Genomic DNA, 57,671 nt, shown 5'->3' with positions numbered 1-57,671 from the left:
CGATTGGCGTAATGAAAAAGGACTTTCATTAATGGAAGAATTATGGATAGTTTCATATATTTGCACTGTTTCGGGGGAGATTGTCCAACCTTGCAAATATTGTCCAGTTTACGAGAGAGATTGCCCAACTATTGGATGGATTGGCTAACTTCGAGGGGAGATTGTCTAACCCCGCAAGAATTGTTCAGTTTACGAGAAAATTTGCCCAACTATTTGAAGGGCTCATCGCTCATCCGGCGGAAAGCGTACGACTGCAGCGAAAATCAAAGCGGATACTTCATTCAATTCACTATGATGCATTATCGCAATTATGTGCGACAACTCATTGATATGAATCATTTCCATTTGCCATATTGGGATAGAAACAGGCGAGCCCTTTTGTTCTTTAATTCAATTGTTGAGATAGACGTATCATATCCCTGCACCATATCCCGTTTTCAAAAATATCTTCTTTATAATGTCTTGTGAAAAAGTCACTATCAATACTAGTGATTCTAAATCCACATTTTTGGTATAGAGCGAGCTGACCGATACTGGAATTACCCGTTCCAACTTCGATTGTTTTATAGCCTTTTACTTTGGATCTCCTTATCGCATCAATAATTAGCTGTTTTCCAATACCTTTTCCTTGTGCACTTTCAGAAACCGCGATATTCACGAGTTCAATTGTGTCAAGGCTTTTAGAAAGCAACACATAAACGCCTATTATTTCTTTGTAGTCTTCAACAATATAGCATTCTCCAGTATTCAAATATTCCTTTACTAATGGTAAAGAAGGATCTGCCAATAACAATAAATCAATTGGGGGCGCTTCATGAATGTTCAATTTTCGGATTTGCATGTTTATTTCCCACCTATAAATAAAGGCACACCCCTAGTAATGGAATGTGCCTTTGAGGATGATCTGAGAGGGATTCGAACCCCCGACCCCGTCCCTGTCAAGGACGTATTCTCCCGCTGAACTATCAGATCGTTATATGTTACTTCCGCTATTATATAAGTTTGACTCAAAGAGTACAATACTTTGAATGACTATTTTTCTATTACGGCTTTAGATGTATTTGTAAACACTGCTAAAGTACATTTAATTAAATAGCAGATGGTCTATACTAGAAATAAAAGTTAGCACGGAGAAAAGAGGGGACATATGGTTGATTATACAAAAGAAGTAGAGCAACAACTTCAATTTTGGAAGCATAAAATAACAAGGAAATCTGGCATCCTAGGCCGGACATCTAAAAATGTACAGAATAAAATTAACGGTCTTATACCAGAAAAGTTTCATCAAGTGATGACAGAAAGTATTAAGAACATGGTGAAGGCAACGCTTGTAGGGTCCAATATCACCACGAAAAAACGATTGCCATTAGAGCTTAGTCTTTATGAGCGAGACGAATTACTAAAAGAAAAACTTTCTACCTTCAGAAAAACGGCTGTTGTTGAAGGAGCAGGAACAGGTGCAGGGGGGATATTGCTTGGACTTGCAGATTTCCCCTTACTTTTATCGATAAAAATGAAATTTCTTTTTGAAGCTGCCGCTATTTACGGATTCGATACAGAAGATTATGAAGAACGACTTTTTATTCTACATATTTTTCTGTTAGCATTTTCAAGTGAAGAAAAACGAAAAGACACATTATATATTATTGAAAACTGGGAACAACAAAAACATGTAATTACCGATATGGATTGGCGAGCGTTTCAGCAGGAATATAGGGATCATATTGATTTAGTAAAAATGTTTCAGTTATTACCTGGTATCGGAGCGGTTGTGGGGGCATTTGCCAACTACAAACTGCTTGACCAACTTGGAGAAACAGCTATGAATTCATATCGATTGCGTTTATTACGCGATATATAATTGACTCTCGCACAAAATGATGGTATATTAAAAATATTCTAATTAAAGGTGTGGTGAAGTATGTCGGTTGTAGGTATAAACTAATTTAGTTTAATAAGGCTTTTAATCACTGGTTTTGTACCAGTTTATTAAGTATGCCTTGTTCCACAATATGTAAGCAACATTGTGGATACCTATCTAAAGACTGCTTCCTTTTCCATATAATCGTTTAACATAATTTGTGTGTTAAAGACGAAGAGTGTGGTGGGATTTGTCCTGCTATGCTCTTTTTTCTTTCCTACCTTATTATTTGTTGACGATAAAAATGCCTTGTGACAATCACAAGGCTAATGCCCGCAGGAGCTTTCTATCCAAATTTCGGATTAACCCGTTTATTTGGAGAGGTAGGAAGAATCCTTGCGGGCATTATTACATTTTTAAGGAGGACTACACATGAATAATATGACATTTGAAAAATTACAATATAACGAACTAAAGGAAATGGTGAAATTCCACTGTGTAAGTAGTTTAGGAAAGGAATTACTAGATAAGCTGCAACCAAGCACAAATAGTAAAGTTGTAAAAAATAGACTGAACGAGACGACAGAAGCACGAAAGTTATTGGATGCAGAAAGCCATCTTCCATTAAAGGGTATTTCCAATATTAATTATCAGATGGAAAAGCTTGAAAAAGGGATGATTCTAGCTCCATCTGAGTTAGTAGCTATTTCAGACTTTTTAAGAGGCTGTCGAGTAATAAAGAAATTTATGCTGGATAAAGAGTTTTTTGCTCCTGTATTACATGCTTATGCTTATTCGATGATGGAATTTCAAAGCATTGAAGAGGATATTAACTATTCTATTAGAGGAAACAGAGTGGATTCGGAAGCTAGCCGAGAATTAAAGAGAATTAGAAATCAAATTGCGAAGACAGAAGAAAAAATAGAAGAACGTTTAAATAAGTTTCTAAAAAGTGGTGCGAACAAAGAATATATCCAAGAATTTTTCATTAGTAAAAAAGACGATCGGTTTACGATTCCTATTAAAGCTTCTTATAAAAATCAAGTAGAAGGTACGATTATTGAAGTTTCTTCAAAAGGGTCTACCGTATTTATTGAACCAGCTGCCATTTCTAGATTGAATGCAGAATTAGCGACTTTAAAGGCGGAGGAGTCGATGGAAGAATATCAAATTTTAGCTACACTTTCAGGCAGTATTCTCGAGGAAACGAGGCAAATTAACATCAATATCGAGCTGATAGCTCAGTATGACATGATTTTTGCCAAAGCGAAGTTTAGTAAAAGTATGGATGGAATAGAACCAAAATTAAATAATCATGGGTACATTAAGCTGAAGAATTGTAAGCATCCGCTTTTGTCAGGAAATATTGTACCTTTAGATTTTGAGATTGGAAAAGACTATCGTAGTTTAATCATTACAGGGCCAAATGCTGGTGGTAAAACAGTAGTGCTAAAAACGATTGGTATATTAACTTTAGCTGTCATGTCAGGTTTTCATATCGTGGCAGATGAAGGTACGGAAATAGCTGTTTTTGATCAGCTATTTGTGGATATCGGGGACAATCAAAGCATTGAAAATTCACTTAGTACGTTTTCATCTCATATGAAGAACATCTCAGAAATTATGAGCACTTCAACGAATAACACATTACTTCTTTTTGACGAAATAGGAAGCGGGACAGAACCGAACGAAGGAGCAGCGCTAGCCATCGCAATATTAGAAGAATTTTATCAAATGGGCTGTATAACAGTAGCGACAACTCACTATGGTGAGATTAAACGTTACTCGGAAATCCATAGTGATTTCATGAATGCTGCTATGCAGTTTAACAGCGAAGCATTAGAGCCAATGTATAAGCTTTTAATCGGCAAATCAGGTGATAGCAATGCACTGTGGATTTCTAAGAAAATGAATTTACGTGAGAAAGTGCTACAAAAAGCACGGCATTATATAGAAAACAAAAACTATGACTTAGAGCGAGTAAGAGACAATAAAGTAAAAAAACCAATCTTAGAAAGCATTCAAGAAGACGCAACTTATGCATTTGAAGTAGGGGATCGAGTAAAACTAATAGAACACGATGATTTTGGTATTGTGTATGAGAAAAAAGACAATCTCAATAATGTATTAGTGTTTTATAACAATGGAATAGTAAAAATAAATGCAAAAAGAATCGAACTGGAAGGAAAAGCAAACGATTTATATCCAGAGGGATATGACTTAAATTCTTAATTTGTTAGTTATGCAGAACGAAAATTTCAACATGATATGGAAAGGGGTTCAAAAAAAGCATTGAAAAAAGTTTCAAAAGAAATGAAGAAAAGGCTTAGTGAATAATACTGAGGAAAGCTTTAGATAAAAATAGTGTTCATTTTGGGTTAATCGAAAGTTTAGAGGGTAGAATAAATTAAATAAAGTGCAAGGAGGGAATTGGAATGGATGATAAAATGGGTGGTATTGAAGTTGGAGAAATCCTTACCGTAATGGATGAAGATAATCGAGAGCAAGAAATAGAAGTGATTGGTTTGTTAACGATTGAAGATAAGGAATATGCAGCGGTTGCTTTTGCGGATGATGCACAAGAAGAAACGGTAGAAGATGTAGATGTGTTCTTTTTCCAGGTTTTAGATGGAGAGGAATTAGCGGAAATAGAGACTGACACGGAATTCGAGAAAGTATCTGCAGCATTTTTAGAAGCTCAAGAAGCAGAAGATGATCATAAATAAGAATGAAAAGAGAGGGTACTTCCTCTCTTTTTTAGAGTGTTATAATCCATCACGACAGTCTGATTTTCCTTGAAATTCATTATAATTTTTTACCTCCACTATTGTTTCTTCTATTTCTTTTATGTAATGCTCGAATAGAAGATGATTCCCAGATGCGCTGAAATTCTGCTGATCAATAGAATTCAACAAAGCAATTATCCCTTTAAACTTTAAATCATCATAAGATGGAACTTCTGATTTTCCCTCAATCTCCCCTTTTACTATTAGTTCTCCATTGCTATCTTCCATGTAAAATTTATGATTATGATGCATTTTTTATTACTCCTCCCTTAACATAATATATCCTAGTTGAGGAGTTTTACTCGCACATCGTATTTACCCAATTACAACTAGTATATATAAGTTATTTTGAACAATATTATAACTAGTGCAATTAAAAGCGGGATGGCAGCTACAATCCATTTTTTTCTACCTTTGGAGAGATACATGGTTGGTCACTGCTAATTTTTGTATTGCTAAAAAACCTATAATAATGGATAATCCAAATGTAAGTTGTATAAAGAGTTCAATGATTTTACGTGAGGAGGAGTAAAGAATGGAACAAAATCAAGGTGAAATTGAAGTTGGTAACATCTTTACAGTGCTAGATGAGGACGACCAAGAGCAAGAAATGGAAGTGCTTGGTCTGTTAACGGTTGATGAAGTTGAATACGCCGCTGTAGGTTTTGTAGAAGATATTCAATCTGAATCCGAGGAAGATATTGACGTATTCTTTTTCCGTGTAGAAGATGAGGAGTTATCTTTTATCGATACGGATGAGGAATTTGAAAAAGTATCTTTAGCATTTTCAGAGGCAGAAGAAGAATAGACGATAAAAAAGGAAGGGCTTAAATAAAGCTCTTCCTTTTTTTTAGGAGGAATGTTATCCCTACCACAAACATAGAATCTAAAGATTGAGTATGAGCACCAAGAAAGGGAGAGAATAACAATAAAAAAATAATCTCATGTTCACAATTTACAGAATATACTGTACAATTTAAAAGAATATTAAATTAGGAGGGTTCTTTTATTGAAATTAAAAACAATCGGTATCACATTAGTTTCTTCTGCTTTATCATTTGGACTATTTTCTTCTGCCGCCGGTGCTACTACTTTTGCGAATGGACAACCTGAAAAAATACAGATTCAAGTTGCTGCATCAGAAACAACCTTTACAAAGAACGATTTAATCAAGAGATTTCATGAGTTATTTCCTAAACAGTTTGACTTTTTAACGAATAATGATTTTCAAATGTATGGTAGTCATTTTTATCCGGAAGATGATACACTTCGCTATAGTTTATCCTTTACAAAGATGATTGATGGTAAGCGACTATATGGTAATGTAGGATTTGTTGGAGACAAATTAGAAATTGAGCAATATTCCTACCAGCCACCTAATGAAAAAGAAGCTTTATTTCCCGCAAAGGTCTCAAAAGACGAGGCTAGAAAAATTGCAGATAATTTCATGAAGAAATTTCTTAACGAAGAGGAATACCAATTAGAAACAAATCAATACAACTATTATCCACAGCAAATATTAACAGAACCAATTCGTTATTCTTTTTCTTTTGCTCGTACGAAAAACCAAGTAGCAATAAATGATCAAAGAATAGAAGTGACTGTTCTTGGAAATGGTGAAGTCGTTGGTTTTTATAAAAGTTCTGCGAAATTGGATTCCTCAACCTACGATGATGTAAAACTGGTAAAAGACAAAAACGATATTTTGAAGAACGTAAAAGAAAATCTTTCTGTAGATTTGCAGTATCAAATAAATATGGATTACAGAACGGGTGAAAGTAGTGTGCAGCTCGTTTACCAACCAATATCAAAAATGCGTGGAGTAAACGCAATTTCAGGTGAATATTTAACTGCAGATGGGTACTCCGCAGACTTTCCGGAGAAAACAAAATTAGAAAAAGTCTCAGCTAATCCACTTCCGGCAAGAAAGAATGGTATTACTACAGAAGAAGCAAAGAAAGTTGCAGAACAATTACTTAGTGTCAAATCCGATAAGGTAAAGTTATCCATTGAATCGATTAGCGAAATGGAAAATTATTACGGACAGGAAGTTATTAGCATTAACTATATGTACCAATATGCGAATGGTGGATACGGATCGAATTTAGAAATTAATAAACAGACAGGAGAAATTATTCAATATCACAATATGACAAGTGATCTTCTACAACAAACTGGAGAGAAACCTAATAAAGAGAATGCTATCTCCAAACAAGAAGCTCTTGCGCAAGCAATCAAGTATGCAAAGGAATGGATTCCTTCCTACTTACACAACTATGCTATGCCTGTAGAAGATCCTTATTCTGATGATAGACTGGGTACGTATTACTTCTCTTTCCCAAGAGTTGTAAATGGTATTATGGTGATGGGAGATCAAATTAGTGTGGGGATAGCTGCTGATGGCTCTTTAAACAGTTTGAATGTAAATAATTATCAAAAGGTAGAAAACTGGCCATCAAGTGATAAAGTTATTTCGGAAGAAAACGCAAAAACTATTTTGAAAGATGCATTAAGCCTAAAATTGAATTATATGAAAAAAGATTATAAACAAGAGAATAAACACTATGATCTAGTATACGTACCTGTATTTAACGAAGATCCGTTTACTTTCTTGGATGCTAATACGGGGAAATGGAATAACATGAATGGTGTAGAAAATACAACTGTTATTTCTCACCCATGGGCACAAGAGGAACTTAATTACCTGATTAACGCCAAAATTTTAGACGTAAAAGATAGTAAAAAATTTAATGGAGATGCTGCAATTTCAAAAGGGGAAGCAATAAAAGTAGTTATGAATTCCCTCACTTATTTTTATGCAGGCGGTTATTATGGTGAAAGAGATAACTTAAAGCAAACTTTTGATAATATAGATCCAAAGCATCCGTTATATCAACCAATTGAGCGTGCAGTTGAAATGGGCATTATTAAACCAACTAGTAAGAGCTTTGATGTGGACTCTCCTATTAAGCGAGAGGAACTAGCAGCTTGGTATATACGCGTTCTAGGACTTGAGCAAGCGGCTAAAAATAGTGATATTTATAAACTAGGCTTTGCCGATGCAAATAAAGTGCAAAAAGAATATACTGGCTATGTTGCGTTAGCAAACTCAATGGGAATACTAGAGTCTGATAAAAATAACTTTAACCCTGCTCGAGAAGTGACATATGCAGAGCTAGCAGTATCAACGATTCGTTTAGCTCATGAAATGGCGGAAAAAAGAAATGGCTTTTATTATTAATTTTATAAGTTAATTTTTGAAAACTTCCACCGTTTTATTAATACGGTGGAAGTTTTTACTTTGACTAATTAAGGTGGATATTGCATGAGAATAACTGTTGGTATACTATCTGTTTTATTTGGAATTATCTTAGCAAGTGCAACTTTTGGTTTTTATAACATGGTAGAAAATATTATTTCACGTACCCATGGGGTAGTTTTTATTGCATTAGGTGCTGTACTTCTAAGTCATAGGAAAAACAAAAAAGGAAAAATATACGCTAGGCCGATGGGGATAGCTATTGCCATGACTATACTAGGGGTTGTATGGATACTAAAGCCGATACTAACTTCTAGCGCTGGATTAGTAGGATTTGGTGTATTTTTTTTGATAGTCGGTTTGATTTTGGCATTGGTTGATTATTTGGAGGAATAATACATAATTGATTTACTAAAAACATTTCAGAAGACTGAAAGATAACAAAAGCATCGATGCAAAAAATGGGCATCGATGCTTTTCACTTTAACGAAGTACGACCTCGTGCTCACCTTCACTATCAACGATGACAAACACTAATGAATTGTCACGTTCTGAAACTGGCATTGGTACTTGTGCATATAAATGAATCGTTTGTTCTTGTAGTGAATCAATACTAGCTCCATCAAACTTTGTTCCGTCCAGTGATTCGGTAGTTGCGAGGAAATCGAATTCATGTTTGTTATCATAAATCGCTTTAAACCTCACCGGAGCTAGTTTGTGCCCATAGTGGAATAAGTTCAACGTGTCATTACTAATTTTTCCTGTTAAATGAAGATAAATTTCGCTGTCTGCAATTATGCTGCGTGGGTCTGCCCCTGTTGATGTTGTAAATTCTTTTGTAAATTCAGCATGATTAAGCGTTATTACAACATCCCCGTTCTCATATTCCAAGACGATATCCTCTTTTAATAGGTTCTCGCCTGGTTCTTGTGTGTTCGTACTCTTTTCTTCTTTAGATTCTGTTTTATCCACTACTTTTTCAGTATTCACAGTTTCATTTTGTTCTACGTTAGACTCAGTATTATTCTCTTCTGGAAGCTTCTCATTTTCATTTTCTGCTACAGCAACTTCACCATCGTTACTACATGCTGCTAAAACAATAGTTAGTGATGCTAATAGAGCAACAAAACTTTTCTTCATATACCCATCTCCCCTATCGTTAATGATGTTCTACTTTCTTAATTATAGTCAGCTATTTTTTGAGCTTGCAAGTGCATATGGGGATAGTTGGTAAAAATGGTACTTTAGAAATCTTAATTAAAAATGAGACTAAATAACGTAATTTACCAAAAATAATGATTTGAATAGGAAATTGGAACTGATTAACTTTAAAATACCTAATTAATGGATATAACGAAAGGCAGATTAGTATACATTTAAGATAGGGGACGGTACTCTATATGTATAATGTACATAACTTTTAGAAGAAGGAGAGAAAGAGATGCAAACAATTACTGGTAAAACAGCCCTTATAACTGGAGCGGGTCGCGGAATTGGCCGAGCAACTGCTATCGCATTTGTAAAGGAAGGTATTCATGTTGGCTTATTAGGGCGAACGATGGAAAATTTACAAAAGGTATCGGAAGAGTTAAAAGAATACGGTGTAAAGGTTTCATTGGCGACTGCAGATGTGGCAAATATGGAATCCGTCAATCAGGCTGTTGAAAAAATCCGAGGTGAGCTAGGCTCTATCGATATTTTAGTGAATAACGCTGGCATCTCCAAATTCGGCAATTTTCTAGATGTAGATCCAGAAGACTGGGCGAAAATAATTCAAGTAAACGTGATGGGTGTATATTATGTAACTAGAGCGGTGTTACCTGACATGATCGAAAGACAAACAGGGGACATCATTAATATTTCATCTACAGCTGGCCAGAAAGGGGCACCTGTAACAAGTGCTTATAGTGCATCAAAAGCAGCAGTTATCGCATTAAGCGAATCATTAATGTTAGAAGTACGAAAGCATAATGTCCGTGTCGTTACTCTAACACCAAGTACAGTTGCAACGGATATGGCAGTCGAACTAAACTTAACAGATGGTAATCCAGAAAAAGTGATGCAGCCAGAAGACATTGCTGACTTTATGGTGGCTCAGCTTAAAATGAATCCAAGAATCCTACTCAAATCAGCTGGATTGTGGTCAACAAATCCATAAATATCAAAAGGGAAAAGCGTTAACTACGCTTTTCCCTTTTTTGTATAATCCATTTTTTTTAGGATAAGCTAACGCAAAAGATCAAAAGATAGGATGAGTTTTGAATGAAAGATAATAAATTTGCAGAACTTGATGGTGAACAATTGCAAGAGATTAATGAGCTGGAAGATAAACTTGGGGTCACGCTTGTCGCTTATGATACCTCAACTTATAATAGTCCTTCTAATGAAACGCCTAATTCATAAGACAAAAAGCATGTCTCATAGTTTTGAGACATGCTTTTTTTATGTTGGAGGGTACTTTCCTACTAACCTTTATTTAGGTTCGTGATAATTACCAAGAAGCAAGAATATATATATTAAATGTGATTTTTAAGCTTCCAGTGTACATTTGGGCTCGTTGACACTATATCACTTAAAACATATCATTAATGTATATATTAGAAAGAATATTCAGAATTACAAAAAAGAATGGGTGATACTGGACGATGGAGAGAAATGTAACGGTGGAATATGCCAAGAAATTAGATGAGTTGGATACTTTAAAGAAATTTCGCAATGAGTTTTATTTGCAGCCAGATATTATTTATATGGATGGCAATTCTCTAGGATTATTGTCAAAGAGAGCGGAGCAGTCAATACTATCTATACTAGATTCATGGAAGAAATATGGGATTGATGGCTGGACGCAAGGGGAGCATCCATGGTTTTATTTCTCCGATACATTAAGCGAGATGTGTGCACCACTTGTTGGAGCGAAGAAAGAAGAAGTGATTATTACTGGTTCTACGACATCGAATTTACATCAGTTAATCGCTAGTTTTTATCATCCAGATGGGGTGCGAACTAAAATCTTGGCGGATGAGTTGAACTTCCCTTCTGATTTGTATGCGATTAGTAGTCAGCTCTCTTTGCATGGATACAATCCCGAGGAGCATATGGTATTAGTGAAAAGTCGTGACGGGGATTCGTTAAACGAGGCGGATATTATAGAAGCAATGGCAGAGGATGTGGCGCTTATCGTATTGCCGAGTGTGTTTTATAGAAGTGGACAAATTTTAAAAATAAAAGAGTTGACGAAAGCTGCACGTGAACGAAATATTTTAATCGGCTTTGACTTATGTCATTCGATCGGATCCGTGCCACATGAGTTAAGTGACTGGGATGTGGATTTTGCGTTTTGGTGTAATTACAAACATTTAAACGGAGGACCCGGAGCAATTGGTGGCTTATATGTGAATCGTAAGCATTTCGGACAAAAACCAGGACTTGCTGGCTGGTTTGGTTCGGATAAAGAAAAGCAGTTTGACTTGGCGATTCAAATGACACCTGCGCCCGATGCAAGTGCTTACCAAATCGGGACGCCAAGCATTTTGAGTGCAGCTCCATTATATGGTTCACTGGAAATGTTTGCAGAAGCAGGGATAAATGCGATTCGTGAAAAATCATTAAAATTAACGGATTATATGACATTACTTGTAGAAGAAGAGTTGGGTGACTATCCATTTACGATTGCCAGTCCAAAGGAACACGACCGCCGTGGTGGTCATATTTATTTAGTGCATGAAGAAGCAGCGCGTATTTGTAAAGCATTAAAGGAATATCAAGTTATTCCAGATTTTCGTTCTCCAAATGGCATACGCCTAGCGCCTGTTGCACTATACAATTCTTTTGAAGATGTATGGAAAACCGTGCATGTCTTAAAGACAATCATGAAAGAAGAGGCATATAAAAAATATGAAAATAAAAGAGATGTTGTAGCGTAAAAGGAGGGGTTCCATGTCGGAGGATATTTCGAAGCTGCATGATAATTTGAAAAGTGAAAAAGGAATTCATACAGATTTTGGCGCTGATATGACGTACAGTGATTATTTGCAGCTAGGTGACATTTTATCAAGTCAAAAAAGGTTATCTGGTCACCATGACGAAATGCTATTTATTATCATTCATCAAGTAAGCGAGCTTTGGATGAAGCTAATATTGCATGAATTAACCAGTGCTATTCAAGCAATTCAAGAAGATAAAATGCAAGCTGCTTTTAAGATGCTCGCACGTGTTACGAAGATCCAAACACAAATCATTCAAGCTTGGGATGTACTTTCGACATTAACTCCTGCTGAGTATTTAGAGTTTCGCGATAAGTTAGGGAAAGCATCTGGATTTCAATCCTTCCAGTATAGGCAGATTGAGTTTGCTCTAGGCTACAAAACAAAGCATATTCTTAAAATCTATGAACAAGATTCTGAATTGTACGAGCAGCTAGAAAAAGCGTATAATGCACCAAGCATTTACGATGTATCGATCCAGGCATTAGCAAAAGCAGGATTTCTACTAAACCCAGCTATGGTGAAGCGGGATTATTCCGTAACATATCGTGGAGATGAGTCAGTTGCTAATGCATGGAAAGAAGTATATCGAAATGTGGAAAAGTACTGGAATTTGTATCAATTAGCAGAAAAGCTCGTGGATGTGGAAGATTGGCTACAACAGTGGCGCTTCCGCCATATGAAAACAGTGGAACGAATTATTGGATTTAAAGCTGGAACAGGTGGTTCATCCGGTGTGAATTATTTACGTAAAGTGCTAGATCATCGATTTTTTCCAGAACTGTGGGATTTGAGAACGAGTTTATAATGGGGGCTACCAATGAATAAACAATGGATTGATATTTCACAACCTTTTTCGAATAAAATCGGGACTTGGCCAGATGATACCCCGTTTCAATTTGAACTAGCATTTTCAAAAGACCAGACTGGTTCCGTTAATATCGGTCGATTCACAACAAGTGTGCATACTGGCACGCATGCCGATGCGCCGTTCCACTTTGATAATAATGCTCCGACAATTGATCAGCTCGACGTTAATATTTATATTGGTCGGGCTAAAGTAGTGGATGTGACAGGACTACAGTCAATTGGAAGAGAAGAGCTTCAGGGATTTGAACTAGATGGTGTGGAACGATTACTTTTGAAAACTGCTAAAACTGTAAGTATAGAACAGTTCCCTACAGAAGTTCCTGTGTTAAAAGAAAATATAGGTGCTTTTTTGCAGGAAAAAGGGATATTTTTGATCGGAGTCGACCATCCTTCTGTCGATGCTCTAGAAGATAAAGAATTACCTGCTCATCATGCACTTTATCGACATGGCGTCTATATTTTAGAGAACTTATTGTTACAAGATATATCACCAGGTAATTATGAATTGATTGCCCTGCCCCTAAAGATTCAAGGAGCAGATGGTAGTCCAGTTCGAGCGGTTGTTCGGGCGATATGAGAAAGCAAAGGATCTTTTGTTAGTGATTGTAGCTAATAAAAGATCTTTTGTATGTTCAAATTTGACGAAACTGTAAACTATTAAAGATATCCAATTGAACAAGGGGGGAATAGTGAGTTAAGTCATACCAGATATTTTAAAAAACAATTATACTAGAAGGAGTTAGTGACACCGGATTTAAGACAAGGAGTGAGTATTTTGAAAAAGGTAGTTGTCATAGGCGGAGGAATTACTGGACTTTCGACGATGCATTATTTGCAAAAACTAAAAAAAGAAAAAGCATTAGATATTGAGTTAGTTTTAGTGGAATCGAATAATTACTTAGGAGGGAAAATCCGCTCGGTAAAGAATGAAGAATTTATTATGGAGACGGGAGCAGACTCGATTGTTGCTCGTAATGCAGGGGTTATGCCTATAGTAGAAGAGTTAAATTTACAAGACGAGCTTGTATATAATGCTACAGGTATTTCCTATATTTACACGAATAACGAATTGCATGCTATTCCCGTTGATACAGTATTCGGTATACCGACAAGTGAGGAATCATTAGAAAGTAGCACATTAGTTTCGGATGAAGGTAAAGAGCTAGCACTGAAAGATTTTGAGTTGCCAAATGAAAACTTTACGAAAGATAGCTCAATCGGATCCTTTCTTACATACTTCTTAGGGAAAGAGTTAGTGGATAAACAAATTGCTCCCGTGTTGTCAGGTGTATATTCAGGGGACCTGGATAAGCTTACACTGGCTTCTACATTACCTTATTTAGTCGACTACAAAGATGAATACGGTAGCATTATTAAAGGCTTAGAAGCAAATAAAGAAAAGTTTCAAGCGGCCGCAAATAAAAAATTCATTTCTTTTAAAAATGGACTATCTGCATTAATTGATCGTCTGGAAGAAGAACTTCAAGATGCGACAATATTAAAAGAGGTTCATACAACGAAAGTAGCGAAAAACGGTGACACGTATGAAGTTTCCTTTTCCAATCACGAATCGATTTCAGCAAATTACGTTGTGTTAACGACTCCACATAATGTTGCACAAAGTTTATTGCAAAACGAGGAATTGGATGCTGACTTCAATAAGCTAAAAAACTCATCCCTCATTAGTATATATCTTGGCTTTGACATTCCGGATGAACAGCTTCCTGCTGAAGGTACAGGCTTTATCGTTTCCGAAAATAGCGATGTGAAATGCAATGCGTGTACGTGGACGAGCCGTAAATGGAAGCATACCTCTAAAAACAGCAAGTTGCTTGTTCGTATGTTTTATAAGAGCACCAATCCTGCATATGATGAAATGAAACATATGAGTGAAGAAGAGTTAGTTCAAGTTGCGTTGCAAGATATCGAAAAGAGTTTGAAATTAACTGGAAAGCCTCAAATTGTTGAAGTAACTAAATGGAATGATTTAATGCCAAACTACCACTTGAAGCATGGGCAAGCAGTTCAATCTTTGACGGAGAAAATGGCGGTTGAGATGCCTAATATGGTACTAGCCGGTTGTTCGTATTTTGGAGTCGGCATAGGTGCTTGTATTAAAAATGGAAAAGAAACTGCGGAGTTAATTGCTGCAAGAAATTAATTTTAGATAAGAATGTGGGACCAAAATTTAATTTTGGTCCTTTTTTTATTGGCAAAATGAAATTGTTCGTGTTTTGATGGAATTTACAATTTTTGAGAATGTGATACGATGCGGATGGGGGTGGTTTATTGATCGTTAAAACACGTTCATATGAGTATAACTTGGTAGGCTTACAGTTTCTGGATAGGAGGTTGCCAGATATGCACGCTATGAAAGAGTTGATCCATTCCAAGGTGCAAGCTGCGAGAGCGGGAGTTAATGGTGAGGTAAGGGTGGATGATGTGTTTCAGAAATATTCATTTCCTTTTGAGTATGTAGTGCTACACGATGTAAGTTTAGAGTCCCGGGGGAAATTTCAGATGGACACGATTTGTTTGACGCAGTATTTCGCGGTTATTTTAGAAAGTAAAAATATCGGAGGGAGCTTGTCGTTTAAGGATAATCCACTCCAATTAGTTCGAGAGTTAGACGATGGGAAAATGGATGCATTTGAGAGTCCTGAGGTCCAAATTGAACGAAACAAGTATTTGTTGAGTGACTGGTTTCGTTCCATTGGTGTGGAGCTTCCTATTTATGGGGTGATTGTATTAAGTAATCCTAAAACAATCGTAGTGAATTCTCCGCATAAATTTCCAATAATTTTCCCACAAACGATTCCAGTATTTTTACGAAATATTCCAAGGGCCAAAGTTTATATGGATGTGCACCAAATGCATAATCTTGCGAAGGAAATCGTAGCAAGCCATCGGTCGTACATTCCTTATCCAATGTGCAAGAGATGGAGTATAGACCCACGTGATTTGTTGACAGGTGTGCTTTGTGAAAAGTGCGATAAGCTTGTGATGGTGAAGCGGAAAAACGGATGGAACTGTTTGAACTGTGGTCATGTGGATCGGCACGCCCATGAGAAAGCAATTCGAGAGTGGTTTGTGCTAATTGGAGAGAGCATTAATAATCGGCAGTGTCGATATTTTTTGCAGTTGGACTCTTTTCAATCCGCCTCACGTATTTTAAATTCGATGGGACTTGTTAGAGAGGGCACATCTAAAAGTAACACAATTTATAAGTGGATTTGGGATGAAAAAAGTTGAATCGGATAATGAACCAGCAGAATAGGATAATAGATGCTGATAATCGGATAATGAATGGGAGAAATCGGATAACCGACTAGGATAATCGGATAATCAGTACCATTAATCGGATAATACTGTAATCGCCATAACAAAATTAAGAAAATTCAAATCATTACTTGACGCTTCACCTTATTAAAGGTACGATAAAACTACTATATAAAAACTGAATATTAAATTCTTATCAAGAGAAGCTGAGGGACTGGCCCTTTGAAGCTTCAGCAACCTGCCGAATAGGTTAGGTGCTAAATCCAGCAGACGGTTAATAGTCTGAAAGATGAGAAGGGACGAATTTTGTAAACTCGTAAAGCCTTCTTTTTAAAGTGGGCTTTTTTATTTTTTATTTAGTCGGGGCGGATGTCACAGATTTTGTAAGGAGTTCATCGAACAAGTTCGATGCAGAATCTGGACGCACTGTTTTATGCGCCAAGGCGAATTTGATTAGATAGAGAGGATGAGTGCAAATGAGTTTGTTAGATAAGTTGAAAACGAATATGTTAACAGCGGATGGGGCGATGGGAACGCTCCTCTATTCAAACGGAATTGATTATTGCAATGAAGAATTAAACATCGAAAGACCAGAAATTATCGAAAAAATCCACCAGGACTATATTGCCGCTGGTGCAGATATTATTCAAACAAATACATACGGTGCGAATGCGATTAAACTAGCAAGATATGGACTGGAGAATCGTGTAAAAGAAATAAATGAAGCGGCAATTCAAATCGCGAAACGAGCTGCCGCACCAGGCGGACAATTTGTACTTGGAACAATAGGTGGAATTCGAGGGATTCGAAAAAGCGATGCAACTTTAGAGGAAATTATTCAAATGGTCGACAGCCAAGTAAATCATTTGCTTACTGGAAATCCAGATGGACTATTACTTGAAACGTATTATGATTTCGAAGAGTTAGCTGCGACTGTGACACATTTACGAAAACGGACGAATACACCGATCATCGCGCAAGTATCGATGCATGAGCCGGGTATATTGCAAAACGGGCTATCATTAAACGATGCACTACAACAGCTGGACGCAATAGGAGCAGACGTCGTTGGAGTCAATTGTCGTCTAGGCCCTTTCCATACGATACAAGCGCTCGAAGGGGTCACGCTTCCGAAAAGTGCATTCCTTTCTGCATTCCCCAATGCCAGTTTGTTGGACATGGAAGATGGACGTATTGTGTACGAATCGGAGGCTGATTATTTCGGTCGTGCGGCGCTAAACTTACGTGAAGAAGGGGTTCGATTGATCGGTGGATGCTGCGGAACGACTCCTAAGCATATCGAAGCAACCAAAAAAAGAATTGGTCATTTACCACCATTAACTAAGAAAGTCGTTGCCCCTAGAAAGCAGATTATCATTCGCGAGGCAGAGCCGAATATTAACGAACCGCTTCATGAAAAAGCACAAAAGGAACGGACGATTATTGTAGAACTAGACACTCCACGTCATCTAGATACGACAACTTTTATGGAAGGTGCTAATAAGCTTTACGATGCTGGTGTAGATGCCGTAACAATGGCGGATAATTCACTTGCTTCCCCTCGCATAAGCAATATGGCGATGGGGTCGATGTTAAAGCTGCAAAACAATATTCGACCACTTGCACATATTACTTGCCGAGATCGCAATCTTATCGGTCTGCAATCCCATTTAATGGGGTTGGATGCACTCGGTATTCATGACATTTTGGCGGTAACAGGAGATCCAACAAAAGTAGGGGACTTTCCGGGGGCCACAAGCGTTTATGATGTTTCAAGTTTGGAATTAATCCAATTAATAAAGCAGTTAAATGAAGGTATTTCCTTCTCGGGGAAATCACTTCGAAAAAAAGCAAACTTCTCTGTGGCGGCGGCTTTTAATCCAAACGTTCGAGTATTAGACCGCGCAGTAAAAAGATTAGAGAAGAAAATCGAGTGTGGAGCAGATTATTTCATCACGCAACCTGTGTATACAAAAGAAAAGATTCAAGAAATTTATGAAGCGACAAAACATTTAGCGACTCCTATTTTTATCGGTATTATGCCGCTTACAAATATTCGAAACTCCGAGTTCTTACACAATGAAGTGCCTGGTATCAAATTATCCGAAGAAGTGCTGGAAAGGATGCGAGCATGTGGTGAAGATAGAGAGCGTGCCACTGCAGAAGGAATCCAAATTTCCAAAGAATTAATCGATACAGCAGCGGAATTATTTCATGGTATTTACATTATTACACCGTTTTTCAGATATGACATGTCACTTGAACTAATTAATCATATTAAAGAAATTGACGGAAAGAAAGTGAGAGAGAACAGCTATGTCCAAACATCCAATTGAGCAGCAACTAGAGGTAAGAATTCTTATTATTGACGGTGCGATGGGCACGATGATACAAAATGCAAACCTTTCGGCAGAGGATTTCGGTGGGGAGCAATACGATGGATGCAATGAGTATTTGAATATTGTAAATCCTGGTGTCATTGAGCAAATTCATCTGGAATATTTAGAAGCTGGCGCAGATATTATCTGTACGAACACATTTGGTGGGACACCAGTTGTGTTGAATGAGTATGATCTCGGTGACCAAGCATACGATATTAACTTTCGCGCAGCCCAACTTGCAAAGAAATGCACGGAAAAATTATCGACTACGGATTGGCCACGTTTTGTAGCAGGGGCGATTGGACCGACGACGAAAACGCTATCTGTTACTGGCGGCATAACTTTTGATGAATTAACGAATGACTTTTATGTGCAAGCAAAAGCATTAGTGGAAGGCGGCTCTGATCTGATATTACTCGAAACGAGTCAAGATATGCTAAACGTTAAAGCAGCAACGATAGGAATTAAACAAGCATTCACAGAAACAGGAAAAGAACTTCCTATTATGATTTCCGGAACAATTGAGCCAATGGGAACTACTTTAGCTGGGCAAAACATTGAAGCATTCTATATTTCGATTGAACATATAAAACCGCTTTCTGTTGGACTGAATTGCGCAACTGGACCTGAATTTATGACAGATCATATCCGCTCTCTTTCTGAGCTCTCGGAGGGGTATGTAAGTTGTTATCCCAATGCTGGACTGCCAGATGAAGAAGGTCATTATCATGAATCACCGGACTCATTGTCCAAAAAGTTAAAAGGTTTTGCAGAAAAAGGCTGGTTAAATTTAGTCGGTGGATGCTGTGGAACGACTCCTGCGCATATTCGAGCAGTTCGAGAAGCAGTGGAAGGTCTCGCACCAAGAAAACGAGCGGAAGCTAGTCATGGCCATGTAGTTTCTGGAATCGAGCCACTCCTATATGATGAATCGATGCGCCCATTGTTAATTGGTGAACGGACGAATGTAATTGGTTCAAGGAAGTTTAAACGACTTATTATCGATGAAAAATTCGAAGAAGCCTCTGAAATTGCACGTGCCCAAGTGAAAGGTGGCGCTCATGTAATTGATATTTGTCTAGCAAATCCAGACCGTGACGAGCTGTCGGATATGACAAACTTTATGAAAGAAGTCGTGAAAAAAGTAAAGGCGCCGCTCGTTATTGATTCGACGGATGAAAAGGTTATTGAAGAAGCGTTGAAGTATTCTCAAGGAAAAACAATCATCAACTCGATCAACTTAGAAGATGGGGAGGAACGGTTTGACGCCGTTATGCCGCTCGTCAAAAAATACGGAGCAGCGGTAGTAGTTGGAACAATAGATGAAGTTGGAATGGCCGTCACACGTGAACGCAAACTAGAAATAGCAGAAAGGTCGTATAATTTACTTGTAAACAAATGGGGACTTGCACCGGAAGATATTATTTTTGACCCACTTGTATTCCCTGTAGGAACAGGAGATCAACAATATATTGGCTCCGCAGTCGAAACGATTGAAGGAATCCGTTTAATAAAAGAAAAGATGCCAAGGTCACTGACTACCCTAGGAGTAAGTAATGTATCATTCGGTCTTCCACCTGTTGGTCGTGAAGTGCTTAATGCAGTTTATCTATATCACTGCACGCAAGCAGGTCTCGATTACGCGATTGTGAATACGGAAAAACTAGAGCGATATGCATCCATCCCAGAGCAGGAAATTGAGATGGCAAATGAATTATTATTTACGACTACTGACAAAACACTTGCAGATTTCACTGACTTTTATCGAGATAAAAAGAAAGAAAAAACGGAAGCCGATATTCCGAAAACAGTACCTGAACGTCTTGCCTATTATATTATTGAAGGAACGAAGGAAGGACTTATTCCGGATTTAGAACAGGCACTTAATATGTACGATTCACCACTCGAAGTAATAAATGGGCCCCTTATGGAGGGGATGTCTGAAGTAGGGCGTCTCTTCAATGATAATCAATTAATCGTTGCGGAAGTTCTGCAAAGTGCAGGAGTGATGAAAGCATCCGTTTCCTATTTGGAACAATTCATGGAAAAAAATGCAGATGACTCTGGTAAAGGAAAAATCGTTCTTGCAACGGTAAAAGGGGATGTGCATGATATCGGCAAAAACCTCGTCGATATTATCCTAAGTAATAATGGATACAAAGTATTAGATATAGGAATAAAAGTCACTCCAGCGGAATTAATAGAGGTAATTCGAAAAGAGAAACCGGATATTGTAGGACTTTCCGGATTACTCGTTAAATCTGCTCAACAAATGGTCATAACAGCACAGGATTTTAAAGAAGCCGGTATAGATGTACCGATGCTCGTAGGTGGAGCAGCACTTTCAAGACGCTTCACGGAAACAAAAATCTCTGCAGAATATGAAGGACCAGTACTATACGCAAAAGATGCGATGCAAGGATTAGAGCTTGCAAATCGCTTACAAAATAAAGACGATAAGGCAACACTATTAGAAGAACTAACGATTCAACAAGAAAAACGAAAAGTAGCGGAAGCAAATAGAGCATCGAAACAAGCAGTAGCGGTTTTAACAAAACCAGTGAAGACAGTGCGAGAGGATGTACAAGTATATCAACCCAAAGACTTGCGCAGACATGTTTTAAAGGAATATTCCGTGTCGCATCTATATCCGTATGTGAATATGCGAACGCTAATCGGTCATCACTTAGGTTTAAAGGGATATAGTGATAAACTGTTAGAACAGGAAGATCAACGTGCGGTAGAATTACACGAACTTGTGACAGAGTTTTTAGGAGCAGATATATTAAAACCATCTGGACTATACCAGTTTTTCCCTGCACAATCAGATGGGGATGATGTGATCATTTATGATCCGAATGATGCCAAAACAGAAATAGAGCGTTATACATTTCCACGTCAATCGGTGGAACCTTATCTTTGTCTTGCCGACTACTTGAAATCGGTCGAAAGTGGCGAAATGGATTACGTCGCGTTTATGCTCGTTACTGCAGGACATGGTGTACGTGCAGCTGCAAACAAACTAAAAGAGCAAGGGAAATTTCTAGAGAGCCATGCTTTGCAAGCAACTGCACTAGAATTAGCAGAAGGATTCGCAGAACGCATTCATCAAGAAATCCGAGACCAATGGGGCTTCCCAGACGCAACCGACTTTACAATGCGCGAACGATTTGCGGCTAAGTACCAAGGGCAGCGCTTTTCATTTGGCTATCCAGCTTGCCCTAACCTTGAAGACCAAGCAAAATTATTTGGTCTTATCAAACCAGAAGATATAGGTGTGGAGTTAACAGAAGAATTCATGATGGAACCTGAAGCATCCGTATCTGCTATTGTATTTGCACATCCAGATGCGAGATATTTTGTAGTGGATTAACAATAAAACACAGCCAGCAGATTTGCAATCTGTTGACTGTGTTTTTTAATCTACTAGCTTAGTACCACTCTTCACTCTCTTCAATTGAGCTACAATAATAACACTAATAATAACAAGTAAAAACCATGAGCTTATTTTTCCTATATGCACAATTGACCATGTTGCTTCCTGATTAGGATATTGCCAAGCGCCTAAAAACGTCGTGATATTTTCAGCAATCCAAATAAAGAAACCAATCAACAGAAAAGCTAAAATCATATGCATTTTAAAAATTTTTTCATTGACTTGAAAAGTTACAAACGTACGGAAGAAAATAATGAACAATAAAGCTTTTAACACCCACCGTATATCATAACTAAAATGATGCGTAAAGAAGTTCAAATAGATAAGCAAACTGATACTAACGGCGAAAAATGGCTTTGGCCAGTTATACATATGCAAATCCATTCGTCTCCAGCTTTGACAAATGTAGCTTGCGACACTCGCATACATAAATCCACTGTATAAAGGTACCCCGAAAATCTTGCTATAAGCTTCTTCAGGATAAGCCCATGAGCCCATATGTATTTTAAATATTTCTAAAGCTAAGCCAATAATATGAAACAAACAAATAACTTTTAACTCATCAAATGTTTCCAGTTTGGATACAAGCATAAAAACCTGTGCAGCTATACAAATGATTAATATAAAATCATAGCGCGGCAAAAAGGGAACCGCGATCCACTTCGATAATGCAAGTGCTCCAAATATGATTACTGGAAAGACACAAGACAGTGCTTGCAAATACCCAAATCGTAGAAAGTTCCTCATAGGAGCTCGACCTCGACTTTCTTCTAAATTTATACATTTAGAATTTGGACGAAATAGCTTGCTACAAGTTGCCCATTAACTCATTCAAAAATGGGTATTTTTCCACTTTGGTTTTGGAAGAATAATCCTAAGTGAGACAAAACAGAATGTGAACGCGACAAACTAGAGTTAGTATAAAAAGTGGACATGTTAAAACACGACCTTCATACTAAAAGAAAATAAAGGGAGCTTGTTTGTGATGGCACTAACAAGTAGAGAAATGCGTGAATATCTGGTGAAGTTAGTCGGAAGATGGAAGAAAAGCGACGGAGTTGGGTTATGAGCATGGGATAAAACCAGCAAGAATACGTGCATGGGTAAGAACCTATAAAAAAATAAAAAGCTTGCAAGTGACGTTCAACTTAGCTCTTCCACGGAATTAAAAAACCGTATAGCAGAGTTAGAGAAAAACGAAAAAGAGCTGAAGGAGGAAAATGAAATCTTAAAAAAGGCCATGCATGTCTTCGCCAAGAGCCACACGTGATATTTAAGTTCATGGAGGAACATCAATATGAATTTCGCGTGGTGAAGATGTGTGAAGTTTTAAAGGTTTCTACTAGTGGATATTACAAATGGTTGGGAGAAAAAGAAAAAAGAAACAATATCCGTGAGGAAAAAGAAAGAATTAACCAACTGATTCGACTATGCTTAATGGAAAGCCATGAAACTTATGGCAGCCCACGAATTTTAGAGGAATTGAAAGCACGAGAAGTTTTTCTGTGCGAGCGAACAATAGGAAAACGAATGAAAGAGATGGGGCTCCGCGCAACGTCCAAGACCCCTTATGTAGTGACGACTGATTCGAATCACCAATACCCTATCTATCCGAATCTGCTAGAACGTCAATTCATGGTAGACGCACCTAATACTGTATGGGTAACAGATATAACTTATATCTGGACTATTCAGGGTTGGTTATATTTGGCGAGCGTAATGGATCTGTTCTCCCGAAAGATTGTAGGATGGAGTATTGGGGCAACGGTGAAAAAAGAGTTACCATTAGAAGCTCTTATACAAGCTATTATGTTGAGAGAACCGGGGGAAGGGCTCATCCATCACTCTGATCGCGGGTCACAATATTGTTCCAATGAATATACCGAGCTATTGACCGAAAGAAAAATGAAGGGAAGTATGAGCCGCAAGGGAGATCCTTATGATAATGCCTGTATTGAGTCTTTCCACGCAACCATCAAAAAAGAGTTGATTTATCGGCATAAGTGGGAGACGAGAGAAGGAGCCATAAAAGCCATCATACACTATATCAACCAGTTCTATAATACGAGAAGAAGACATTCCACGTTGGGTTATGTGAGTCCTGTAGACTTTGAACAAGCGTACAATAAAAGTCGACTTTTAGCTGCAGGGTAAGAAAATGGGAGATGGTGGAAATAGGATAGGTATGGTTTTGACCTATCCTATTTTCACCATCCGAGCAAGCGGTAGCGCGGTAGTGGAAAAAGAAAAAGTTGTGATTTAATTTGTCTACTTTCTTTACAGAAGACCAAAACAGAATGTCGAACACGACATACTCACTCGCGAACGCGACAAAAATCAAATGAGGGCTATCGTTTACTCAAAATCGACTTCGAAATAGTCCCCTTCCGGTATTATTTTTTCTTTTTAGCTTCTGCTTCACTGTCTTCTAGTCTGAATTCATCCGTGACATCATCCATTATTTCTTTTGTGGAAGTTTTGAATTCTTTCAAAGTTTGCCCAACAGCTCGACCTAATTGAGGTAGTTTAGCTGGTCCGAATATAATTAAAGCTAAAGCAAGTACGATGATTAAACCTGGTACACCGATATTTGGCATGGTATTACCTCCTTTTAACAGTGACTTTTAATATTACCTAATTCGGGCATTTTTATACTTTTTGCCTTCCAGATTATGTTGCAACCGTGTAACTAGAGTTAACATCATTAATACTGTATAATTTATTCCAGAAGTTGTGGATTAGTAAAGAGGGATGTACATGAGTTTGGAAAAACGGAATGACACGAATAGAAGTATTCGAAGAACAAAGCGAATTTTTAAGCTGCATTTCATTAGTTTAATCCGCGAAAAAGGATATAAAAACGTAACAGTTACAGATATTGTGGAGCGTGCTGATTATAATCGAAGCACTTTTTATTTGTATTTTAAGGATAAAGAAGATTTGACGGAGGAATTAGTAAACGAGGTTTTAGATGAATTGCATTATTCATTTCACATGCCTTTTGAAGAGGTGGAAGTGGTTAAGTATAACAGTATTTTGCCCTCATCGAATTCATTTTTCCAACATCTATATGAGCGAAAACAATTTTATAGTCTCTTAGCAATCCAAGATACAATACCGGGGCTGGAGCAGAAATTTCTGGAGAAAATGAAAGAAATATTTGAAGCTATTACTTATATCGATATAAAAAAAGAAGAAGTTCAAATTGAGCATTTTAATACCTATAAGATGTACGGTTCATATGGAGTTATTTTAGAATGGATTAAGGGTGGTTATGTAAAATCACCAGATCAAATTTCGGATAATCTTTTAGAAATATTCAAGACGAATACTAGTTCATTTAGATTAAAATAAAAAAGCCAGCTATCATGAAAATAGCTGGCTCTTCCTATTAATTATTTCTTTTCAAGCTCTATTTCTTTCGCTTCAGATTTAACTTCCTCTTTTTCTTCATCATTTATAATATCTCTTGTAGAGGTTTTAAATTCTTTCAATGTTTGTCCAACTGCTCTACCTAATTGAGGAAGCTTTGAAGGGCCAAAGATAACTAAAGCAATAATTAATACAAGTATTAAACCCGGTATCCCTATATTTGGCATGTAAAATTTCCTCCTTTTTTATTTAGAATTATTATAAATATAACATACTTCGTAAAGAAAGTGTTATTTTGCGTTGACTAATGGACCGCCACCGTTTTTCAAAAACTCAATCATTCCTTCAGCTGCACGGTAAGTTAGTGCGGCAACTGTTGGTGTTGGGTTTGTAGGTCCGAAGTGAGGGAACGCTGAAGCGCCACATACGAATAGGTTGTCCACATCCCACATTTGCAAGTAGTTATTAACCGCAGAAGTTTCTGGATTTGCTCCCATAATTACGCCACCAGCATCATGTTGGAATGTGAATCTTCCTCCAAAATGCTCAGCCATTGGGATAATATCGATAATATCTGCGCCCATTTCTTTTGCTACTTCTGCGCATTTTTCTACTAAAAATTCATTACGCTTATGATCCATTTCTGTATAATCAAAAGTTACACGAATTAATGGATCACCATAATCATCTTTGTAAGTTGGATCCAAATCTAGATAATGATCTTTATGTGGCAAAATAGCTCTTTGCGAAACAATTGTCATGTTACGGTGATAGTAGTGTAAAGAGTTTTCTTTAAATTCTTTCCCCCACATAGGAGTACCAAAAGGAACGGGATTATTTGTAATTGGTTCGTTCCCCATAAGATGCATCTCAATTTGCCCACCATGGATAAAATCAACATTACTATGGTCGAAATTATCCGCATTGAAGTCATTATACGCAGAACCAAGAGCTCCAGTCCCAATATAACTATTAAATTTCTTTTCTTCAAAGTAAGCAATTGCTCCGGTAATCGTATGATGATCTGTATAGTTTTTCCCAATCATTCCTGTGCCTGTTTTTGGATTATATTGTTCGCCGATTCCAGATAATAATAGTAAACGAACATTATTAAACGTGTAACTAGTCAATGCAACAACATCCGCAGGTTGCTCAAATTCTTCCCCTGTACGAGTGTCTTTATAAAGTACACCTGTTGCTTTATCTCCATCATATAAAACACGCGTAACAATGGAATTTGTGCGAAGCTCAAAGTTACCAGTTTTCTTAGCAGTTGGGATAACGGTTACGATTGGATCCGCTTTTGCACCATATTCGCAACCATAGTTTCCGCAAAATGCACAATATTGACATGCATTTAATGTTTCCCCATCTGGATTTGTATAAGCCTCTGAAATGGTCCCTGTTGGAACTACATATGGATGATAGCCAAGTTTTTCTGCTGCTTCATGAAACATTTTCATTTGTGGTAACTTTTTAAGTGGTGGAGTAGGATAGTCGATGGAACGCGGTCCTGCTAGTGGGTCAACTTCTCCTGAAACCCCAGCCATTTGTTCGAACTTCGAGTAATATGGTTCCAGTTCATCATATGTAATACCCCAGTCTTGGATTGTTACTCCATCAGGAATTTTACTTTCGCCATACTTTTCGATTGTTTTACTACGAATTTCAAAATCATAAGGGAAGTAGCGGTATGTTTGCGCACCCCAGTGAGCACCTCCACCACCAGTTCCAGTTCCTAGAACAAGAGCTGTTTCATCACGAACTGGTTTTGCTTCGTCTGCTAACGTATTTCGGAAAGTAATCGTATCTTTCGTTAACTTTTGCATTAACTCTTTATGAGTATTGTATTTTAATTCATCATGACCGTGTAAATAATCTTCAATCGTTCTTTCTACTCCACGCTCTAAACCAACTACGTGATAGCCGGCTTTTGTTAGTTCGGCAGCAACAATACCACCTGTCCAACCCATACCTGTTGTAACAACGTCTACTTTAGGTAATTTTGTAACCATAATATATGAACCTCCTCATTTTAAATGCTTATTAATGTTTATGTCCGCCTAAACTAACAGGCTCTATTAGAACAAATTCTTCTTCATCTAAATAGGCAGTATAAGACATTTGTGCGCCTGGGAATTCTTTCATTTTCCAGCCGGCCATGTTTTTATTGCCTCCGTATAATGGATCAGCAAAACATCCTTGTAGTGTAAGTGTTCTTAGTAAACTAAAAAATGCAGCGGAACTTACTAATTCCATTTCTACTTCACCAGCTTGGAAAGAAGTTAATACAGTGATTTTTTGTTCTTCCGTTAAGTCTTTAAAGAGCGTACCGTCGTATTCTTTCTCACTTACTTCATTTAGCTTGCGAGCACCTTGTAACATGATATCCGCTTTATTAAGTGGAGTTTCTCCTGCAGTAAAAGGACCTTTTCTATAGTCATCTGCATTACTTCCCCAAGGACTAGCTAGTTGTTTATCGATAAAATAAGGAACTCCTAATGTAATTGCGCCAGGACCATTTTCGTCTTCCGGATAAATCATTTCCGTAGCCGCTGCCATGGCATCGAAATCTTTTTGACGTGCGAAAAACTGACGAGTCTCGCTATAATCGATGGCAGTATGAGTTGAATCGTTGGCAACTGTTGGAGTAGTAGTCTCTGATTTCCCGCCTAGTAAACTACCAATGGCACCACCTACTACTAGTCCACCAACAGTTAATCCAGAGTTCTTGATAAATGAACGTCTAGAAGTACGTTTATCTAGAATAGGATTGTTCTTTTCTTGTTCTGACATAAATGAAACCTCCAATTAAATAAAATAGAATTTTTTTACGCATATGATTAATGAAAAATAGAATGCCAGTTATAAATGATTGAAAATACGGCGGTAAATGCTAGCAAAGAAGCTAGAAAATATGAATATTTTTTGCCTGTCCAGCAAAGTACAATAATGAACAAACCGATACCTGCACCTAATAAGGAAAACCAGGGAAATTCATTATCGAAGAAAAAAAGAAAAAGTGCAAAATCAGCTACTATAAATAAAGCGAAGAAAACCTGGTTTAATAATTTCAATTCTTCTAAGTTGTATTGAGTCATACTATTTCTCCTTTACATTATATTTTTAGCGAATAAAAGATAATCTAAATGTACTAAATATACATTGAAATTTTAACAGTCTTAAGAAATAGGGACAATCACTAAAATAAATCTTAATGACTACTGACACGACACTTTCACTTGATTTGTTGTATAATCAATGAATTTCTTTTCTTATTTTCGCAACTTGTTCTTTCTCTACGTCTCAAGCCCTACTAATTTTCCTCCTAGAGTCCGTTTAGTGAAAAACGTTTTTAAGAGATGATTAGAACAGTAGATAAGGGGGCAAAATGCTTCCATGAACGAGGTGAGAAAAATGGGAAAAACTATTTATATCGTTTTGAGTAACACAGGGACGTTATTCTCTAAAGCGATAGGTATGTATACGCGAAAAAATATGAACCATGCGTCCATTGCTTTTGATGAAGAACTCAATGAGATGTATAGTTTCGGGAGAAAAAACAAGCATAATCCTTTTAATGGTGGATTCATTAGAGAAGAACCTACAGAAGGGCTTTTTACGAATGCAACATGTGCCATATATAAATGCCAAGTTTCCATACAAGAATATAATCGAATGCGGTATAAAATTCGTCACATGGAACAACAAAAAGAGTTTTATAAATACAATTTGATTGGATTGTTTGGTGTTGCTATGAACATTAAAATAGAGCGGCCGTATGCATTTTTTTGTTCGCAATTTGTAGCAATGATCATGAACGAATGTGAGACGACGAGACTTCCTATTGCTCCATGTTTTGCACAACCACATCATTTCGAACAACTCCCGACGACAAATCTTCTATATAAAGGAAACTTACAGGCTTATTTATATGAAAAACGAGGATTAGAGAAACAAGTACGGGAAGGTGTTTGGAAACGTTTAGCTTTTCAAATGCAATAAAGTGCAGTTATTTCCAACTTAAACCTCTGAATGATTTCTTTCCTATAGTAAATTCAACATTTTCGTATTATATTGAATTATAGGAAAATGAATTCTACGGGGGTTTAATGATGGAAAAGCTAGTGAAATTAAGACAATCGTTTGATGAATTAGGAATTGACGGCATTTTAGTAACGGATGGTATTAATAGAAGATACTTAACAGACTTTACCGGAAGTGCTGGAACGGTGCTTATATCGAAAACGGAAGCATATCTATTAGTAGATTTTCGTTATACTAGTCAAGCAAATGCACAAACAAAGGATTTTACAGTGAAAGAAATAGATAGAGCGGTAATCTACGAGGAAATTGCTAATCTTGCGGAAAGTTTGGGGATTAAAAAGCTAGGTTTCGAACAACAACATGTATCTTATCAGTACTATTCCGAATTTAGTAAATATGCCAAAGCTGATTTAGTACCGCTTTCTGGAGCAGTTGAAAAATTACGTATGTTTAAAAATGAAATAGAAATTGCTACGCTTAAAAAGGCAGCTGAAATTTCAGATGCTGCTTTTTCACATATTTTAACGGTTATTCGTCCCGGGATAACGGAAATCGAAATAGCAAATGAACTAGAATTCCAGATGCGAAAGTTAGGCGCTACCTCTTCTTCCTTCGATATTATTGTTGCTTCTGGCGTTCGATCTGCATTACCTCATGGAGTGGCTAGTGAGAAAATAGTACAACAAGGAGATATGATTACCCTTGATTTTGGAGCATATTATAATGGCTATTGCTCAGATATGACGAGAACGGTTGCAGTTGGTGAACCGAATCCCAAACTGAAAGAAATCTATGCGATTGTATCCGGAGCCCTTGAACATGCACTTAGTGGCATAAAAGCTGAAATGACAGGGAAAGAGGCGGATGCATTAACTCGTGATTTTATAAGTGAAAAAGGATATGGCGAATATTACGGGCATGGTATGGGTCATGGCATTGGCTTATATATCCATGAAGACATTTTTATGAATCCAAAATGTGAGCAGCTCATTGAAGAGGGAATGGTTTTAACGGTAGAGCCGGGTATTTATATTCCTGATTTTGGTGGTGTTCGTATTGAGGATGATATTCTTTTGAAGAAAGGCGGAATAGAAATTATTACGAAATCCAGTAAAGAACTAATTATTTTGTAAAGATAAAAGCTTCTCGCTTTACTTCTATTGTTGTAAAACAATATTAGTCATAGCGGGAAGCTTTTATTATTTGCTTTTTTGTTTAGTTAATATAGTAACTGGATAGAATATAGTAGGAATAGAATATATAGGTATTTAGGAGGGGTACAGATGACAAAAGAGCAATCTAACTTTGAAACAAATATGGAAGATGAAGATACGTTAACGAATAGACAAGGACATCCAATTACGAACAATCAAAATATGCGAACAGTAGGAAACCGAGGACCTGCTACACTTGAAAACTATGATTTTATCGAGAAAATTAGTCACTTTGACAGAGAGCGAGTGCCCGAACGAGTTGTGCATTCACGCGGTGCAGGAGCACATGGGTATTTTGAAGCGTATGGAGCAGTTGGTGATGAAGAAATCTCAAAATATACACGTGCAAAGTTGTTTCAGGAAAAAGGGAAACAAACTCCTGTTTTTGTTCGTTTTTCTTCTGTTATTCACGGAGGGCATTCTCCGGAAACATTACGTGACCCACGTGGATTTGCAGTGAAATTTTACACAGAGGATGGTAACTGGGATTTAGTAGGGAATAATTTAAAAATTTTCTTCATCCGAGACGCGATAAAATTCCCAGATATGATCCATGCATTTAAGCCTGATCCAGTTACGAACATTCAAGATTCCGAGCGGTTTTTTGACTTTTGCGCGAGTTCTCCAGAAACATTTCATATGGTTACATTCGTTTATTCGCCATGGGGTATTCCAGCAAATTATCGAATGATGCAAGGGTCGGGAGTTAATACGTATAAATGGGTGAATAATGAAGGCGAAGCAGTCCTCGTGAAATACCATTGGGAGCCAAAACAAGGTATTCGAAATTTAACACAATCGGAAGCAGAGGAAATACAAGCGAAAAATTTTAACCATGCAACGCAAGATTTATATGATGCGATTGAAAAAGGAGACTTTCCAGAATGGGAACTACTCGTTCAAATAATGAGTGATGATGAACATCCAGAACTAGACTTCGATCCTTTAGATGACACAAAGCTATGGCCAGAAGATAAATTCCCGTGGATGGCAGTTGGTAAAATGGTGTTAGATCGAAATCCGGAAGATTATTTCACTGAAGTTGAGCAAGTTGCATTTGGGACAGGGGTACTTGTGGATGGGCTAGACTTCTCGGATGATAAAATGTTGCAAGGGCGTACTTTTTCTTATTCAGATACTCAGCGTCACCGAGTAGGGGCGAATTATTTACAACTCCCAATAAATGCACCAAAAAAACGAGTTGCGACCAATCAAAGTGGCGGTCAAATGCAATATAAGGTGGACCGGGCACCTTTCCAAAATCCACATATTAATTATGAACCTTCCATTTTAGATGGATTGCAAGAAGCTACGCAAACGGGTAAAGAATATACACCAATGATAAAAGGGAACTTAGTTCGACAATCGATAGAAAGACAAAGTAATACAAAACAAGCCGGAGAAACATATCGTAATTTTGATCAATGGGAAAAAACCGAACTCATTGCCAATCTTGTAAATGATCTATCTAGCTGTGATAAAAGGATTCAAGAAAAGATGATTGCACTAGCAGAAGAGGCAGATGAAGACTATGGACGTTATTTAAGAGAAGGTCTAGCACATGCCGGAAAAGGCGGATCAAGCCAAAAACCACTAGGAAATCGTGATGGCGATCAGGCACCTAAAGATGCAATCGAAAAAAGTAATGAAGCAGAACCATATTAATAACTTAACCTCACTTTCTGAGCTATTGGAAGTGGGGTTTTATGTTTACTTTCCTACTATAAAAGGAAATAGTGTATATGGGAGGTTTTAAGATGAAAAAATATGATGTAGTAATTATTGGATTTGGTAAAGGTGGGAAAACACTTGCTTCCGAGTTCGCTAAAAACGGCAAAACGGTTGCGGTGATTGAAAAGTCTTCTAATATGTATGGGGGAACATGTATTAATATTGCATGTATACCAACGAAATCACTTGTTCATTCAGCCGAAAAAAGAAAGTATTTGAACACTTCCAAAGAGGAATTTTATACAAAAGCTATAAATCAAAAAGATGAGTTAACTGATTTTTTACGAAATAAAAACTTTCATATGCTGGATGATCAAGAAAATATCACAGTAATTACTGGAGAGGCAAGTTTTCTAACAGATAATAAAATACAAGTGAAAACAGCGGAAGATGAGTTTCAAGTAACGGCGGAGCAATTTTTTATTAATACAGGAGCGACTCCAATTATTCCTCCTATTGAAGGCTTAAAAGACGCTAATTTCGTGTATAATTCAACGACTTTGCAAGAACGAAAAGAGCTTCCAGAAAAACTTATCATTATTGGCGGAGGTTATATTGGGTTAGAGTTCGCTTCCATGTACGCAAATTTTGGTTCAGAAGTTACAGTAATTGATGGAAACGAACAATTTCTGCCGAATGAAGACCGCGATATTGCAGAAGAAGTAAAAAAAGTGCTTGAGTCGAAGAACGTAACAATCGAAGTGAATAGCAAGGTAGAATCAGTAAAAAATCAAGACGGTATTGTAGTAGTCACCTATAACCATATTGAAGAAGTACGGGGCAATGCCGTCTTGCTTGCAACAGGGCGAAAGCCAAATACAAATGGCTTAGGTTTGGAAAATACCACTGTAGAAGTAAATGATAGAGGAGCAGTGGTAGTGGATGACTTTTTAAAAACTACTGCCAACAATATTTGGGCGTTAGGTGATGTGAACGGAGGTCCTCAGTTTACTTATATTTCTTTGGATGATTTCCTAATTGTAAAAGACCAACTTTTTGGGGATGGCTCGTATTCGAAAAAAGAGCGTACGAACGTTCCGTATTCGGTGTTCATTGACCCTGTATTATCCCACGTTGGACTGAATGAGAAAATGGCAAAGGAAAAAGGATTGGAATATAAAGTAGTTTCGATGCCAGCAGCTGGAATTCCAAGAGCACGCATAGTGGAACAAACAGAGGGGTTATTAAAAGCACTTGTTGACCCAAAAACAAAAGAAATTTTAGGTTGCACGTTATTTTGTTCGGAATCCAGTGAAATGATTAATGTAGTGCGAGTGGCAATGGAAGCGAAATTGCCATATACATTTTTGCGGGATACTATATTCACTCACCCGACAATGAGTGAATCACTTAATGACTTATTTTCTAAGGTTGAATAACTAAAGAGAGAGGTATCATTGATAATGATGACCTCTCTCTTTTTCGTTTATAGTAATTTAAAAGCTAAGGATTATACTCCTACAGATACTAATAGATCTTTATGAGCACCTTTTAGTAACGTAGTCAATTCTTCGATTTTGTTTAATGTTTCTTCACGTTCAAGTTTTTGTTGTTCAATTGCTGCTTTGACAGTTGACTCTAAATGATTCTGTGATTGAACGAAAAGATCCAAAACCGCATAAGTTGGTTTCCATGATAAAGATTGTGCTTTGTCGTTAATCTCTTGAATATTGTTCAGCCATGTAGAAACTTGTTCTAATTGTGTGGTCCCACTGATTTCTTTCACGCTCGTTTGAACTTTAACTTGCCAATCTTGCGTTGCTTTTTTTGTCTCTTCTTCCATAGCAGTCAAAGTTGCAACTGTGGAATCTAAAAGGTCTTTTTGGTACGAAAATGCTTGTAACGTTTTTTTCTGAACTTCATCTTGCAAGCTTTGTAATGTTTTAAAGCCGTTTAACCATCCGTCCCACAATAAATCTACACCGTTTCCTACTTGTTCTCTCGCCATCCATAATTCCTCCTTTAATCTAGCAAAGCATGTTTAGTATTTATAATGAATGCTAATGTTCGCATTACATCCAGAGATCAATCCTCTTCTTCTTTCTCATCGGAAGAAGATTGAAGTGGGGTGAAAAAAGGGTTGTATATATTGAAAAATTGATTCAACATTTTTTGATACTGACCTAATGAACCAGCCCATAAATCTAAATATTGTTTACCTGCTTCTGTAATAGAATAAATGCGTTTAGCCGGACCACCAGATGTAGTATCCCATTCGGATGTTACCAACGCATCTTTTTCAAGTTGCCGTAGCAGACGGTAAAAGTTCCCTTGGTCAACGGATTCCACTCCGAATTTTGTAATTTTCTCCATTAGTTCATAACCATGTGTATTCCAATCACGTAAATGCAGCAACATGATTGGGATAAGGAAATTTTTTGGAGCACCGATATTGGTGTTTTTATTTTTTTTTATTAATTCCTCTTTAGATTCCATCATCCATCACCTACTTATTTTGTTGTTGCATATAAGTGTAATTTACACCTATATGTTTTTTAAGTCAAGGGATACATTTTTGAAAAGTTTGAAAGGTTTTGTCGAAAAAAGAAGAAAGAGTTATAAATATATCGAATAGTCACAATCTTTACATTTTTAACATATACCACCCTATAAAAATGTGTTAAAGTTATGGTGAATTTAAGAAAAGGAGATGATTTCCATTGACCCAGACAACTTCATTCGATGCTTTTGCAATGTGGAAAAACGTGTATGAGAAAACGGAAAGTACATGGCGAGATGCAATCCAAGATACGCTTGGAAAAGAATCTTTTGCAGAAAGTTTAGGGCAGATTCAAAGCCAGTATTTACAGTATCAAGGATTTGTGAACAAAATAACAGAGTCCTATTTAAAACAAGTTAACTTGCCATCTAGGGATGAAATTGCAAATGTTGCTTCCCTTGTTATAAACGTAGAATCGAAAGTGGATGATCTGGAAGACCAAATGGATGTGCATAAGGCGGATACTTCAAGAGAAATAGATCAATTAAAAAAATTAGTAAATAATCTAGATAAGAAATTGGATAAAGTGATTGAGCTACTCGATAAGTCACTAGCATCCCAGAATACCGCTAAAGTAACGCCTGAACCAATTACACCACCGGCTACAAGTGCCAAGAAGTAATTCTCTACTATCGTGATTTCTTAAATAAAATATATATTGGGAGTGTTTTTTAAATGTCAGAATTGCAAACAACCGTATTGGAACAAACCAATCCTTTAAAACCTCTTGCAGGAAAAGTAGCTGTTGTAACAGGTGCTTCACGAGGAATTGGTGCTGAAATAGCAAAAGCGTTGGCAAAGAATGGTGCGCAAGTTGTAGTTAATTACTTAAGTAGCACTTTTGATATGGAAAATGTAATTCAAGAAATCGAACGAGAAGGTGGCACTTCGTTTGCTTATAAAGCGGATGTATCTATAGAAGAGGATTCACAAAAACTTGTAGATGAGGTATTGAACCGCTTTGGAAAAATTGACATCCTAGTTAATAATGCTGGTGTGACAAGAGATCGTACTTTCCGAAAAATGTCCAAACAAGAATGGGATCAAGTGATCAATATTAACTTAAATAGTGTTTTCAATACAACATCTGCTGTTATCAACCATATGTTAGAACAAAAGTCTGGTCGGATTATTAATATTAGTTCCATCATTGGGCAAGCTGGTGGTTTTGGACAGACGAATTATGCTGCATCAAAAGCTGGACTACTAGGCTTTACGAAGTCGCTAGCTCTTGAGACTGCAAGAAATGGTATTACAGTAAATGCGATTTGCCCAGGATTTATCGAAACAGAGATGGTTGCAGCAATGCCGGAAAATGTAAAAGATGCAATAGTTGCTAAAGTGCCTGTACAAAGATTAGGCCGCACAAGTGAAATTGCAGAGGCTGTCTTATTTTTAGCTCAAGCGAGTTATATTACGGGTCAAGAAATCAATGTAAACGGCGGTCTATACATGTAACAAAAATTTCCTATCTTTAAATAAGAATATTAGTAGGAGGGATTGTATGGTTACTCTTGATACGAAGCAATTTGACAATTGGATTGATCGTTTTTCGGATGATAAGAACATCCAACAGATTAAACGTTTAACAGAAGTTATCTCATCGGATGCTGAACCGGAAGTTGGCCAGACTCCAAAAGAGGTTATTTGGTCGAAAAATAAGACAAAATTATATCGCTATCAGCCAGCGATAAAGAAAACAAATAAAGTACCGATTCTAATGATTTATGCCTTGATCAATAAGCCGTATATATTAGATCTTTATCCTGGAAATAGTTTAATAGAGCACTTAACTAATAAAGGGCATGATGTCTACTTGTTGGACTGGGGTACTCCTGGCTATGAAGACCGCCATATGAAACTAGATGATTATATTATTGATTATATTCCGCGGGCAGTAAACAAAGTGCTAAAGACTTCCAAAGCAAAAGATATCACACTTTTAGGATACTGTATGGGTGGGACAATGACCGCAATCTTCACTGCACTTTATCCGCAATTGCCGATTCGCAACCTTATTTTGATGACGAGCCCAATTGATTTTAAAGATGCAGGACTATACTCAAACTGGTTGGATAAACGCTATTTTCAGCTAGATAAATTGGTCGATACGCTTGGTAATATTCCTTTCGAACTAATCGATTTCGGAAATAAATTGCTCAGCCCAATTTCGAATATTTACGGTCCTTATGTTAGTTTAGCTGATCGTGTGGAAAATGAGAACTTTGTTTTAAACTGGAAACTAATGCAAAAATGGTTGAATGACGGGATACCTTTCCCAGGGGAATCCTATAGACAGTGGATTAGAGATTTCTATCAGGACAACAAACTGATTAATGATCAATTAGTAGTGCGGGGACGCAAAGTGGAATTGGCGAATATTAAGGCCAATCTATTAAATATTTCTGCAACACGTGACAACATTGCTCTGCCACAGCAGATTGCACCACTAAATGATAAGGTGTCTAGTAAAAACAAGACACTACATATAGTAGAGACTGGTCATGTATCGGTTGTCACAGGTCGCAAAGCAATTAATGAAATACATCCTTATATTGAGAAATGGCTTACTGATAATTCGAAGTGATATAAAAGGAAGCAAGTCCGTAAATAGACTTGTTTCCTTTTTTTATGACTTGATAAAATGAATGTTATAGGGATAGTGCGTCTTAAGGAAGTTACCGCTAGGATTTCTGCTGCAGTGCGGACGTTTTCCGCGGGGTGAGCGATGAGCCATCGCCGACGCTTCACGTTCGCGTGCGATGTCTCATCTTCTCACAGAGGAATAAAGGCTAAGAACGCCACATCGTGTGGTAACGCCTTCGTGACAAACATCCTGTTGGCCTCGGCAGGAGTCGCCGCCCTTCCGCTCCAATGCACAATATTCGCTAACTTATCAGCGTTACTGCTTTCTATTCAATATTATGTAGTATTCCTAATAATAAATACATTAAATGGCTACGAGCAACAAACCAGCAACTGTAAGCAACCAGTTCTACTTGGAAAGCAACTAAATCAGCACGAGAGCAACCAAATTACTGTTGAAAGCAACCAATTCTTAAAATATAAAGCTTACTTGGAGTGAAACGCAGATGAATGAAACATATCATTTCAATAAGTGGTTGAATGAGATATAAGGGTAGTTTTTTATTCGTAATTCAAAGAGCATTAAGAAGAGATATGGCAATATTTACTTAGGGAGGCGCATTTAAATGAAACATGTTTGTATAATTGGTGGTACAGGAATGTTAGCGGAAGTGACAAGGTGGTATGCAGATAATAATCAAATTGTTTCGGTTATTGCACGCAACGTAGAAAAAATGAATAGAATGAAAGATCCTTGTTCTAATCCACAGAATATAAAAGCGATCTATCTTGATTATCGAGACTTAACTAAATTGCATCAATCACTTGAGCAAAACATAAAAAATTACGGACCATTATCAGAGGCAGTTATTTGGGTGCATTCAGATGGTGCAGATGCAATTTCAACAGTGTTTGAATTGATGGAAGAGAATAGTAAAGTTTGGCAAGTAATAGGTAGTAAAACAAACGCTGAAAACTTGAGAAAACAATACCAACCCCCAAAAAATCTAGAATATAATTTCATACAACTAGGGTTTCTTATAGAAAATGATAGACAAAGATGGTTAACAAATTTCGAAATAGCAGATGGTGTTATTCGTTCAATCCAATCAGGTCGATCCTATAATTTGGTTGGGGAAATTTCTAGTTAAAAAGAGCATAACTTTTGAAGTCATGCTCTTTCCTATGATGAATGCCTCTTATTGATTACTTAAATGAATTGTGTGAATTTTCAAGTTCTTCTAGTAACTGGCCATTTTCGGAACTATAAATAGTGGGAATAAAAAATTTTAATTGCTTTTCTGAGAGAATAGCTATTTTTCTATTCATGAAAAAGCAGCCAAAGATACAACTTTGGCTGCTTATCGCTTCTTTTATTCAGCTAATGTTTTCATCATTATAATATGTGGAATGCCATCTTCGATAAATACATCTGATGAAGTTTGATAGCCAAGTTTTTCATAAAAGCCTTCTGCATGTGTTTGACCATGTAATTTAACTTTGGATAATCCCTTCCCTATGGCAATTTCTTCTAGTGCGTTAACAATTACTTTTCCAAGACCAAATTTGCGATAAGGCTCTAATATACAAATCCTCTCCAATTTACCTAAACCATCCACTAATCGTAATCTACCAGTTCCAACAGGTTGTTCCTCATAATTGACTAAAATATGCTCGCATTGTCCATCTAGCGTATCGAATTCATCAAATTCTGCATCTACTGGTACACCCTGTTCTTTCACAAATACTTCTTTTCTTATATGAAACGCTTTTTGTAAGTCGCTATCTACCATAATTTTTTTAGAATCCATTAATTTTCAGTCCTTTTCTTAAATTTATTAGACAAGTCAGTAGACTCAAGTCATAATCTATTTATATGTAATTACAAGTGTAAGTGAAATTATTTTTGTTGTAAATAAAACAACAAATTAGGAACGGTCAGATTTTTGCTTGGGGGAATAGAGTTGAAATTAGTATCTTGGAATGTGAATGGATTACGCGCATGTGTGCAAAAAGGCTTTTTAGAATATTTTAATGAAATGAATGCAGATATATTTTGCTTGCAGGAGACGAAATTGCAAGCAGGGCAAATAGATTTGCAGTTAGATGGGTATGAACAATATTGGAATTATGCAGTGAAAAAAGGCTATTCGGGAACTGCTGTGTTTACAAAAGTGAAGCCACTTTCTGTGAGATATGGCGTCGGAGATTTAGAGACGGAAGATGAAGGAAGAATTATTACGCTGGAGTTCGAAGACTTTTACTTGGTCAATGTCTACACTCCAAATGCAAAACGTGATCTAACTCGACTGGCTTATCGTTTAGAATGGGAAGACGATATGCGGGCTTATTTAAAAAAATTGGACGAAGTGAAGCCAGTCATTATGTGTGGCGATCTAAATGTTGCGCACGAAGAAATCGATTTGAAAAATGCTAAATCTAATAGAGGGAACTCCGGTTTTACGCTTGAAGAACGCGGAAAAATGACGGATCTACTAGCGGCAGGTTTTGTGGATACTTTCCGTTATTTTTACCCAGATCGCGAGGATGCTTTTTCGTGGTGGTCGTATATGAATAAAGTAAGGGAACGGAATATAGGATGGAGAATTGACTATTTCATAGCTTCTCAAAAACTGACACCTATTTTAAAGGATGCTTCCATCGATGCGCTTATACTTGGAAGTGATCATTGTCCGGTTATTTTAGAGCTAGAGAAATCATAACAATGATGTGAAATATTCAATGTATTATGAGAAAAGTTACAATACGTTAACGAAATAGAGTACAATATTTCTAAATCAACTTTCTGGAGGTACCAATAGATGAATGCTTTAGCCTTGCAATTAAATGAGAAAATGCAAAAAGAAAATCCGGTCATTTTTGACATGTTATCCGATCTAGGAAAAAATTTATACTATCCAAAAGGGATATTAAGCCAAAGTGCAGAAGCAGGGAAAAAAGCACATCGCTTTAACGCAACAATCGGAATCGCAACGGAAAATGGAGAGCCAATGCATTTCCGTCATATACAAGATAAATTAGGGTACGCTCCAAAAGATATATACCCATATGCAGCGCCACAAGGAAAGGAATTATTACGTTCCATTTGGAAAGAAAAATTATTAAAGGATAATCCTTCTATGCAAAACAAATCAATTGGATTGCCAATTGTAACTAGCGCATTAACGCATGGTTTAAGTATTGTAGCGGATTTGTTTATGAATCCTGGTGATGTCCTTATTACGCCGGAGCAATATTGGGGTAACTATAATACGGTATTTCAAGTTAGAAGAAGCGGACGCGTCGAAACGTTTCCATTATTCAATGAATACAATGGTTTTCACGTAGAGGCTTTCCGTGAGACATTAGCGAAGCAAAAAGAAAAAGCAATTGTTTTATTAAACTTTCCGAACAATCCAACTGGCTATACACCATCTATTAATGAAGCACAAGAAATTGTTCAAGTATTAATAGACATTGCAGCTTCTGGTACTAAATTAGTTGTAGTATTAGATGATGCTTATTTTGGATTATTCTATGAAGATTCTATTAAGGAATCATTATTCGGATTATTAGCAGAAAGCCATCCAAATATTTTGCCAGTGAAAATCGACGGTGCCACTAAAGAAAACTATGTATGGGGATTACGCGTTGGTTTCATAACTTACGCTGCAACGCCTGATGTACTAGATGCATTAGAACAAAAAACGAAGGGCATTATCCGTGGAACGATTTCAAGCGGATCTCATATTTCCCAAACAATTCTTTTGGAGTCTTTACAGTCGGAAGAATTTTTAAAAGAAAAAGAAGAGAAATTTCAAATTATGCAAGGGCGTGCCATTCAAACGAAGAAAGTGCTGGCAAACGAAAAGTTTGCTCCTTTCTGGACATATTATCCATTTAACTCAGGGTACTTCATGTGCTTGAAGTTAAATAATTTAGATGCAGAAACACTTCGCCTTCATTTATTAGATCAATATGGTGTAGGTGTTATTGCAAGTAATAAAACGGATATCCGCGTGGCGTTTTCATGTGTGGAAGAATCGGATATTGAAGAATTATTTGATCTGATTTATCAAGGATGCCAAGACTTAACTAAATAATCATCTCGAAAACTGTTCTTGAGTTAGCGCTCACGGACAGTTTTTTATGTTGAACGAAATGTAAGCGATATCATTTATTTATAATCCGAAACATAAACTATTGAAACGGTATTTTAATAGTTTAAAGGGGAGGATTAAGATGAGAGATGAGCACATACCTGTATGGGCAAAAATTTTTATCGGAATTATTATTGCTCTAGTAACGATTCTTGTTCTTTATATATTTGCTGATAAAGAACAAAAAGGAGTATCCGAATTCGCTACAATAACTGTAAAAGAAGGAACAGAGGTGAAGAATGAGGCGGAAGTTGAGGTAGAAGTTAATGTAGAGGACAAGGTAGCACCTAGCCCTGCCAATCCTAATATAAAAGTGGAATATGCTTCAAAAGATTGGGCAATTCATGGTGGCGATTATTTCAACAGACGTTATTCCACTTTGAATCAAATTACATCTGAAAACATAGGAGACTTAAAAACTACTTGGGTTACTAGTCTAGGTTCTGGTGCAGAAGGAAAACATTCTGGTGAAGCTACTCCAATTGTAGCGGACGGTATTATGTATATTACTACAGGTGCAAATGACATATTTGCAATTGACGCTAAAACAGGTGAACAGATTTGGGCATATACACCTGAGATTCCACAAGAGATGGATACAGTATGTTGTGGTTGGACATCAAGAGGTGTCGCAGTTGGCGACGGTAAAGTATATGCAGGACTACTCGATGCTCGCTTAATCGCCCTTGATCAAAAAACGGGTGAATTATTATGGGAAACAAAAGTAGCAGAATGGGAAGAAGGTTACACTGTAACGAGTGCACCATTATACTATAACGGTAAAGTATATACTGGTGTGTCAGGAGGGGAATATGGCATTCGTGGTCGCGTGATGGCGTATAATTCGGATTTAGGATATGAAGTTTGGCGATTCTATACAATTCCTGGCCCTGCTGACATTCATGGCGATACATGGCCGTCGGATAATAATGCTTGGATAACAGGCGGTGCTCCAGTATGGAATACGCCAGCAGTAGATCCGGAACTTGGTTATATATATTTTGCAACAGGTAATGCAGCACCAGACATAGATGGTAGTAACCGTGAAGGGGATAATCTATATAATAACTCCGTAGTAGCATTGAATGCTGAGAATGGGGATTATGTATGGCATTTCCAAGAGGTACATCATGATATTTGGGATATGGACCCTGCAAACCCAGTTATTTTATACGATGTTGACATGGATGGGAAAATGCGCAAGGGTCTCGGCCAAGCTGGTAAAACTGGTTGGATTTATTTCTTAGACCGTACGGATGGAACTCCTCTTGTAGGAATTGATGAAAAGCCAGTTCCGCAATTGGCAGAACAAAAAACTGCTGCAACTCAACCATTTCCAATCGGTGATGCATTTGTTCCACAAGGAGTAACAGAAGAAGATGTGAAAAAAGATTTGGGACCTGATTTTACTGGTGAAATTGGAGATATTTTTACACCGTTTTGGGATGTTCCAATCACCCTTAAACCAGGAACATTCGGTGGGGCAAACTGGCCACCTTCTGCATACAATCCAGAAACTGAATATTACTATGTATTAGGTGCAGATAATTACTTCTCATTTGAAAGAAATGAACTAAATGAGTTCTCAGAAGGCGACATGTATTTAGGAAGTATTTTTGGTCCAGTACTTGATGCACCAGCAAGAGGAACAGTTACTGCAATTGATGTAAAAACGAATAAAATTGCTTGGCAACATAATTGGGATTCCATTGCATACAGTGGTGTTTTAACAACAGCAGGAAATCTTGTTTTTGTAGGACACAATGATGGTCGTCTAATTGCATACAATGCAAAAACAGGAGGCCAAGTTTGGGAATACATGATGGATGCAGGTGCGAATGCTCCTTCAGTGACGTATGAAATTGATGGAGAGCAATACATTTCCATCTATGCAGCAGGTAACGCACTTGCAGGTTCGAAGCATGGCGATAAAATTTATACATTTAAGCTAGGGGGAACTCTACCTGCAGGTCAAGTGATTGATGCTTCGGTGAAAGACAAAGTTAACGAGAACACTACCGATGAACCTACAGAAGGTGAAACAGTAAGTAGTGTTGATGCTGGTCTAGCAATTTACAAAAATAGTTGTATTGCTTGTCATGGTGATCAAGGAGCAAATGGGCATAATGGCCCGAACTTACAAATTAGTAAAGTTGCCGAAAGCAAAGAAGAAGTCATTGAACGTTTGATAAACGGAGGTGCTTCCATGCCATCATTTAAAGATACGCTAACACAAGAAGAGATCGAAGCTGTTGCTAATTATATCGTAACGGTCATTTCTCCATTAGATAAATAGTTTTTTAAATAACAGAATTGTCCAAGAAATTAAACATCTTGGACAGTTTTTTTGTTTTTGTTTATTTTCTTTGAAAACGTTACATTTATCTTTAATTCGTAATAAAATCTATTGTTTTAGTAAAAAAGCAGGAGTATACTGATACTGCAATAAGTCTAAATGATTAATAAAAGAGGGGGAAGTATGATGCGAAAGAATGATAGTTCGGTAGGTAAGCAAATTTTTGTCGGAGTAATAATTGCGATTGTAGTCCTATTTGGTCTTTGGTTAATAGCTGATAAAGGACAAGAAGAAGTTACCGATACTGGTGTGTCTGATGCTAGTGAAGTAACAAAAGATGAAACAGCCGAAAATACGACAAAACCGGAAGGAAAAGTTGCACCTAGTCCAGCTAATCCGGATATAAAAGTTGAGTACGCTTCAAAAGAATGGACTACATACGGTGGGGATTACTATAACAGACGTTATTCTCAATTAAATCAAATTACATCAGAAAACATTGGAGATTTAAAACCGACTTGGGTAGCTAGTCTTGGTTCCGGTGGAGGAACTAAATACTCTGGTGAAGCTACACCATTAGTAGTTGATGGTGTAATGTATGTTACAACAGGAGAAAATGATATTTTCGCACTAGATGCTAAAACAGGTGAGAAAATATGGGCTTACCATCCTGATATTGACCAATCCATGGATACAGTATGTTGTGGATGGACAACACGTGGTCTTGCAGTAGGCGACGGTAAAGTGTATGCGGGATTATTAGATGCAAAATTAATTGCACTTGATCAAAAAACAGGTGAATTATTATGGGATACAAAAGTAGCAGAATGGCAAGAAGGTTACACGATAACAAGTGCACCATTATACTATAACGGTAAAGTTTATACTGGTGTAGCAGGTGGCGAATATGGTATTCGTGGTCGTGTAATGGCTTATGATTCAGAATATGGTAAAGAAGTTTGGCGTTTCTATACAATACCGTCTCCTGGCGATGTTGATGGAGATTCTTGGCCATCCGATACGAATGCTTGGAAAACAGGTGGAGCGCCAGTTTGGAATACACCTGCAGTTGATCCAGAGTTAGGGTATATTTACTTCGCTACAGGAAATGCAGCGCCTGACTTAGACGGTAGTAACCGTGAAGGTGATAACTTATACAATAACTCTGTAGTAGCTTTGAATGCTGAAAATGGAGATTACGTATGGCATTTCCAAGAAGTACATCATGACATTTGGGATATGGACCCTGCGAACCCAGTTATTTTGTATGATGTAGAGATGGATGGAAAAATGCGTAAAGGTCTTGGACAAGCAGGTAAAACTGGATGGGTTTATTTCTTAGATCGTACAGATGGAACTCCGTTGGTAGGAATTGAAGAAAAGCCTGTACCTCAATTAGCTGAACAAAAAACAGCTGCAACTCAACCATTCCCAATTGGGGATGCATTTGTTCCTCAAGAAGTAACACAGGAGGACGTAGATCGTGATTTAGAAGGTACGTTTGAAGGACAAATTGGAAATATTTTCACTCCTTTCTGGGATGAACCAATTACATTAAAACCAGGTCCTCAAGGTGGAGCAAACTGGCCACCATCAGCGTATAACCCTGATACAGAACTTTACTATGTATTAGGAAATGACACATATATGGCTTTTTCAAGAGAAGATGAAGATGCTTTTGAGGAAGGATCTATATATGTCGGTAGTATTATGGCACCAGTGTCTAATGCTCCTCAACGTGGAACTGTAACAGCTCTTGATGTAAAAACAAATAAAATTGTATGGCAAAAAAACTGGGATACAGTTGCTTATAGTGGTGTATTAACAACTAAAGGTAATCTTGTATTTGTAGGTCATAACGATGGTCGACTAATTGCATTTGATGCGAAAACTGGAGATCAAGTATGGGAATACATGATGGATGCAGGTGCAAACGCTCCGTCTATCACATATGAAATTGACGGAGAACAATATATTGCTATCTATGCTGCGGGTAATGCACTTGCAGGCTCTAAACACGGCGACAAAGTGTACGTGTTTAAATTAGGTGGAACTTTTCCAGAAGGTCAAGTAATTGATGCATCTTTATCTGCTGCTGAAAAAGCTACGACTTCTTCTGACAAGCCAGTAGAAGGTGAAACAGTGAGTGCAAATATTGGTCTCGAGACTTATACAAATAGTTGTATAGCTTGTCACGGAGATCAAGGAGCAAACGGGCATAACGGTCCGAACTTACAAAATAGTAAAATAGCTGCTAGTTCAGCAGATGTTATTGATCGTATCACAAACGGTAAAAATGGTATGCCTGCATTTAAAGGCGTTTTAAGTGATGAGGAGATCCAAGCCGTTGCTGATTATATAGTAACTGTCGTTTCTCCTTTAGGGAAAAAGTAATTATTCAAAATGTAACCAGTCATCATTCGAGATGGCTGGTTTATTTATGATGATTTAGCGCTTATCAAATATATAACTATATACGGTATTGATAGAGAATATAGGGATAATGCGTCTTGGGGATAGGATCTTCGGGTTTGTCGTGTTGAGCGGTCCTTTTGGCGCGCTCGGGGTAGTCTTTGTCGTATTCGAAGGCTAGTTTGTCACGTTCGCAGTGAATTTTGTCTCGTTCAACCATATACTGTAAAATTCGAAACTGATTAGCTAGTAATTTTCTTGGATTGGAGCGGAAGGGTGGCGACTTCGGCGGAGGCCAACAGGATGTTGGTCACGAAGGCGTTGCCACACGATGTGGCGCTCTTAGCCTTTGTTCCTTAGTGAGACAGATAAGACATCGCAGGCGTACGCGTAAGCGTAAGCGTCGGTGATGGCTTATCGCTCACCCCGCGAAAATCCTAGCTGTAATCTCCTTAAGACGCATTATCCCTATTTTTTGAAGGATAGCTTCGGTTTATTTATCCAAGAAAAAGGGGAAATAGTGTATACTAGATTCAATCATTAGTGTTAGAAGTTATGGAGAAGGGGATCATTATGGAAAAAAATTATCCAGACGACGGTTTAGCTTTACATACTGATTTATATCAAATCAATATGTCAGAATCTTATTGGGCAGATAATATGCATGAAAGAAAAGCAGTATTTGAATTGTTTTTCCGAAAGCTACCTTTTGGAAATGGTTATGCAATTTTTGCTGGACTTGAAAGATGTCTTGATTATTTACGTGATTTTCATTTTTCGGAAAGTGACTTAGATTATTTACAAAACGAGCTCGGTTACAAGGAAGATTTTATTGACTATTTACGGACAGTTCGTTTTACGGGTGATGTCTACTCAATGCTGGAAGGGGAGCTTGTGTTTCCGAATGAGCCAATCATGCGGATTGAATCGACATTAGTAGAAGCGCAGCTTGTGGAAACTGCACTCTTAAATATTGTAAATTACCAAACGCTTATCGCTACAAAAGGTTCTCGTATTAAACAAGTAGTGAAAGATGAAATTGCAATGGAGTTTGGATCAAGACGTGCACAAGAGATGGATGCGGCTATTTGGGGAACTCGCGCAGCCTATATAGGTGGAATCGAATCTACTAGTAATGTACGTGCTGGTAAAATGTTTGGTATTCCTGTGTCTGGAACACATGCTCATTCTTTAGTGCAAGCATATAAAAGTGAATACGAAGCCTTCCACTCGTATGCCAAACGTCATAAAGACTGTGTTTTTTTAGTGGATACGTATAACACATTAAAAACGGGTGTCCCTACTGCGATCAAAGTGGCAAAAGAACTTGGTGACAAAATCAATTTTATCGGTATTCGTTTAGATTCCGGGGATATCGCTTTTCTATCGAAAGAAGCTAGAAAGATGCTAGATGCAGCTGGATTTACAAATGTTAAAATTATCGTTTCAAATGATTTAGATGAATATACAATTTTAAACTTAAAGGCTCAAGGGGCAAAAGTAGATAGCTGGGGTATTGGTACAAAGCTTATAACGGGTTACGACCAACCAGCGCTTGGAGCGGTATATAAAATCGTCTCTATTGAAGATGAAGATGGTAAGATGCAAGACACGATTAAAATTTCTTCTACAACAGAAAAAGTAACTACACCTGGTCAAAAAAAGCTGTTCCGAATTATTGATAGAGAAAACGGAAAGGCAGAAGGCGATTATATTGCAATGCATGACGAAGATCCAACGCATGAAAAACGCTTGAAAATGTTCCATCCAGTGCACACGTTTGTATCCAAATTTGTGACAAACTTCGAAGCGAAAGAATTACATGTAAAGGTTATTGAAGGTGGACAAGTTACGTATAAAATTCCAGATTTGCGAGAAGTGCGCGACTATGCACACACTAATTTAGATCTACTTTGGGACGAATATAAACGTTCGCTAAACCCGGAGGAATATCCAGTCGATTTAAGCCAAAAGTGTTGGGACAATAAAATGCGTAACATTCAGGAAGTAAAAGAAATGGAGCACAATCTTATTGCGCAAAATGGAGGCCAATAATAATGACAACCATGCAACAAAAGATTATTGAAGCTTTAAAAGTAAAACCAAACATTGATGTAGAAGAAGAAATCCGAACCAGTATCGATTTCATGAAGGCGTATTTAAAGAAGCATCGCTTTTTGAAAAGTTTGGTACTTGGAATTTCAGGAGGACAAGACTCTACATTAGTAGGGAAGCTTGCACAACTTGCAGTGGACGAGCTAAATAAGGAAGCTGGCGAAGAAACTTATGCATTTATCACAGTAAGTTTACCATATGGACTACAATTTGATGAGCATGAACGACAAGATGCACTAGGCTTTATCCAACCGTCTAAATCTGTCACGATTAATATAAAAGAGGCAGTCGATGCAAGTGTACGTACACTTAGTGAAGCGGGTATTACGTTATCGGATTTTGCAAAAGGGAATGAAAAAGCAAGAGAACGTATGAAAGCTCAATATTCAATTGCCGCAATGCATAATGGCGTTGTTCTTGGAACAGATCATGCAGCAGAAGCAGTTACAGGATTTTATACAAAATACGGCGATGGTGGTGTAGATTTAGCTCCTATATTTCGTTTGAATAAAAGACAAGGAAAGCAACTGCTTAAGCAACTAGGATGTCCGGAGCATTTATATTTAAAAGTTCCAACTGCAGATTTAGAAGAAGGTCGCCCTGCACTTCCGGACGAAGAGGCACTCGGTGTAACGTATGAGGAAATTGATGATTATTTAGAAGGTAAAATGATCTCCAATGAATCACAAGAAAAAATAGAAGGTTTTTATATTCGCTCAATGCATAAGCGACATATGCCGATTACGGTGTTTGATAATTTCTGGAAATAATAAGCATTAGCCGTGATAATCCAATAAGTAAGAAATAGTAGAGTGTGGGAAATATTGAAGTTCCCACCTCTACTTTTTTCTTTCTGGATATTGGAGAAGTGACCGCACGATTCTTCGCCAGCAGAAATCTGCTGAAAATGAGTTATATCTTATAGATGGTTCGGTTTTTCTTGTTTGTATTATATTGTAATATTCGGTATGCTAATTAAGTATTATATTAATTTTCAAACTAGTCTTTCAATAAAAAAGCCGGGGGAAAACAAATGATGGAACAGTTGCAAATCCAATCAATTATTACAAATATAGAAAAAGTGATGATCGGAAAAAAAAATATTGCAGAACTTGCAGTAGTCGCACTTCTTGCTGAAGGGCATGTACTTCTAGAAGATGTACCGGGTGTTGGAAAAACAATGATGGTTCGTGCGCTTGCCAAATCAATCGGTGCCGATTTTAAAAGGATTCAATTTACGCCAGATTTATTGCCATCCGATGTATTAGGGGTTTCCATTTACAATCCAAAAGAAATGGAGTTTGAATTTAGAGCAGGACCAATTATGGGGAATATAATACTCGCAGATGAAATCAATCGAACTTCACCTAAGACACAATCCGCACTCCTCGAAGGAATGGAAGAGGCATCCGTCACAATAGATGGAATAACTATGCCCATACCAAAACCATTTTTCGTTATGGCAACACAAAATCCAATTGAGCATGAAGGGACATACCCACTACCAGAAGCACAGCTAGACCGATTTTTAATGAAATTGAAAATGGGATATCCGCATCCAAGTGAAGAAATAGAAATACTCGATCGAGTAGAAAAGTTAACGCCAATTGAGCATATAGAATCTGTTATTTCATTGGAACAATTAATAAATTTACAAAAACAAGTGAAAATGGTGAAAGTAGATCAGACAATGAAAGGATATATTGTTGATCTCGCCAATCGAACGAGACTAGATACGTATATTTATCTAGGGGTAAGTCCTAGGGCTTCCATAGCGCTAATGAGAGCCGCGCAAAGTTATGCATTGCTTCAAGGAAGGGATTTTGTCATACCAGACGATATTCAATACTTAACTCCCTTCGTTTTTGGGCATCGTGTTATCCTCAGACCGGAAGCTAGATATGATGGGATTTCCACAGAGGAAGTAATAGTTCGAATTATTAAGCGAACACCGGTCCCGTATAAGAGGAAAGTAAATCAATGAAAAAGCGATTTAAACGATTACGACAGTTAAAAGGTTTTGTTGGAATTACGTTTCTTCTAATCGTAACGTTTGTTTATGCCATGTTTCAAGGTGGATTTGTTAGCTGGTTTTTATTTTATTCGTTAATTCCGCTTTCTATCTACTCCTTGCTCTTATTTTTTTATCCGCTTTCAAAGTTGGAAGTAAATAGAACAATCGAAACTCGTAATGTTTTTAGTGGTGGAAAATTTTCTGCAACTATTCGTGTAAAAAGAAACAATCATTTTCCGCTTATGTATGTGAAGTTTGAAGAAAAAGTTAGTCCAACATTAGCGCGGATCACTTCGTGGAAACGAATGATTTTTTGGGGGATGCAAAAAGAGTTTATTTGGACTTATGAAATGGATCATATTCCTAGGGGGGAGCATGTACTAGAGGGGCTAACAATCCAAGTGAGTGATCTATTTGGGTGGGTAAAGAAAGAAGCATTTATTCCCAATTCCAAAACCGTGCTTGTATTTCCAAACGTAACGGAAATGGTATATGTCCCAATTGAAACGCGCTATGACCAAGGAGCAGCTGCCTCTAGAATTCAAACGATGAAAGACACTTCCATGGCGACAGGCGTAAGATCTTATCAACCGGGTGACCGGGTTTCTTGGATTCACTGGAAGTCCTTTGCTAGAACGCAAACGCTTAAAACGAAAGAGTTTGAAGACCGTCAATCCCAAGATTTATTCGTCTTGATGGATCGGACACCGGCTGACTCTTTTGAAGAAATGGTCGATTTAACTGCCTCGATTTTACAAGCAATCGTGCGTCATCAAGCATCCAGTGCATTTTTGTCGCTTGGTGAAAATCGTTTTTATATTCCAACTGTTCAAAGTGAAGCCCAATTGCAACGAGCACTTTATCATTTAACGAAAGTTCAACCGGATTTAACAAAGCCAATAGAACAAGTCATGTTACATGACGGGGCATTAGCCCAAGCAACTTCTCTTTTATATGTTACAAGTAATCTTACATATGAATGGATAGATAGTGTTCAAAAAACGGCAAGTAATTTGCGTGTTTGCACATGCTTTGTTGTCAAACAAAAAGACGAAAAGTTAACGAAAGAGGCTCAAGTCATGCAGCAATTTGCTGCCAGTAGAGGGATACGCGTTCATACTATTCCGAAAGATCGTTTTGCCCAAGCGTTTTTGGAGGTGACTCGTTCATGAGTAAGAAAACAGTGCTTTCTTTTTTTATATATTTATTTGTATTTGTTTTAATGGTTGAATGGTTAAAACCGGTTATTGAGCTAACGGATACCGATCATTTGTATTTATTTAGTTTGTATTTATTGATCTCCTTTTTATTTTACTTTGTGAGATTGAAATGGTATTATGCAGCCCCATTAAAATTGGTTTTAATTTGTTGGGTTATTATTTCTATTTATACTGATTTTTCGTTTTTCTCTCGGGATACTTTTTCTTATTTGGCAGAAGCGCTTCGTGTAAACTTAACTGCTTTAGTTACACGCGAATGGTTGGCGGTAACAAATCCTTTTCGCACATTTTTATTTTTTTTACTACTATGGATGACGACATATTTATTAAATTATTGGATTCGTGTTAGAAAAAGTATACTTTTATTTTTTGTACTCACGGTTTTATTTATAACAATCCTTGATACTTTTAGTCCGTATAATGGTGAAAAAAGTATTGTAATTGCATTAGTCTCTGGGTTTATCGCAATGGGATTATTGTATGTCGAAAAGATTGGCTATGAAAATAAAGAGCAAGTGAAAGTCCCATTTTTACTTGGTGGTGTAGGAAGTCTCATTGGAATACTTGTGATCAGTGGAACATTGGCCTTTATTTTACCGAAGGCTGGACCAAGTTGGCCAGATCCTGTCCCTTTTTTCACTTCTGCTAAACCTTCTACTGGGGAGGGTCGATACGGAACGGGGATGCACCGGAGCGTAGGTTACGGAGAAAATGATGAAAACTTAGGCGGAGCATTTGACGCAGATGATTCTCCTGTATTTACAGCTGTTGTTCCGACCAAACAGTATTGGAAAATCGAGACGAAGGATACGTATACATCTAAAGGGTGGATTCAATCTAATACAGATGCACAAATTAGTAGCTATCAAGTAGGAGAAATAATTCAATCTGACATTGCACCAGGCGAGGAAGAAAGAACGGCGATTGCAAGCATTTCTATGCTACAGGACTATCCTTTTGTCATGCAACCTTATGGCATTAAGCGGGTAGATGCGCTAGAGCCATTTACTCTTTCATGGAATGAAACAGATCAAAAAATTTCTACGTTCAATGGTGGTAGTACTGTGCCTATAAGAAATTATGACGTTGCTTATAGTGAGCCCGTGTATAGCTTAAAAGCTCTCCGAAACACGAAAATAGACAGTTTGGATAGTCTAACAAGTGAGTTCGATCGGTATTTACAATTGCCTGAAACTTTACCAACTAGAGTAAGAGAGTTAGCTACCTCAATTACGGAAGGGGACGGAAGCTTATATGAAAAAGCAAAATCCATTGAGCGGTACTTCAGTCAAAACAGCTTTCGTTATAATCAGCAACTAGCAGCAATTCCAGAAGGGGATACGGATTACGTCGATCAATTTTTATTTGATACGAAGGTAGGATATTGTGATAACTTTTCAACTTCTATGGTTGTTTTGCTTCGTTCGGAAGGAATCCCAGCACGTTGGGTGAAAGGCTTTGCGCCTGGAGAGATTGTGCAAAGAGAAGACAGTGTTCCTGTTTATGAAATAACGAATAACAACGCCCATTCATGGGTCGAGGCGTATTTTCCGAATATAGGATGGATGACTTTCGAACCCACGATTGGATTTTCCAATAGTGCAAACGTAAACTATGATTTAGATATACAAACGGATGAATTGGAAGCTCCAGTGCAGACACCAGCACCTGCTCCTACAAAACCAAAGCCGGAGACAGACAGAACAGAGATTTCCGAAAAATTCACGGAAGTAATGAGCAGTAGTGTAAATTGGGTATTGGACCGAAAAGCTGCATTTATATGGACAATTATCGGACTAGCTTTTATCAGTTTGCTTGCTTACCATTTTAGACGCAAATGGTTATCAAAAGTACTGATCCCTGCTTACCGGATAAGAAAAAATGATTGGGAAACGTTTGAAAAGATGTATCATCAGTTACTCAGACAGCTTCATTCTTATGGCTATGTGAAAGAACAGGGCCAAACATTAACGGATTACGCAACACGGATCGATGGATATTTTAGTGGGAACCATATGAAGAAGTTGACAAGAGCATATGAAGAAGGATTCTACGGTGGTAATAAACTAGAGATTAATTACCTATTGATGCGGGAAAGTTGGGAAAATTTAATCAATCAGCTAAGCAGTTGATTTTACATGCCACAAGCTGTAAACTATATTCAAATTAAATTGACTAAGTTGCCCTCGTATATGTCCGATAATATGGTTCGGATGTCTCTACCAAGTTACCGATAATAACTTGACTATGAAGGTGAATGCAATCATGCCTTTTTTTGGCATTTGCATTCACCTTTTTGAAGTAGAGAACATAAACGCGTAGAAAGAGGAAGCTTTCTTATGCGTTTTTTTAATTTCGAGGATTGATTTAGATTACTAATAAAGAAGAGGTGGATGCTAATGACTTCAACTCCATTGTTGAAAGAACAAGAAAAAATTGTTGTACTAGATTTCGGTAGTCAGTATAATCAGCTAATTACGCGTCGTATTCGTGAATTTGGAGTTTATAGTGAGTTACACCCACATACAGTAACAGCGGAAGATTTAAAGAAGATGAATGCTACGGGAATCATTTTCTCTGGTGGTCCGAACTCAGTATATGATGAAAATGCATTTCATATTGATCCAGCGATTTATGACATTGGTGTTCCTATTTTAGGTATTTGTTACGGGATGCAATTAATGTCGCAACATTTCGGTGGGAAAGTGGAAAAAGCTTCTCATAGAGAATATGGTAAAGCGGAAATTGATGTGAAAAATGCTACGGCTTTATTTGGACAACTTCCTGCAAACCAAGTTGTTTGGATGAGTCACGGTGACCATGTAACAGTAGCTCCAGAAGGATTTGAAGTAATTGCAACGAGCCCTTCTTGTGAAGTTGCTGCAATGGCAAATGAAGCGAAGAATTTATACGCAGTTCAATTCCACCCAGAAGTAAGACATTCTATTTACGGAATTGATTTACTACGCCAATTCGTGTTCGATATTTGCCATGCAACAGGCGACTGGACTATGGAAAGCTTTGTAGAAATGGAAATCGAAAAAATTCGCGCGGAAGTTGGCGACAAAAAGGTTCTATGTGCACTAAGTGGTGGAGTAGATTCCTCTGTAGTTGCTGTTCTAATTCATAAAGCAATTGGTGACCAGTTAACTTGTATGTTCGTGGATCACAACCTAAACCGAAAAGGTGAGGTTGAACAAGTGATGAAGACCTTCACGGAAGGTTTTAATATGAAAGTGATCAAAATTGATGCTCGTGAGCGTTTTATGAATAAACTTGCAGGAGTTTCTGACCCTGAAAAGAAACGTAAAATTATCGGTAACGAATTCATTTATGTATTTGATGAAGAGGCTTCTAAACTAGATGGTATGGATTTCTTAGCTCAAGGTACTCTATATACAGATATTATTGAATCTGGTACTGCAACAGCTCAAACAATTAAATCTCACCATAATGTAGGTGGACTACCTGAAGATATGCAGTTCAAGTTAATCGAACCATTAAAAACATTGTTTAAAGACGAAGTACGTGCACTTGGTTTAGAGCTTGGTCTTGATGAAGCAATCGTTTGGCGTCAACCTTTCCCAGGTCCGGGATTAGGTATCCGCGTTCTTGGTGAAGTAACTGAAGAAAAATTAGAAATCGTTCGTGAATCAGATGCAATTCTTCGTGAAGAAATTGCAAAAGCAGGACTGGATCGTGATATTTGGCAATACTTCACTGTACTTCCAGACATCCGTAGCGTTGGCGTAATGGGCGATGCTCGTACGTATGACTACGCAATCGGTATCCGTGCAGTAACTTCTATAGATGGAATGACTTCTGACTGGGCACGTATCCCATGGGATGTCCTAGAAAAAGTAAGCGTGCGTCTGGTAAATGAAGTACCACATATTAACCGCGTACTGTATGATGTAACGAGTAAACCACCAGCGACGATTGAGTGGGAATAATAATAAAAAGTCTAAAATCCAATTCGTGGATTTTAGCTTTTTTTTATATTTATTCTATGATCGTAGGTTATTATTATCTATAAACAGAAAAACGAACTATAAAATATTTTTTTGAAAAAATGTTCGGATTTGATATTGATTTTTAAAAATAATAGTGTTATATTACTATCATAATTTGAATATGTCGTCGTATAACGTTGGGAATAAGGCCCGAAAGTCTCTACCGAATCACCGTAAATGATTCGACTACGATTAGAATGAAAGTATTAAACTTTCACTGATTAAGGACTTTTAAGCATACGACCGTTAGTAGGTCGTATGCTTTTTTTCGTTATCGAGACACAAAATGGAGGATCTCATGAAAAAGTATTTTCGATTTGAAGAACTAGGGACAAACTATCGCAACGAGATTATTGGTGGTTTAACAACATTTCTAGCAATGGCATATATCCTAGTAGTAAACCCGATGACTCTATCGCTTGAGACTGTAGAAGGTTTGCCAGATTTTATGTATATGGATAAAGGCTCGGTATTTACAGCTACAGCTATCGCAGCTGCTATCGGATCGATCTTGATGGGTGTATTAGCAAAATATCCTATTGCCCTTGCTCCAGGAATGGGACTTAATGCGTTCTTCGCGTATACAGTTGTATTAGAATTCGGAATTCCATGGCAAGTAGCGTTAACAGGAGTTTTTGTAGCAGGTGTTATTTTTATTCTTTTATCTTTATCCGGTATTCGTGAGACAATTATTAATGCGATTCCAGCCGAATTGAAATTTGCGGTAGGCGCAGGAATTGGTTTATTTATTACATTTGTTGGTTTACAAAACTCAAAAATTCTCGTAAGCAATCCAAACGTAATAGTTGGTTTAGGAGATTTAACAGATCCTAATGTCCTTCTTACAATATTCGGTTTAGTCGTTACAGTTGTTATGATGGTTAAAGGAATTAAAGGCGGAATTTTTTATGGTATGTTAATCACTGCTGTAGTTGGTATGATTTTTAGCCTAGTACCGATTCCAAAAGCAATTGTGGGACATGTACCAAGTATGGCACCAACTTTTGGAGCAGCACTTGAACCAATATTCAATGATCCATCATCTCTATTAACAGCTCAATTTTTAATCGTAGTTCTAACATTTTTATTTGTTAACTTTTTTGATACAGCAGGGACGTTAATTTCTGTAGCAAACCAAGCAGGGTTAATGAAAGAAGGTAAACTACCACGTGCAGGTAAAGCACTTCTTGCAGATGCAATTGCAACTACAGCAGGTGCAGTAGCCGGTACTTCGACAACTACATCTTATGTGGAATCAACTGCAGGTGTTGCCGCAGGTGCACGCTCAGGTTTTGCAGCAGTAGTAACGGGAGTTCTTCTATTATTATCTTTATTCTTTTTTCCATTATTAAGTGTTGTTACTTCTTATGTAACTGCACCTGCATTAATAGTAGTAGGAGTATTAATGGTATCTTCTTTAGGAAATATCGAATGGACTAAATTCGAAATTGCAGTTCCAGCGTTCTTCGTAATAATTGCAATGCCGTTAACATACTCAATTGCAACTGGTATCGCAATTGGATTCATCTTCTACCCAATTACTATGGCCGTAGCAGGACGAATAAAAGAAGTTCATCCGATTATGTATGGGCTTTGGGTAATATTCCTTGGTTATTTTATTTTCTTATAATAAAATGTAATGAAAAGAGAGGCCTAGTGTCTCTCTTTCTTTATTGGAAAATGTAGATAGAAAGAGAATACTAGCGAATGTACAAATTGATGTAAGATGAGAGTTCGAAATAGATAACACAAGGGTTCAAGTGCTGTTTAAACAATCTAAAGTTATTAGTTGCATTTATCTGAATAAAGTGTTATTATCTTTTTACAACATTTTGTCGAATAAAGTGTTGACGAAGTATAAAAAAGGATGTTAAGATACAAAGGTCGCCAAAACAAAACGACAAAATAAACAACATGAACATTGAAAACTGAACATGCAAAACGTTAAGAAATATAGCTTGAAAGACTAACTTTAGTTAGTCTGATAGCAAAACAATTTTGACATCATTTAATGATGATGCCAGCAAAACAAAATGAGCTTTTTAAGTTCTCTATTATGGAGAGTTTGATCCTGGCTCAGGACGAACGCTGGCGGCGTGCCTAATACATGCAAGTCGAGCGAATGATGAAGAAGCT

General features: G+C 37.4%; 46 protein-coding genes, 1 tRNA gene, 1 rRNA gene, 2 pseudogenes and 3 riboswitches. Of the genes and pseudogenes, 37 read left to right on the top strand and 13 right to left on the bottom strand.

All coding sequences use genetic code 11. The features are described from left to right. Positions 1-385: 385 nt before the first annotated feature. Together ACIQYS_RS17085 and ACIQYS_RS17080 are read right to left on the bottom strand one after the other, a co-directional pair. On the bottom strand, positions 386-841 hold the full coding sequence (locus ACIQYS_RS17085; RefSeq protein WP_402982493.1) for a GNAT family N-acetyltransferase: 456 nt from the start codon (positions 839-841) through the stop codon (positions 386-388). A gap of 59 nt (positions 842-900) precedes the next feature. Beyond that, positions 901-972: transfer RNA gene (locus ACIQYS_RS17080), tRNA-Val, on the bottom strand. 175 nt (positions 973-1,147) lie between these two features. On the opposite strand from ACIQYS_RS17080, the gene ACIQYS_RS17075 reads away from it, so the two are divergent. From ACIQYS_RS17075 to ACIQYS_RS17065, 3 genes and pseudogenes are all read left to right on the top strand, one after another. Then, a complete protein-coding gene (locus ACIQYS_RS17075; RefSeq protein WP_402982491.1) occupies positions 1,148-1,861 on the top strand; it encodes an EcsC family protein in 714 nt (237 codons plus the stop codon). 432 nt (positions 1,862-2,293) lie between these two features. Further along, positions 2,294-4,198 (top strand): annotated as a pseudogene (locus tag ACIQYS_RS17070) (endonuclease MutS2). Between the two features lie 110 nt (positions 4,199-4,308). Beyond that, positions 4,309-4,587, top strand: a complete 279-nt coding sequence (locus ACIQYS_RS17065) for a DUF1292 domain-containing protein (protein WP_402982541.1) — start codon at positions 4,309-4,311, stop codon at positions 4,585-4,587. A gap of 39 nt (positions 4,588-4,626) precedes the next feature. On the opposite strand, the gene ACIQYS_RS17060 is transcribed toward ACIQYS_RS17065, so the two are convergent. Then, positions 4,627-4,899, bottom strand: a complete 273-nt coding sequence (locus ACIQYS_RS17060; protein WP_402982489.1) for a hypothetical protein — start codon at positions 4,897-4,899, stop codon at positions 4,627-4,629. Positions 4,900-5,182: 283 nt separating this feature from the next. On the opposite strand from ACIQYS_RS17060, the gene ACIQYS_RS17055 reads away from it, so the two are divergent. The 3 genes from ACIQYS_RS17055 to ACIQYS_RS17045 all read left to right on the top strand — a co-directional run bounded on the left by ACIQYS_RS17055 (position 5,183) and on the right by ACIQYS_RS17045 (position 8,302). Beyond that, positions 5,183-5,455 carry a DUF1292 domain-containing protein gene (locus tag ACIQYS_RS17055; protein WP_402982487.1) on the top strand — a complete coding sequence of 91 codons (273 nt, stop codon included), beginning with the start codon at positions 5,183-5,185 and terminating at the stop codon, positions 5,453-5,455. Positions 5,456-5,656: 201 nt separating this feature from the next. Continuing rightward, positions 5,657-7,888, top strand: coding sequence for an S-layer homology domain-containing protein (locus ACIQYS_RS17050; RefSeq protein WP_402982485.1), 2,232 nt, complete (start codon positions 5,657-5,659; stop codon positions 7,886-7,888). Positions 7,889-7,972: 84 nt separating this feature from the next. After that, positions 7,973-8,302: a hypothetical protein gene (locus ACIQYS_RS17045; RefSeq protein ID WP_402982483.1), complete on the top strand. Its 330-nt coding sequence runs from the start codon at positions 7,973-7,975 to the stop codon at positions 8,300-8,302. A gap of 87 nt (positions 8,303-8,389) precedes the next feature. Here ACIQYS_RS17045 and ACIQYS_RS17040 read toward each other — a convergent pair whose 3' ends face one another. Continuing rightward, on the bottom strand, positions 8,390-9,046 hold the full coding sequence (locus ACIQYS_RS17040; protein WP_402982481.1) for a hypothetical protein: 657 nt from the start codon (positions 9,044-9,046) through the stop codon (positions 8,390-8,392). Positions 9,047-9,347: 301 nt separating this feature from the next. On the opposite strand from ACIQYS_RS17040, the gene ACIQYS_RS17035 reads away from it, so the two are divergent. The 9 genes from ACIQYS_RS17035 to metH all read left to right on the top strand — a co-directional run bounded on the left by ACIQYS_RS17035 (position 9,348) and on the right by metH (position 21,792). Continuing rightward, the gene (locus ACIQYS_RS17035) at positions 9,348-10,064 is read left to right on the top strand and encodes a 3-ketoacyl-ACP reductase (RefSeq protein ID WP_402982479.1); all 717 of its coding nucleotides are present in this window, start codon (positions 9,348-9,350) and stop codon (positions 10,062-10,064) included. A gap of 104 nt (positions 10,065-10,168) precedes the next feature. Then, on the top strand, positions 10,169-10,309 hold the full coding sequence (locus ACIQYS_RS17030; protein WP_402982477.1) for a hypothetical protein: 141 nt from the start codon (positions 10,169-10,171) through the stop codon (positions 10,307-10,309). Positions 10,310-10,551: 242 nt separating this feature from the next. Continuing rightward, positions 10,552-11,829 carry a kynureninase gene (gene kynU / locus ACIQYS_RS17025; protein ID WP_402982475.1) on the top strand — a complete coding sequence of 426 codons (1,278 nt, stop codon included), beginning with the start codon at positions 10,552-10,554 and terminating at the stop codon, positions 11,827-11,829. Between the two features lie 13 nt (positions 11,830-11,842). After that, positions 11,843-12,697, top strand: a complete 855-nt coding sequence (kynA, locus tag ACIQYS_RS17020) for a tryptophan 2,3-dioxygenase (RefSeq protein ID WP_402982473.1) — start codon at positions 11,843-11,845, stop codon at positions 12,695-12,697. 12 nt (positions 12,698-12,709) lie between these two features. Then, a complete protein-coding gene (gene kynB / locus ACIQYS_RS17015; protein WP_402982471.1) occupies positions 12,710-13,336 on the top strand; it encodes an arylformamidase in 627 nt (208 codons plus the stop codon). A gap of 198 nt (positions 13,337-13,534) precedes the next feature. Continuing rightward, a complete protein-coding gene (locus ACIQYS_RS17010) occupies positions 13,535-14,920 on the top strand; it encodes a protoporphyrinogen oxidase (protein WP_402982469.1) in 1,386 nt (461 codons plus the stop codon). A 200-nt stretch (positions 14,921-15,120) separates the two neighbouring features. Then, positions 15,121-16,011: a nuclease-related domain-containing protein gene (locus ACIQYS_RS17005; protein ID WP_402982467.1), complete on the top strand. Its 891-nt coding sequence runs from the start codon at positions 15,121-15,123 to the stop codon at positions 16,009-16,011. Positions 16,012-16,228: 217 nt separating this feature from the next. Then, positions 16,229-16,334: riboswitch (SAM riboswitch) on the top strand. Between the two features lie 180 nt (positions 16,335-16,514). After that, positions 16,515-18,374: a bifunctional homocysteine S-methyltransferase/methylenetetrahydrofolate reductase gene (locus ACIQYS_RS17000; RefSeq protein ID WP_402982465.1), complete on the top strand. Its 1,860-nt coding sequence runs from the start codon at positions 16,515-16,517 to the stop codon at positions 18,372-18,374. Beyond that, on the top strand, positions 18,355-21,792 hold the full coding sequence (metH, locus tag ACIQYS_RS16995) for a methionine synthase (protein ID WP_402982463.1): 3,438 nt from the start codon (positions 18,355-18,357) through the stop codon (positions 21,790-21,792). Before ACIQYS_RS17000 ends, metH begins: the two co-directional genes overlap by 20 nt. 45 nt (positions 21,793-21,837) lie before the next feature. Here the strand turns inward: metH and ACIQYS_RS16990 are convergent, their stop codons facing one another. Next, positions 21,838-22,602, bottom strand: coding sequence for a DUF817 domain-containing protein (locus ACIQYS_RS16990; RefSeq protein ID WP_402982461.1), 765 nt, complete (start codon positions 22,600-22,602; stop codon positions 21,838-21,840). Positions 22,603-23,094: 492 nt separating this feature from the next. Between ACIQYS_RS16990 and ACIQYS_RS16985 the strand changes: the two are divergent. Further along, positions 23,095-24,009, top strand: a pseudogene (locus ACIQYS_RS16985) (IS3 family transposase); the annotation flags it as partial. 239 nt (positions 24,010-24,248) lie between these two features. Here the strand turns inward: ACIQYS_RS16985 and ACIQYS_RS16980 are convergent. Next, positions 24,249-24,452 carry a twin-arginine translocase TatA/TatE family subunit gene (locus tag ACIQYS_RS16980; RefSeq protein ID WP_402982459.1) on the bottom strand — a complete coding sequence of 68 codons (204 nt, stop codon included), beginning with the start codon at positions 24,450-24,452 and terminating at the stop codon, positions 24,249-24,251. Positions 24,453-24,612: 160 nt separating this feature from the next. Between ACIQYS_RS16980 and ACIQYS_RS16975 the strand changes: the two genes are divergently transcribed. Then, complete coding sequence (locus ACIQYS_RS16975) at positions 24,613-25,209, top strand: TetR/AcrR family transcriptional regulator (RefSeq protein ID WP_402982457.1); 597 nt, start codon at positions 24,613-24,615, stop codon at positions 25,207-25,209. Between the two features lie 41 nt (positions 25,210-25,250). On the opposite strand, the gene ACIQYS_RS16970 is transcribed toward ACIQYS_RS16975, so the two are convergent. The 4 genes from ACIQYS_RS16970 to ACIQYS_RS16955 form a co-directional block, all read right to left on the bottom strand. After that, entirely contained in the window at positions 25,251-25,454 is a 204-nt protein-coding gene (locus ACIQYS_RS16970) for a twin-arginine translocase TatA/TatE family subunit (protein ID WP_093274514.1), read from the bottom strand. Between the two features lie 63 nt (positions 25,455-25,517). Beyond that, a complete protein-coding gene (locus ACIQYS_RS16965; protein WP_402982455.1) occupies positions 25,518-27,242 on the bottom strand; it encodes a GMC family oxidoreductase in 1,725 nt (574 codons plus the stop codon). 31 nt (positions 27,243-27,273) lie between these two features. Beyond that, positions 27,274-28,023: a gluconate 2-dehydrogenase subunit 3 family protein gene (locus ACIQYS_RS16960; RefSeq protein ID WP_402982453.1), complete on the bottom strand. Its 750-nt coding sequence runs from the start codon at positions 28,021-28,023 to the stop codon at positions 27,274-27,276. 47 nt (positions 28,024-28,070) lie between these two features. Beyond that, positions 28,071-28,328, bottom strand: a complete 258-nt coding sequence (locus ACIQYS_RS16955; RefSeq protein WP_402982451.1) for a hypothetical protein — start codon at positions 28,326-28,328, stop codon at positions 28,071-28,073. 316 nt (positions 28,329-28,644) lie between these two features. Here ACIQYS_RS16955 and ACIQYS_RS16950 point away from each other — a divergent pair, with 316 nt between their 5' ends. The 4 genes from ACIQYS_RS16950 to ACIQYS_RS16935 all read left to right on the top strand — a co-directional run bounded on the left by ACIQYS_RS16950 (position 28,645) and on the right by ACIQYS_RS16935 (position 33,598). Beyond that, a complete protein-coding gene (locus ACIQYS_RS16950; protein ID WP_402982449.1) occupies positions 28,645-29,232 on the top strand; it encodes a hypothetical protein in 588 nt (195 codons plus the stop codon). 110 nt (positions 29,233-29,342) lie between these two features. After that, positions 29,343-30,407 (top strand): M24 family metallopeptidase, encoded by a 1,065-nt coding sequence (locus tag ACIQYS_RS16945; RefSeq protein WP_402982447.1) that lies wholly within the window; start codon positions 29,343-29,345, stop codon positions 30,405-30,407. Positions 30,408-30,557: 150 nt separating this feature from the next. After that, on the top strand, positions 30,558-32,153 hold the full coding sequence (locus ACIQYS_RS16940) for a catalase (protein WP_402982445.1): 1,596 nt from the start codon (positions 30,558-30,560) through the stop codon (positions 32,151-32,153). A 92-nt stretch (positions 32,154-32,245) separates the two neighbouring features. Beyond that, positions 32,246-33,598 (top strand): FAD-containing oxidoreductase, encoded by a 1,353-nt coding sequence (locus ACIQYS_RS16935; RefSeq protein WP_402982443.1) that lies wholly within the window; start codon positions 32,246-32,248, stop codon positions 33,596-33,598. A 71-nt stretch (positions 33,599-33,669) separates the two neighbouring features. Here ACIQYS_RS16935 and ACIQYS_RS16930 read toward each other — a convergent pair whose 3' ends face one another. Next, entirely contained in the window at positions 33,670-34,167 is a 498-nt protein-coding gene (locus ACIQYS_RS16930) for a hypothetical protein (protein WP_402982441.1), read from the bottom strand. Between the two features lie 77 nt (positions 34,168-34,244). Beyond that, positions 34,245-34,655, bottom strand: coding sequence for a poly-beta-hydroxybutyrate-responsive repressor (phaQ, locus tag ACIQYS_RS16925; protein WP_402982439.1), 411 nt, complete (start codon positions 34,653-34,655; stop codon positions 34,245-34,247). A 224-nt stretch (positions 34,656-34,879) separates the two neighbouring features. Here phaQ and ACIQYS_RS16920 point away from each other — a divergent pair, with 224 nt between their 5' ends. From ACIQYS_RS16920 to ACIQYS_RS16905, 4 genes are all read left to right on the top strand, one after another. Further along, positions 34,880-35,341, top strand: coding sequence for a polyhydroxyalkanoate biosynthesis repressor PhaR (locus ACIQYS_RS16920; protein WP_402982437.1), 462 nt, complete (start codon positions 34,880-34,882; stop codon positions 35,339-35,341). A gap of 53 nt (positions 35,342-35,394) precedes the next feature. Continuing rightward, the gene (fabG, locus tag ACIQYS_RS16915) at positions 35,395-36,177 is read left to right on the top strand and encodes a 3-oxoacyl-[acyl-carrier-protein] reductase (protein WP_402982435.1); all 783 of its coding nucleotides are present in this window, start codon (positions 35,395-35,397) and stop codon (positions 36,175-36,177) included. Between the two features lie 46 nt (positions 36,178-36,223). Next, positions 36,224-37,306: a class III poly(R)-hydroxyalkanoic acid synthase subunit PhaC gene (gene phaC / locus ACIQYS_RS16910; protein ID WP_402982433.1), complete on the top strand. Its 1,083-nt coding sequence runs from the start codon at positions 36,224-36,226 to the stop codon at positions 37,304-37,306. 625 nt (positions 37,307-37,931) lie between these two features. Further along, on the top strand, positions 37,932-38,456 hold the full coding sequence (locus ACIQYS_RS16905; protein WP_402982431.1) for a Rossmann-fold NAD(P)-binding domain-containing protein: 525 nt from the start codon (positions 37,932-37,934) through the stop codon (positions 38,454-38,456). Between the two features lie 222 nt (positions 38,457-38,678). Here ACIQYS_RS16905 and ACIQYS_RS16900 read toward each other — a convergent pair whose 3' ends face one another. After that, a complete protein-coding gene (locus ACIQYS_RS16900; protein WP_402982429.1) occupies positions 38,679-39,116 on the bottom strand; it encodes a GNAT family N-acetyltransferase in 438 nt (145 codons plus the stop codon). 153 nt (positions 39,117-39,269) lie between these two features. On the opposite strand from ACIQYS_RS16900, the gene ACIQYS_RS16895 reads away from it, so the two are divergent. From ACIQYS_RS16895 to ACIQYS_RS16840, 12 genes are all read left to right on the top strand, one after another. Continuing rightward, a complete protein-coding gene (locus ACIQYS_RS16895) occupies positions 39,270-40,028 on the top strand; it encodes an exodeoxyribonuclease III (RefSeq protein ID WP_402982427.1) in 759 nt (252 codons plus the stop codon). Positions 40,029-40,127: 99 nt separating this feature from the next. Next, positions 40,128-41,408, top strand: a complete 1,281-nt coding sequence (locus ACIQYS_RS16890; RefSeq protein WP_402982425.1) for an aminotransferase class I/II-fold pyridoxal phosphate-dependent enzyme — start codon at positions 40,128-40,130, stop codon at positions 41,406-41,408. Positions 41,409-41,547: 139 nt separating this feature from the next. Continuing rightward, positions 41,548-43,761 carry an outer membrane protein assembly factor BamB family protein gene (locus tag ACIQYS_RS16885; protein WP_402982423.1) on the top strand — a complete coding sequence of 738 codons (2,214 nt, stop codon included), beginning with the start codon at positions 41,548-41,550 and terminating at the stop codon, positions 43,759-43,761. 186 nt (positions 43,762-43,947) lie between these two features. After that, positions 43,948-46,155, top strand: coding sequence for an outer membrane protein assembly factor BamB family protein (locus ACIQYS_RS16880; RefSeq protein ID WP_402982421.1), 2,208 nt, complete (start codon positions 43,948-43,950; stop codon positions 46,153-46,155). A gap of 591 nt (positions 46,156-46,746) precedes the next feature. After that, a complete protein-coding gene (locus ACIQYS_RS16875; RefSeq protein ID WP_402982419.1) occupies positions 46,747-48,228 on the top strand; it encodes a nicotinate phosphoribosyltransferase in 1,482 nt (493 codons plus the stop codon). Positions 48,229-48,230: 2 nt separating this feature from the next. Next, positions 48,231-49,058 carry an ammonia-dependent NAD(+) synthetase gene (gene nadE, locus ACIQYS_RS16870; protein WP_402982417.1) on the top strand — a complete coding sequence of 276 codons (828 nt, stop codon included), beginning with the start codon at positions 48,231-48,233 and terminating at the stop codon, positions 49,056-49,058. Positions 49,059-49,321: 263 nt separating this feature from the next. Further along, entirely contained in the window at positions 49,322-50,272 is a 951-nt protein-coding gene (locus tag ACIQYS_RS16865) for an AAA family ATPase (protein WP_402982415.1), read from the top strand. Further along, entirely contained in the window at positions 50,269-51,474 is a 1,206-nt protein-coding gene (locus tag ACIQYS_RS16860) for a DUF58 domain-containing protein (protein ID WP_402982413.1), read from the top strand. Before ACIQYS_RS16865 ends, ACIQYS_RS16860 begins: the two co-directional genes overlap by 4 nt. Beyond that, a complete protein-coding gene (locus ACIQYS_RS16855; RefSeq protein ID WP_402982411.1) occupies positions 51,471-53,654 on the top strand; it encodes a DUF4129 domain-containing transglutaminase family protein in 2,184 nt (727 codons plus the stop codon). Before ACIQYS_RS16860 ends, ACIQYS_RS16855 begins: the two co-directional genes overlap by 4 nt. Before the next feature lie 34 nt (positions 53,655-53,688). Beyond that, positions 53,689-53,790, top strand: a riboswitch (purine riboswitch). Positions 53,791-53,921: 131 nt separating this feature from the next. Further along, positions 53,922-55,475, top strand: a complete 1,554-nt coding sequence (gene guaA, locus ACIQYS_RS16850) for a glutamine-hydrolyzing GMP synthase (protein ID WP_402982409.1) — start codon at positions 53,922-53,924, stop codon at positions 55,473-55,475. A gap of 167 nt (positions 55,476-55,642) precedes the next feature. After that, positions 55,643-55,744, top strand: a riboswitch (purine riboswitch). Between the two features lie 89 nt (positions 55,745-55,833). Next, entirely contained in the window at positions 55,834-57,165 is a 1,332-nt protein-coding gene (locus tag ACIQYS_RS16845) for an NCS2 family permease (RefSeq protein ID WP_402982407.1), read from the top strand. A gap of 423 nt (positions 57,166-57,588) precedes the next feature. After that, positions 57,589-57,671 (top strand): 16S ribosomal RNA (locus ACIQYS_RS16840); the annotation flags it as partial.

Source organism: Psychrobacillus sp. NPDC096426 (assembly GCF_044762745.1).
GTDB lineage: Bacteria > Bacillota > Bacilli > Bacillales_A > Planococcaceae > Psychrobacillus.
Note: the sequence above shows the minus strand (reverse complement) of the source record. Positions and strands in the feature narration are given on the sequence as shown.

Coding starts and splice junctions, on each gene's coding strand:
- ACIQYS_RS16865 (WP_402982415.1), top strand. CDS start 49,322: ATGATGGAACAGTTGCAAATCCAATCAATTATTACAAATATAGAAAAA.
- ACIQYS_RS16965 (WP_402982455.1), bottom strand. CDS start 27,242: ATGGTTACAAAATTACCTAAAGTAGACGTTGTTACAACAGGTATGGGT.
- kynA (WP_402982473.1), top strand. CDS start 11,843: ATGTCGGAGGATATTTCGAAGCTGCATGATAATTTGAAAAGTGAAAAA.
- phaQ (WP_402982439.1), bottom strand. CDS start 34,655: ATGGAATCTAAAGAGGAATTAATAAAAAAAAATAAAAACACCAATATC.
- ACIQYS_RS17040 (WP_402982481.1), bottom strand. CDS start 9,046: ATGAAGAAAAGTTTTGTTGCTCTATTAGCATCACTAACTATTGTTTTA.
- ACIQYS_RS16855 (WP_402982411.1), top strand. CDS start 51,471: ATGAGTAAGAAAACAGTGCTTTCTTTTTTTATATATTTATTTGTATTT.
- phaC (WP_402982433.1), top strand. CDS start 36,224: ATGGTTACTCTTGATACGAAGCAATTTGACAATTGGATTGATCGTTTT.
- ACIQYS_RS17060 (WP_402982489.1), bottom strand. CDS start 4,899: ATGCATCATAATCATAAATTTTACATGGAAGATAGCAATGGAGAACTA.
- ACIQYS_RS16860 (WP_402982413.1), top strand. CDS start 50,269: ATGAAAAAGCGATTTAAACGATTACGACAGTTAAAAGGTTTTGTTGGA.
- ACIQYS_RS16960 (WP_402982453.1), bottom strand. CDS start 28,023: ATGTCAGAACAAGAAAAGAACAATCCTATTCTAGATAAACGTACTTCT.
- ACIQYS_RS17030 (WP_402982477.1), top strand. CDS start 10,169: ATGAAAGATAATAAATTTGCAGAACTTGATGGTGAACAATTGCAAGAG.
- nadE (WP_402982417.1), top strand. CDS start 48,231: ATGACAACCATGCAACAAAAGATTATTGAAGCTTTAAAAGTAAAACCA.
- ACIQYS_RS16955 (WP_402982451.1), bottom strand. CDS start 28,328: ATGACTCAATACAACTTAGAAGAATTGAAATTATTAAACCAGGTTTTC.
- ACIQYS_RS16970 (WP_093274514.1), bottom strand. CDS start 25,454: ATGCCAAATATAGGGATACCGGGTTTAATACTTGTATTAATTATTGCT.
- ACIQYS_RS16890 (WP_402982425.1), top strand. CDS start 40,128: ATGAATGCTTTAGCCTTGCAATTAAATGAGAAAATGCAAAAAGAAAAT.
- ACIQYS_RS16990 (WP_402982461.1), bottom strand. CDS start 22,602: ATGAGGAACTTTCTACGATTTGGGTATTTGCAAGCACTGTCTTGTGTC.
- ACIQYS_RS16930 (WP_402982441.1), bottom strand. CDS start 34,167: ATGGCGAGAGAACAAGTAGGAAACGGTGTAGATTTATTGTGGGACGGA.
- kynU (WP_402982475.1), top strand. CDS start 10,552: ATGGAGAGAAATGTAACGGTGGAATATGCCAAGAAATTAGATGAGTTG.
- ACIQYS_RS16875 (WP_402982419.1), top strand. CDS start 46,747: ATGGAAAAAAATTATCCAGACGACGGTTTAGCTTTACATACTGATTTA.
- ACIQYS_RS17055 (WP_402982487.1), top strand. CDS start 5,183: ATGGAACAAAATCAAGGTGAAATTGAAGTTGGTAACATCTTTACAGTG.
- ACIQYS_RS16845 (WP_402982407.1), top strand. CDS start 55,834: ATGAAAAAGTATTTTCGATTTGAAGAACTAGGGACAAACTATCGCAAC.
- ACIQYS_RS16945 (WP_402982447.1), top strand. CDS start 29,343: ATGGAAAAGCTAGTGAAATTAAGACAATCGTTTGATGAATTAGGAATT.
- ACIQYS_RS17035 (WP_402982479.1), top strand. CDS start 9,348: ATGCAAACAATTACTGGTAAAACAGCCCTTATAACTGGAGCGGGTCGC.
- metH (WP_402982463.1), top strand. CDS start 18,355: ATGTCCAAACATCCAATTGAGCAGCAACTAGAGGTAAGAATTCTTATT.
- kynB (WP_402982471.1), top strand. CDS start 12,710: ATGAATAAACAATGGATTGATATTTCACAACCTTTTTCGAATAAAATC.
- ACIQYS_RS16940 (WP_402982445.1), top strand. CDS start 30,558: ATGACAAAAGAGCAATCTAACTTTGAAACAAATATGGAAGATGAAGAT.
- ACIQYS_RS17000 (WP_402982465.1), top strand. CDS start 16,515: ATGAGTTTGTTAGATAAGTTGAAAACGAATATGTTAACAGCGGATGGG.
- ACIQYS_RS16950 (WP_402982449.1), top strand. CDS start 28,645: ATGGGAAAAACTATTTATATCGTTTTGAGTAACACAGGGACGTTATTC.
- ACIQYS_RS17085 (WP_402982493.1), bottom strand. CDS start 841: ATGCAAATCCGAAAATTGAACATTCATGAAGCGCCCCCAATTGATTTA.
- ACIQYS_RS16980 (WP_402982459.1), bottom strand. CDS start 24,452: ATGCCAAATATCGGTGTACCAGGTTTAATCATCGTACTTGCTTTAGCT.
- ACIQYS_RS17045 (WP_402982483.1), top strand. CDS start 7,973: ATGAGAATAACTGTTGGTATACTATCTGTTTTATTTGGAATTATCTTA.
- ACIQYS_RS17075 (WP_402982491.1), top strand. CDS start 1,148: ATGGTTGATTATACAAAAGAAGTAGAGCAACAACTTCAATTTTGGAAG.
- ACIQYS_RS16900 (WP_402982429.1), bottom strand. CDS start 39,116: ATGGATTCTAAAAAAATTATGGTAGATAGCGACTTACAAAAAGCGTTT.
- ACIQYS_RS16975 (WP_402982457.1), top strand. CDS start 24,613: ATGAGTTTGGAAAAACGGAATGACACGAATAGAAGTATTCGAAGAACA.
- guaA (WP_402982409.1), top strand. CDS start 53,922: ATGACTTCAACTCCATTGTTGAAAGAACAAGAAAAAATTGTTGTACTA.
- ACIQYS_RS16905 (WP_402982431.1), top strand. CDS start 37,932: ATGAAACATGTTTGTATAATTGGTGGTACAGGAATGTTAGCGGAAGTG.
- ACIQYS_RS17065 (WP_402982541.1), top strand. CDS start 4,309: ATGGGTGGTATTGAAGTTGGAGAAATCCTTACCGTAATGGATGAAGAT.
- ACIQYS_RS17005 (WP_402982467.1), top strand. CDS start 15,121: ATGCACGCTATGAAAGAGTTGATCCATTCCAAGGTGCAAGCTGCGAGA.
- ACIQYS_RS16935 (WP_402982443.1), top strand. CDS start 32,246: ATGAAAAAATATGATGTAGTAATTATTGGATTTGGTAAAGGTGGGAAA.
- ACIQYS_RS16885 (WP_402982423.1), top strand. CDS start 41,548: ATGAGAGATGAGCACATACCTGTATGGGCAAAAATTTTTATCGGAATT.
- ACIQYS_RS16880 (WP_402982421.1), top strand. CDS start 43,948: ATGCGAAAGAATGATAGTTCGGTAGGTAAGCAAATTTTTGTCGGAGTA.
- fabG (WP_402982435.1), top strand. CDS start 35,395: ATGTCAGAATTGCAAACAACCGTATTGGAACAAACCAATCCTTTAAAA.